Source organism: Pseudomonas sp. 3MA1, assembly GCF_029237275.1.
Lineage (GTDB): Bacteria > Pseudomonadota > Gammaproteobacteria > Pseudomonadales > Pseudomonadaceae > Aquipseudomonas > Aquipseudomonas fluorescens_AP.
On the sequence record NZ_JAACFX010000009.1, the window covers coordinates 111,005 to 166,951 of the forward strand.

The 55,947-nt window shown below is 61.4% G+C and carries 55 protein-coding genes and 1 tRNA gene (2 of these 56 only partly in view); 36 read left to right on the plus strand and 20 right to left on the minus strand.

Annotation, left to right across the window (positions count from 1 at the left end; all coding sequences use genetic code 11):
* Together GWQ44_RS22800 and GWQ44_RS22805 are read right to left on the minus strand one after the other, a co-directional pair.
* A protein-coding gene (locus GWQ44_RS22800) for an ATP-binding protein (protein ID WP_103741259.1) crosses the window boundary here: on the minus strand, nt 1–1,499 show its 5' portion. 268 nt of this gene lie to the left of the window's left edge; the window shows 1,499 of its 1,767 coding nt (coding positions 1–1,499); the start codon lies at nt 1,497–1,499; the stop codon falls past the left edge of the window.
* Nucleotides 1,500–1,652: 153 nt separating this feature from the next.
* Nucleotides 1,653–3,176: a fumarate hydratase gene (locus GWQ44_RS22805; protein ID WP_016963246.1), complete on the minus strand. Its 1,524-nt coding sequence runs from the start codon at nt 3,174–3,176 to the stop codon at nt 1,653–1,655.
* Nucleotides 3,177–3,514: 338 nt separating this feature from the next.
* Here GWQ44_RS22805 and GWQ44_RS22810 point away from each other — a divergent pair, with 338 nt between their 5' ends.
* The 3 genes from GWQ44_RS22810 to GWQ44_RS22820 are packed head-to-tail and all read left to right on the plus strand — an operon-like array spanning nt 3,515 to nt 6,330.
* Nucleotides 3,515–4,621 (plus strand): GGDEF domain-containing protein, encoded by a 1,107-nt coding sequence (locus tag GWQ44_RS22810; protein WP_016963245.1) that lies wholly within the window; start codon nt 3,515–3,517, stop codon nt 4,619–4,621.
* A complete protein-coding gene (locus tag GWQ44_RS22815; RefSeq protein WP_275928311.1) occupies nt 4,614–5,552 on the plus strand; it encodes an iron-sulfur-binding ferredoxin reductase in 939 nt (312 codons plus the stop codon). The genes GWQ44_RS22810 and GWQ44_RS22815 overlap by 8 nt, the downstream gene beginning before the upstream one ends.
* Before the next feature lie 28 nt (nt 5,553–5,580).
* Complete coding sequence (locus GWQ44_RS22820) at nt 5,581–6,330, plus strand: enoyl-CoA hydratase-related protein (RefSeq protein WP_275928312.1); 750 nt, start codon at nt 5,581–5,583, stop codon at nt 6,328–6,330.
* 82 nt (nt 6,331–6,412) lie between these two features.
* Here the strand turns inward: GWQ44_RS22820 and pyk are convergent, their stop codons facing one another.
* Nucleotides 6,413–7,864 (minus strand): pyruvate kinase, encoded by a 1,452-nt coding sequence (pyk, locus tag GWQ44_RS22825; RefSeq protein WP_275928313.1) that lies wholly within the window; start codon nt 7,862–7,864, stop codon nt 6,413–6,415.
* 157 nt (nt 7,865–8,021) lie between these two features.
* Here pyk and GWQ44_RS22830 point away from each other — a divergent pair, with 157 nt between their 5' ends.
* Both GWQ44_RS22830 and GWQ44_RS22835 read left to right on the plus strand, forming a co-directional pair.
* Nucleotides 8,022–8,396: a hypothetical protein gene (locus GWQ44_RS22830; protein ID WP_016963241.1), complete on the plus strand. Its 375-nt coding sequence runs from the start codon at nt 8,022–8,024 to the stop codon at nt 8,394–8,396.
* 219 nt (nt 8,397–8,615) lie between these two features.
* A complete protein-coding gene (locus tag GWQ44_RS22835; RefSeq protein ID WP_275928314.1) occupies nt 8,616–8,975 on the plus strand; it encodes a PilZ domain-containing protein in 360 nt (119 codons plus the stop codon).
* Between the two features lie 15 nt (nt 8,976–8,990).
* Here GWQ44_RS22835 and GWQ44_RS22840 read toward each other — a convergent pair whose 3' ends face one another.
* From GWQ44_RS22840 to GWQ44_RS22865, 6 genes are read right to left on the minus strand one after another with little or no spacing between them, the layout of a single operon-like run.
* Entirely contained in the window at nt 8,991–10,322 is a 1,332-nt protein-coding gene (locus tag GWQ44_RS22840; RefSeq protein ID WP_047305830.1) for a DUF58 domain-containing protein, read from the minus strand.
* Between the two features lie 13 nt (nt 10,323–10,335).
* Nucleotides 10,336–11,361, minus strand: a complete 1,026-nt coding sequence (locus GWQ44_RS22845) for a MoxR family ATPase (RefSeq protein ID WP_275928315.1) — start codon at nt 11,359–11,361, stop codon at nt 10,336–10,338.
* Nucleotides 11,358–12,521 (minus strand): DUF4350 domain-containing protein, encoded by a 1,164-nt coding sequence (locus GWQ44_RS22850; protein ID WP_275928316.1) that lies wholly within the window; start codon nt 12,519–12,521, stop codon nt 11,358–11,360. Before GWQ44_RS22850 ends, GWQ44_RS22845 begins: the two co-directional genes overlap by 4 nt.
* The gene (locus GWQ44_RS22855) at nt 12,518–14,068 is read right to left on the minus strand and encodes a DUF4129 domain-containing protein (RefSeq protein ID WP_275928317.1); all 1,551 of its coding nucleotides are present in this window, start codon (nt 14,066–14,068) and stop codon (nt 12,518–12,520) included. Before GWQ44_RS22855 ends, GWQ44_RS22850 begins: the two co-directional genes overlap by 4 nt.
* Nucleotides 14,055–15,035: a stage II sporulation protein M gene (locus tag GWQ44_RS22860; RefSeq protein ID WP_275928318.1), complete on the minus strand. Its 981-nt coding sequence runs from the start codon at nt 15,033–15,035 to the stop codon at nt 14,055–14,057. The genes GWQ44_RS22855 and GWQ44_RS22860 overlap by 14 nt, the downstream gene beginning before the upstream one ends.
* Entirely contained in the window at nt 15,032–15,757 is a 726-nt protein-coding gene (locus GWQ44_RS22865) for an RDD family protein (RefSeq protein WP_047305826.1), read from the minus strand. Before GWQ44_RS22865 ends, GWQ44_RS22860 begins: the two co-directional genes overlap by 4 nt.
* A gap of 185 nt (nt 15,758–15,942) precedes the next feature.
* Between GWQ44_RS22865 and sbcB the strand changes: the two genes are divergently transcribed.
* Nucleotides 15,943–17,370: an exodeoxyribonuclease I gene (gene sbcB / locus GWQ44_RS22870; protein ID WP_179600119.1), complete on the plus strand. Its 1,428-nt coding sequence runs from the start codon at nt 15,943–15,945 to the stop codon at nt 17,368–17,370.
* Nucleotides 17,371–17,474: 104 nt separating this feature from the next.
* Here the strand turns inward: sbcB and mvaT are convergent, their stop codons facing one another.
* Nucleotides 17,475–17,849, minus strand: coding sequence for a histone-like nucleoid-structuring protein MvaT (mvaT, locus tag GWQ44_RS22875; RefSeq protein WP_016963232.1), 375 nt, complete (start codon nt 17,847–17,849; stop codon nt 17,475–17,477).
* A gap of 347 nt (nt 17,850–18,196) precedes the next feature.
* Between mvaT and purU the strand changes: the two genes are divergently transcribed.
* Both purU and GWQ44_RS22885 read left to right on the plus strand, forming a co-directional pair.
* Complete coding sequence (gene purU, locus GWQ44_RS22880) at nt 18,197–19,045, plus strand: formyltetrahydrofolate deformylase (protein WP_047305937.1); 849 nt, start codon at nt 18,197–18,199, stop codon at nt 19,043–19,045.
* Between the two features lie 67 nt (nt 19,046–19,112).
* Entirely contained in the window at nt 19,113–19,313 is a 201-nt protein-coding gene (locus GWQ44_RS22885; RefSeq protein WP_179600121.1) for a hypothetical protein, read from the plus strand.
* A 9-nt stretch (nt 19,314–19,322) separates the two neighbouring features.
* On the opposite strand, the gene GWQ44_RS22890 is transcribed toward GWQ44_RS22885, so the two are convergent.
* Entirely contained in the window at nt 19,323–21,212 is a 1,890-nt protein-coding gene (locus tag GWQ44_RS22890) for a methyl-accepting chemotaxis protein (protein WP_016963230.1), read from the minus strand.
* Nucleotides 21,213–21,406: 194 nt separating this feature from the next.
* On the opposite strand from GWQ44_RS22890, the gene GWQ44_RS22895 reads away from it, so the two are divergent.
* On the plus strand, nt 21,407–22,894 hold the full coding sequence (locus GWQ44_RS22895; protein WP_275928319.1) for a helicase HerA-like domain-containing protein: 1,488 nt from the start codon (nt 21,407–21,409) through the stop codon (nt 22,892–22,894).
* Nucleotides 22,895–22,909: 15 nt separating this feature from the next.
* Here the strand turns inward: GWQ44_RS22895 and GWQ44_RS22900 are convergent, their stop codons facing one another.
* Nucleotides 22,910–23,365 carry a DciA family protein gene (locus tag GWQ44_RS22900; protein ID WP_275928320.1) on the minus strand — a complete coding sequence of 152 codons (456 nt, stop codon included), beginning with the start codon at nt 23,363–23,365 and terminating at the stop codon, nt 22,910–22,912.
* Nucleotides 23,366–23,687: 322 nt separating this feature from the next.
* Between GWQ44_RS22900 and secA the strand changes: the two genes are divergently transcribed.
* The 3 genes from secA to GWQ44_RS22915 all read left to right on the plus strand — a co-directional run bounded on the left by secA (nt 23,688) and on the right by GWQ44_RS22915 (nt 28,827).
* Entirely contained in the window at nt 23,688–26,429 is a 2,742-nt protein-coding gene (gene secA / locus GWQ44_RS22905) for a preprotein translocase subunit SecA (RefSeq protein ID WP_103741265.1), read from the plus strand.
* A gap of 120 nt (nt 26,430–26,549) precedes the next feature.
* Entirely contained in the window at nt 26,550–27,767 is a 1,218-nt protein-coding gene (argJ, locus tag GWQ44_RS22910) for a bifunctional glutamate N-acetyltransferase/amino-acid acetyltransferase ArgJ (protein WP_275928321.1), read from the plus strand.
* Nucleotides 27,768–27,882: 115 nt separating this feature from the next.
* Nucleotides 27,883–28,827, plus strand: coding sequence for a Nudix family hydrolase (locus GWQ44_RS22915; protein WP_275928322.1), 945 nt, complete (start codon nt 27,883–27,885; stop codon nt 28,825–28,827).
* Nucleotides 28,828–28,930: 103 nt separating this feature from the next.
* Here the strand turns inward: GWQ44_RS22915 and GWQ44_RS22920 are convergent, their stop codons facing one another.
* Genes GWQ44_RS22920 through GWQ44_RS22930 form a run of 3 tightly spaced genes read right to left on the minus strand, consistent with a single transcriptional unit; the run spans nt 28,931 to nt 32,520 of the window.
* A complete protein-coding gene (locus GWQ44_RS22920) occupies nt 28,931–29,518 on the minus strand; it encodes a cob(I)yrinic acid a,c-diamide adenosyltransferase (RefSeq protein ID WP_047305819.1) in 588 nt (195 codons plus the stop codon).
* Nucleotides 29,519–29,520: 2 nt separating this feature from the next.
* Nucleotides 29,521–31,557, minus strand: a complete 2,037-nt coding sequence (locus GWQ44_RS22925; RefSeq protein ID WP_047305818.1) for a HAMP domain-containing sensor histidine kinase — start codon at nt 31,555–31,557, stop codon at nt 29,521–29,523.
* A 45-nt stretch (nt 31,558–31,602) separates the two neighbouring features.
* Nucleotides 31,603–32,520, minus strand: a complete 918-nt coding sequence (locus tag GWQ44_RS22930) for a putative 2-dehydropantoate 2-reductase (RefSeq protein WP_016963223.1) — start codon at nt 32,518–32,520, stop codon at nt 31,603–31,605.
* A gap of 143 nt (nt 32,521–32,663) precedes the next feature.
* On the opposite strand from GWQ44_RS22930, the gene GWQ44_RS22935 reads away from it, so the two are divergent.
* The gene (locus tag GWQ44_RS22935; protein ID WP_011063029.1) at nt 32,664–33,149 is read left to right on the plus strand and encodes a YajQ family cyclic di-GMP-binding protein; all 486 of its coding nucleotides are present in this window, start codon (nt 32,664–32,666) and stop codon (nt 33,147–33,149) included.
* A gap of 138 nt (nt 33,150–33,287) precedes the next feature.
* Complete coding sequence (locus GWQ44_RS22940; RefSeq protein WP_016963222.1) at nt 33,288–34,130, plus strand: mechanosensitive ion channel family protein; 843 nt, start codon at nt 33,288–33,290, stop codon at nt 34,128–34,130.
* Between the two features lie 275 nt (nt 34,131–34,405).
* Here the strand turns inward: GWQ44_RS22940 and GWQ44_RS22945 are convergent, their stop codons facing one another.
* Nucleotides 34,406–35,722 carry an OprD family porin gene (locus GWQ44_RS22945; protein ID WP_060840730.1) on the minus strand — a complete coding sequence of 439 codons (1,317 nt, stop codon included), beginning with the start codon at nt 35,720–35,722 and terminating at the stop codon, nt 34,406–34,408.
* A 933-nt stretch (nt 35,723–36,655) separates the two neighbouring features.
* Between GWQ44_RS22945 and GWQ44_RS22950 the strand changes: the two genes are divergently transcribed.
* Nucleotides 36,656–37,081 carry an HIT domain-containing protein gene (locus GWQ44_RS22950; protein WP_016963220.1) on the plus strand — a complete coding sequence of 142 codons (426 nt, stop codon included), beginning with the start codon at nt 36,656–36,658 and terminating at the stop codon, nt 37,079–37,081.
* A 3-nt stretch (nt 37,082–37,084) separates the two neighbouring features.
* Complete coding sequence (locus GWQ44_RS22955) at nt 37,085–37,291, plus strand: SlyX family protein (RefSeq protein WP_047305816.1); 207 nt, start codon at nt 37,085–37,087, stop codon at nt 37,289–37,291.
* Between the two features lie 65 nt (nt 37,292–37,356).
* Here the strand turns inward: GWQ44_RS22955 and GWQ44_RS22960 are convergent, their stop codons facing one another.
* Complete coding sequence (locus tag GWQ44_RS22960) at nt 37,357–37,962, minus strand: cold-shock protein (protein WP_047305815.1); 606 nt, start codon at nt 37,960–37,962, stop codon at nt 37,357–37,359.
* A gap of 454 nt (nt 37,963–38,416) precedes the next feature.
* On the opposite strand from GWQ44_RS22960, the gene GWQ44_RS22965 reads away from it, so the two are divergent.
* The 17 genes from GWQ44_RS22965 (at nt 38,417) to GWQ44_RS23045 (ending at nt 51,616) form a co-directional block, all read left to right on the plus strand.
* Complete coding sequence (locus GWQ44_RS22965; protein ID WP_016963217.1) at nt 38,417–38,890, plus strand: Dps family protein; 474 nt, start codon at nt 38,417–38,419, stop codon at nt 38,888–38,890.
* Nucleotides 38,891–39,077: 187 nt separating this feature from the next.
* Complete coding sequence (locus tag GWQ44_RS22970) at nt 39,078–39,299, plus strand: zinc ribbon domain-containing protein (RefSeq protein WP_010457489.1); 222 nt, start codon at nt 39,078–39,080, stop codon at nt 39,297–39,299.
* 95 nt (nt 39,300–39,394) lie between these two features.
* Nucleotides 39,395–41,170: an aspartate--tRNA ligase gene (gene aspS / locus GWQ44_RS22975; protein ID WP_011063022.1), complete on the plus strand. Its 1,776-nt coding sequence runs from the start codon at nt 39,395–39,397 to the stop codon at nt 41,168–41,170.
* Between the two features lie 110 nt (nt 41,171–41,280).
* Complete coding sequence (locus GWQ44_RS22980; protein WP_016963216.1) at nt 41,281–42,027, plus strand: YebC/PmpR family DNA-binding transcriptional regulator; 747 nt, start codon at nt 41,281–41,283, stop codon at nt 42,025–42,027.
* Between the two features lie 129 nt (nt 42,028–42,156).
* A complete protein-coding gene (gene ruvC / locus GWQ44_RS22985; protein WP_016963215.1) occupies nt 42,157–42,681 on the plus strand; it encodes a crossover junction endodeoxyribonuclease RuvC in 525 nt (174 codons plus the stop codon).
* 114 nt (nt 42,682–42,795) lie between these two features.
* Complete coding sequence (ruvA, locus tag GWQ44_RS22990) at nt 42,796–43,404, plus strand: Holliday junction branch migration protein RuvA (RefSeq protein WP_016963214.1); 609 nt, start codon at nt 42,796–42,798, stop codon at nt 43,402–43,404.
* Complete coding sequence (gene ruvB / locus GWQ44_RS22995; RefSeq protein ID WP_016963213.1) at nt 43,405–44,463, plus strand: Holliday junction branch migration DNA helicase RuvB; 1,059 nt, start codon at nt 43,405–43,407, stop codon at nt 44,461–44,463.
* 138 nt (nt 44,464–44,601) lie between these two features.
* Entirely contained in the window at nt 44,602–45,069 is a 468-nt protein-coding gene (gene ybgC, locus GWQ44_RS23000) for a tol-pal system-associated acyl-CoA thioesterase (protein WP_047305814.1), read from the plus strand.
* The gene (gene tolQ / locus GWQ44_RS23005) at nt 45,059–45,754 is read left to right on the plus strand and encodes a protein TolQ (protein ID WP_016963211.1); all 696 of its coding nucleotides are present in this window, start codon (nt 45,059–45,061) and stop codon (nt 45,752–45,754) included. The genes ybgC and tolQ overlap by 11 nt, the downstream gene beginning before the upstream one ends.
* Before the next feature lie 13 nt (nt 45,755–45,767).
* On the plus strand, nt 45,768–46,220 hold the full coding sequence (tolR, locus tag GWQ44_RS23010) for a protein TolR (protein ID WP_011063015.1): 453 nt from the start codon (nt 45,768–45,770) through the stop codon (nt 46,218–46,220).
* The gene (gene tolA / locus GWQ44_RS23015) at nt 46,220–47,281 is read left to right on the plus strand and encodes a cell envelope integrity protein TolA (RefSeq protein ID WP_016963210.1); all 1,062 of its coding nucleotides are present in this window, start codon (nt 46,220–46,222) and stop codon (nt 47,279–47,281) included. The genes tolR and tolA overlap by 1 nt, the downstream gene beginning before the upstream one ends.
* A gap of 17 nt (nt 47,282–47,298) precedes the next feature.
* Entirely contained in the window at nt 47,299–48,579 is a 1,281-nt protein-coding gene (gene tolB, locus GWQ44_RS23020) for a Tol-Pal system beta propeller repeat protein TolB (protein ID WP_015636767.1), read from the plus strand.
* Between the two features lie 53 nt (nt 48,580–48,632).
* On the plus strand, nt 48,633–49,130 hold the full coding sequence (gene pal, locus GWQ44_RS23025) for a peptidoglycan-associated lipoprotein Pal (RefSeq protein WP_003227510.1): 498 nt from the start codon (nt 48,633–48,635) through the stop codon (nt 49,128–49,130).
* Between the two features lie 6 nt (nt 49,131–49,136).
* Nucleotides 49,137–49,961 (plus strand): tol-pal system protein YbgF, encoded by an 825-nt coding sequence (ybgF, locus tag GWQ44_RS23030; protein ID WP_275928323.1) that lies wholly within the window; start codon nt 49,137–49,139, stop codon nt 49,959–49,961.
* A gap of 165 nt (nt 49,962–50,126) precedes the next feature.
* Nucleotides 50,127–50,774 (plus strand): 7-carboxy-7-deazaguanine synthase QueE, encoded by a 648-nt coding sequence (gene queE / locus GWQ44_RS23035; protein ID WP_016963208.1) that lies wholly within the window; start codon nt 50,127–50,129, stop codon nt 50,772–50,774.
* Between the two features lies 1 nt (nt 50,775).
* On the plus strand, nt 50,776–51,477 hold the full coding sequence (queC, locus tag GWQ44_RS23040; RefSeq protein WP_042940611.1) for a 7-cyano-7-deazaguanine synthase QueC: 702 nt from the start codon (nt 50,776–50,778) through the stop codon (nt 51,475–51,477).
* Nucleotides 51,478–51,540: 63 nt separating this feature from the next.
* Nucleotides 51,541–51,616, plus strand: a tRNA-Lys gene (locus tag GWQ44_RS23045).
* A 264-nt stretch (nt 51,617–51,880) separates the two neighbouring features.
* On the opposite strand, the gene GWQ44_RS23050 is transcribed toward GWQ44_RS23045, so the two are convergent.
* The 3 genes from GWQ44_RS23050 to GWQ44_RS23060 form a co-directional block, all read right to left on the minus strand.
* Nucleotides 51,881–52,138 (minus strand): DUF3613 domain-containing protein, encoded by a 258-nt coding sequence (locus GWQ44_RS23050; protein WP_047305752.1) that lies wholly within the window; start codon nt 52,136–52,138, stop codon nt 51,881–51,883.
* A gap of 2 nt (nt 52,139–52,140) precedes the next feature.
* The gene (locus tag GWQ44_RS23055; RefSeq protein ID WP_275928324.1) at nt 52,141–52,866 is read right to left on the minus strand and encodes a tetratricopeptide repeat protein; all 726 of its coding nucleotides are present in this window, start codon (nt 52,864–52,866) and stop codon (nt 52,141–52,143) included.
* Nucleotides 52,867–52,973: 107 nt separating this feature from the next.
* Complete coding sequence (locus GWQ44_RS23060) at nt 52,974–54,215, minus strand: type II and III secretion system protein family protein (RefSeq protein ID WP_275928325.1); 1,242 nt, start codon at nt 54,213–54,215, stop codon at nt 52,974–52,976.
* A 371-nt stretch (nt 54,216–54,586) separates the two neighbouring features.
* Between GWQ44_RS23060 and GWQ44_RS23065 the strand changes: the two genes are divergently transcribed.
* The 3 genes from GWQ44_RS23065 to GWQ44_RS23075 form a co-directional block, all read left to right on the plus strand.
* Nucleotides 54,587–55,354: a membrane protein gene (locus GWQ44_RS23065; RefSeq protein WP_016967346.1), complete on the plus strand. Its 768-nt coding sequence runs from the start codon at nt 54,587–54,589 to the stop codon at nt 55,352–55,354.
* A gap of 29 nt (nt 55,355–55,383) precedes the next feature.
* Nucleotides 55,384–55,818, plus strand: a complete 435-nt coding sequence (locus GWQ44_RS23070; RefSeq protein ID WP_275928326.1) for a hypothetical protein — start codon at nt 55,384–55,386, stop codon at nt 55,816–55,818.
* Between the two features lie 127 nt (nt 55,819–55,945).
* Nucleotides 55,946–55,947, plus strand: partial view of a response regulator gene (locus GWQ44_RS23075; RefSeq protein ID WP_275928327.1) — a 2-nt sliver only. The gene runs 664 nt beyond the window's last position; just 2 of its 666 coding nucleotides fall inside the window; the start codon is cut by the window's right edge — 2 of its three bases fall inside, at nt 55,946–55,947; the stop codon falls past the right edge of the window.

Here is a 55,947-nt window from a genome sequence, read left to right on the forward strand (position 1 = left end):
TGTTTTTCGGGCTTGTCCTGCATGGCGTCGAGGGCGTTGCGCAGCAGGTTGATCAGCACCTGCTCCAGGCGGATGGCATCGCCGCGAACCCAGGCCGGGCGGGTCAGGTGCAGCTCGATCTGGATGTTTTCGGCACGCAGGCGGGTTTCCAAGAGGTGCAGTGACTGGTCCACCACTGCGGCCAGATCCAGGCGTTCGCGCAGGCCGCTGGGGCTCTTGCGGGCGAAGGTCTTGAGATGGCTGGTGAGGGCGGCCATGCGGGTCAGCATGTCGTCCAGGGGCCGCAGGGCCTTGTAGGCTTCATCCACCCGGCCGTGATCCAGCAGCAGCCGCAGGGTGGCAAGCTGCATGCGCTGGGCGGTCAGGGGCTGGTTGATTTCATGGGCCAGGGCCGCGGACATCTGCCCCAGGGCGGCCAGCTTGGCCGATTGCACCAGGCCTTCCTGGGCGGTGCGCAGGTCCCGGGTACGTTCCTGGACCAACTGCTCCAGTTCTTCACGGTTGCGCTGGCGAATTTTCCCCAGGCGCCAGCGCTGGCTGAGGAACAGCAACAGGAACACCAGGGTCAGCCAGGCGCCGGCGGCGGCGAGGCCGGCATTGCGGCTTTCCTCGAAGACGCCCGCCGGTTTGCGCAGCAGGTGCAGGGTCCAGCCTTCGGCGCTCAGCGGCAGGGATTCCCACAGGTAATTGGCGACCCCGTCGGGGCCGTCGACTCGGACCAGGCTGCTGTTGGCGTCAAACCGTTGCAGGGCTGTGTGCTGCAGCGGGGTCAGGGGTTGCTTGTCGTACTGGCGGGTCAGCCGGATGTCCGCCAGGTCGTTTTCGGACAGCGGCTGCAACTGCCGATAACGCCAGCCGGGCTGGTTGGCGATAAAGATGATGCCTCGCGAGTCGCTGACCAGCAGGGTGTCATTGCCCTGGCTCCATTCATGTTCCAGCTCGGGGAACTCCAGCTTGACCACCATGGCCCCGAGGAAGTCCTCGTTGTCGGCCTTGACCGCGCTGGAGAGGAAATACCCCGGAATGCCGCTGGTCACGCCCACGGCGTAGAAGCGTCCGCTGCCCTGGCTGCGGGTCTGCTTGAAGTAGGGGCGGAATCCGTAGTTGTGCCCGACGTAGCTGCTGGGCAACTGCCAGTTGCTGGCGGCCACCGCCAGGCCTTCATGGTTGAGCAGCTCCAGGGTCGAGGAGCGGGCGGCGCCGTTGATCTTCTCCAGCTTGCGGTTCAGGGCATCCTGGGTCTGTGCCGTCACCGGGCCTTGCAGTGCCGCACGCAGCTCCGGGTCCAGGGCCAGCACCGCCGGCAGCGCGCGATAGCGCTCGATCAGGGTGTGCAGGGAGTTGGCATACAGCCCCAACTGCTCATTGGCGCGAGCCGCTTCGTCCACCAGCGCCAGGCGTTCGGCGTGGCGCATGGCCAGGCCGGCGCTGAGTACGGTGCCAGCGAGAATCACCAGGATGTAGAACGTCAAGCGGAGAGGGCGAGAGATCTGGGCCATGAGTCGGGGCAGGCTGCAATGGGGGCGGGAACGATAGCATGAGCGCCGGGTGGAACGTTGATCGCCGACAGTGTCGCGAAAGGGCGCGGCATAAAAAAAGCGGCGGGCCGTCCAATGAACAGCGCCGCCGCCTTGGCCAAACGGAGGAAGGGCTTACTGCACTTCTACCGCCAGGCTGTCACTGATCTTTTTCTGCCAGATGGCGGGACCGGTGATGTGCACCGATTCGCCCTTGCTGTCGACCGCGACGGTCACCGGCATGTCCTTGACCTCGAACTCGTAGATCGCTTCCATGCCCAGTTCGGCAAAGGCCAGGACCTTGGACTTCTTGATCGCCTGGGCCACCAGGTAGGCGGCGCCGCCGACGGCCATCAGGTACACGGCCTTGCTGTCCTTGATCGCCTCGATGGCGGTTGGACCACGCTCGGACTTGCCGATCATGCCCAGAAGGCCGGTCTGTTCGAGGATCTGCCGGGTGAACTTGTCCATCCGCGTGGCGGTGGTCGGACCGGCCGGGCCCACCACTTCGTCGCCCACTGGATCAACCGGGCCAACGTAGTAGATGAAGCGACCCTTGAGGTCCACCGGCAGGGTTTCGCCCTTGTTCAGCATCTCCACCATGCGCTTGTGCGCGGCGTCGCGACCGGTGAGCATCTTGCCGTTGAGCAGCACGGTTTCGCCCGGTTTCCAGCTCTGCACTTCTTCCGGGGTCAGGGTGTCGAGATTGACCCGACGCGCCGACGGACCGGCTTCCCAGACGATTTCCGGGTAGGCGTCCAGCGGTGGCGCTTCCAGTGCGGCCGGGCCCGAGCCGTCGAGCACGAAGTGCGCGTGGCGGGTGGCGGCGCAGTTGGGGATCATGCACACCGGCAGGGAGGCGGCGTGGGTCGGGTAGTCCATGATCTTCACGTCGAGCACGGTGGTCAGGCCGCCCAGGCCCTGGGCGCCGATGCCCAGTTGGTTGACCTTCTCGAACAGCTCCAGGCGCATTTCTTCAATGCGGTTGGACGGGCCGCGAGCCTTGAGCTCGTGGATGTCGATGGACTCCATCAACACTTCCTTGGCCATCACCGCGGCTTTCTCGGCGGTGCCGCCGATGCCGATGCCCAGCATGCCCGGTGGGCACCAGCCGGCGCCCATGGTCGGCACGGTCTTCAGGACCCAGTCGACGATCGAGTCGGACGGGTTGAGCATGGCCATTTTCGATTTGTTCTCGGAGCCGCCGCCCTTGGCCGCTACGTCCACTTCCACGGTGTTGCCGGGAACGATGGAATAGTGGATGACCGCCGGGGTGTTGTCCTTGGTGTTCTTCCGGGCGCCTGCCGGGTCGGCCAGGATCGAAGCGCGCAGGACGTTTTCCGGCAGGTTGTAGGCGCGACGCACGCCTTCGTTGATCATGTCGTCCAGGCTCATGGTGGCGCCGTCCCAGCGCACGTCCATGCCCACGCGAACGAACACGGTGACGATGCCGGTGTCCTGGCAGATCGGCCGGTGGCCGGTGGCGCACATGCGCGAGTTGATCAGGATCTGCGCCATGGAGTCACGGGCGGCCGGCGATTCTTCGCGCAGGTAGGCCTCGTGCATCGCCTGGATGAAGTCCACGGGGTGGTAGTAGGAAATGAACTGCAGGGCGTCGGCAACGCTCTGAATCAGGTCGTCTTGCTTGATCACGGTCATGAGTCGCGCTCCTCTAAAAGACGGGAACATTTAATAAGGTGGCTGCAGCAGGGTACATCGGTCGGTTGCAGACACCTTCTAAGGCACGCCGGACAGACAACTGGCGCGACGCTAAAAAGGCGCGGCAGTATACCGCGCCTGGGGGCCCGGCACACCCGCCAGCCGGGCAAACGAAAGTCGCCTATCGGATGGGCATTGTTCTTGCCTGGATCGGCGGCGAAACCGCGGAACACGGCTTAAAATTTGGATAGTCATTTGCAGGGCGCGGCACTAAAGTGGCAACTGGCCTGCAGGGTAGAGACACTCTTTAAGCCTCCTTTCTCACGGTGAATCGACGATTGACCCATAAAGCCATCCAGAGCTTGCTACTCAAGCGCTTCAGCATTGCCGTGGGCACCTACGGACTGATCCTGCTGCTGTTCTGGCTGGCGGTTCTTACGGGGCATTATCGCGCCTCCATCAGCAGTGCACTGATGGGCAGCGCATTGGTGCTGGCCAGCCAGGGACTGCTGTACTGGGTCTTCATCAGTGGCCGCAACCTGCGCTTTGCCGACCCCAGCCTGACCGAGGTCCAGGTGGTGTTGGGCATCGCCTGGCAGACCTGGCTGATTGCCCACCTGGATCAGGCCCGCGGCGCTTTCCTGGTGTTCTATATCCTGCCGCTGCTGTTCGGCCTGTTTCACTTGTCCCGTCGCGCCTACCTGCGCTGCGCGGCGCTGATCTTCTTCTGCTTTGCCGGGGTCAATCTGTGGGACGGCTTTCGCTTTGCCCTCGAGGATCCGCAACTGGCGGCGCTGCAAGTCTGTGTGTTGCTGGTGATGCTGGTGTGGATGTGCCTGTACGCCGCCTATGTGCAAGCCTCGCGCTCGCGCATGCGGCAGCGGCGTTTTGCCTTGCAGGCTCACCAGGACACGCTGCGCGGAATGATGCGGCAGCTGGAGGATCTGGTGGCCACCGACGAGCTGACCGGTCTGTTCAATCGCCGGCACTTCCTGCGCAACGCCAGCCGCGAACTGCAGGCCATGGGCCAGGAGCAGGTGCATGGGTTGGCGCTGATCGATCTGGATCATTTCAAGCGCATCAACGATCTGCATGGTCATGCGGCGGGGGATCAGGTGCTGCAGGCCTTCGCCGGGGTGGCCAGCGCCTGCCTGCGGGACGGCGATGTGCTGGCGCGCTACGGCGGTGAGGAGTTTGTGGTCCTGTTGCCCGAATGTGATGCCGAGCGCCTGACAGCCTGCTGCGAACGGCTGCGCCTGGCCTTCATGGAGGTGCAACTGGTGGGCTTGAATGTGCGTGACCTGAGTCTGTCCGCGGGGATGACCCTGCTGCGGGCCGGCGATGACCTGGACATGGCGCTGCAACGGGCCGATCAGGCGCTGTACCGGGCCAAGCGCGATGGCCGCAATCGTTGCTCGGCGGCCTGGGAAAACCTCGATGCCTGAATTGACCGTCGGTAGTCGGCGTTGGTCGGTGGCGCCGGCGAGCAATCTGCTGGATGCCTTGAATCAGGCTGGTGTGGCGGTGCCCTACAGTTGCCGCGCCGGCAGTTGTCACGCCTGTCTGGTGCAGTGTGTAAACGGACTGCCCAGCGACAGCCGGCCGGATGCCCTGAGCGATGAGCAGCGCCGTCGCGGCTGGCGCCTGGCCTGTCAGTGCCAGGTGGTGGAGGACCTGCAGGTCGAAACCTTCGATCCGTTGCGCGATGGCCTGCCGGCCCAGGTGGTCGGGCTCGACTGGCTATCGCCCACAGTCCTGCGCTTGCGTCTGCAGCCTGAGCGGCCATTGCGTTATCGCGCCGGCCAGCACCTGGTGCTGTGGACGGCCGGTCAGGTGGCCCGGCCGTATTCTTTGGCCAGCCTGCCGGAAGAAGACCGCTTTCTGGAGTTTCACCTGGACTGTCGGCACCCGGGGCAATTCAGTGATGCGGCGCGCCAGCTGCAGCTGGGCGATACGCTCTCTCTGGGCGAGTTGCGCGGTGGCGCCTTGCACTACGACCCGGACTGGCAGCAACGGCCCCTTTGGCTGTTGGCGGCGGGCACCGGGCTGGCGCCGCTGTTTGGCATTTTGCGCGAGGCCTTGCGGCAGGATCACCAAGGCCCTATTCGCCTCATTCACCTGGCCCATGACCGTTCTGAACATTACCTGGCCAAACCCTTGGCTGCGCTGGCGGCGAACCGTGCGCAACTGAGTGTCGAGCTGTGGCAGGGGGCTGAGCTGACGGCGGCTTTGGCGCAACTACGGCTTGTTTCCCGGCAAACCCTGGCCTTACTCTGCGGGCACCCCGACAGTGTCGAAGCCTTTGCCCGGCGCCTGTACCTGGCGGGGTTGCCGCGCAATCAACTGCTGGCCGATGTGTTCCTGCCCCGTGGTTGAGCGCTGACTTTTCCAAAGCGAGATCTCCATGACCGATGCCATCGAGCTGCACCGCGAAGGTGGGCTGCTGACCCTGCGCCTGAATCGCCCCGACAAGAAAAACGCCCTGACCCGTGCCATGTACAGTCGTCTGGCGCAAGCCCTGGCCGAGGCGGACGCCGATCCGCAAATCAATGCCCTGCTGATCTGCGGCAGCAGCGAATGCTTTACCGCCGGCAACGACATCGCCGATTTCCTCGAGCAGCCTCCCCAGGATCTCGACAGCCCGGTGTTCCACTTCATGCGCAACCTGTTCGATTGCCGCAAGCCGGTGGTGGCTGCGGTGGCGGGGGCGGCGGTGGGTATTGGCACCACCTTGCTGCTGCATTGCGATCTGGTCTACGTCAGTCGTGATGCGCGCTTGCGCATGCCCTTCGTCAACCTTGGGCTGTGTCCGGAGTTCGGCTCGAGCCTGATCCTGCCGCGCCTGCTGGGGCGGGCCAAGGCCGCTGAGTTGCTGCTGCTCGGCGAAGGCTTCAGTGGCGAACAGGCCGCGGCCTGGGGCATTGCCACTGCGGCTCTGGGCGATGGTGCAGCGACCTTGGCCAAGGCCCGGGAGGCGGCCTTGCGTTTCGGTCAGCTGGCGCCCGACGCGGTGCAGATCAGCAAGCGCCTGATGCAGGCGCCGGACCGCGAGCAACTGCGCCAGGTCATTGAGCAAGAGGGCGTGGAATTCACCCGACGCCTGCAGTCCCCGGAAGCGATTGCCGCGCTGTCCGGGTTTCTCGCCAAGGGCTGAGGCCTTCGACATCTGTTGTGTGCGGGCATGAAAAAGCCCCGGCGTTTCTGGCGCCGGGGCTTTTTTGTTCAACTGGCCAGTATCAGACCATCGGGTCGCCAACGTGCAGGATCTTCATGCCGTTGGTGCCGCCGGTGGTGTGGTAGCTGTCGCCTTTGGTGAGGATCACCCAATCGCCTTTCTCGACCACGCCGCGCTTGAGCAGCTCGTCGATCGCGGCCTGGCTGACCTGCTCGGGCGGCAGGGAGGCCGGGTCGAACGGGATGGTGTACACGCCACGGAACATCGCCGCGCGAGCCTGGGTTTCACGGTGCGGGGAGTAGGCGTAGATCGGCACCGAGGAGCGGATGCGCGACATGATCAGCGGGGTGTAGCCACTCTCGGTCAGGGCGATGATCGCCTTGACGCCCGGGAAGTGGTTGGCGGTGTACATGGCGGCCAGGGCGATGCTCTGGTCGCAGCTTTCGAACACCTTGCCCATGCGGTGGCTGGAGGTCTTGCTGGTGGGGTGTTTTTCCGCACCGACACAGATCCGCGCCATGGCTTGCACCGCTTCCAGCGGGTAGGCACCGGCGGCGCTTTCCGCCGAGAGCATCACGGCGTCGGTGTAGTCGAGCACGGCGTTGGCCACGTCGGACACTTCGGCGCGGGTCGGCATCGGGTTCTGGATCATCGACTCCATCATCTGGGTCGCGACGATCACCGCCTTGTTGTGGCGACGGGCATGAAGAATGATTTTCTTCTGGATGCCCACCAGCTCGGCATCGCCGATTTCCACGCCCAGGTCGCCACGGGCCACCATCACCGCGTCACTGGCGTTGATCAGGCCGTCGAGGGTTTCGTCGTCGGCCACGGCTTCGGCGCGTTCGATCTTGGCCACCAGCCAGGCGGTGCCGCCGGACTCGTCACGCAGCTTGCGCGCGTATTCCATATCGGCGGCGTCGCGAGGGAAGGACACGGCCAGGTAGTCGACCTGCATTTCGGCGGCCAGCTTGATGTCGGCCTTGTCTTTTTCGGTCAGGGCCGGAGCGGTCAGGCCGCCGCCACGCCGGTTGATGCCTTTGTGGTCGGACAGCGGGCCGCCGACGGTCACCACGCAATGCAGCTCGGTGGCGGTGGCGGCTTCCACGCGCATCACCACGCGGCCATCGTCCAGCAGCAGCTCGTCATTGACCCCGCAGTCCTTGACCAGGTCCGGGTAGTCGATGCCGACGATGTCCTGGTTGCCTTCGGTCAGCGGGTGCACGGTGGAGAAGGTGAACTTGTCACCGATCTTCAGTTCGATGCGCTTGTTGGCGAATTTGGCGATGCGGATTTTCGGGCCTTGCAGGTCACCGAGGATGGCCACGAAGCGGCCGTGCTTGGCGGCCAGGTCGCGGACCAGTTGGGCGCGAGCCTTGTGCTCGTCCGGCGTGCCGTGGGAGAAGTTCAGGCGGGCGACATCCAGGCCTGCAAGAATCAACTGTTCGAGAACTTCCGGCGAGTTACTGGCCGGGCCAAGGGTGGCAACGATTTTGGTACGACGAACGGACATGCACGGACTCCTGAGTTCAAGCGCAACGAGAGGCTACTATGCTCCGAAGTTGTAGTCATTGTTCGTTTGCACTACTTATTGCTTTGTTTGTTTACCGCAACAACCTTGAAGATTTTTGCCGATGAGTCGATACACTGCACAAGACAGGAGATACCCCATGCGATTCGTACTCATTGCTATCTTGGCCGTCAGTGTTGTCGGCTGCACCCGCTGGTCCATGAACCATCATTTGAATAACGCCTATCGCGCTTACGATCGCGGTAATTGCGAGAGCGTGATGCTCGAGTTGAGCCAGGTCGACCGTGACAGCCGTGCGCGGCGCTATATCCAGCCGGAAGTGTCGATGCTGCGCGGGCAATGCCTGGAGCGGCAGAAGTTGTTCGTCGATGCGGCGCAGACTTATCAGTTCATCATTACCCAGTACCCCAGCAGCGAGTACGCCTACCGTGCCCGTGCGCGCCTGGATACGTTGCAGCAACTGGGTCACTACCCGGCAAACGGTGCGGCGCAAGTTCGCCACACTGCGTTGTAAGTCACAGCGCTGCGGGGCAGTGTAATTGCCCCTCGCGCTTGAGCTAACATTTGTTCAGGTTGTTCGAACACGCCCCGGTTCCTGCCTGGGGCAGTGGCGTTGAAATCCTCCTGATGATTTTCCTCGCAACTCGAATCCTGGCGAACGAGCCGCTCTTGCAGGCCCGTTCCGATGCACTAGTGCGGTCATGCTTAATGGCCTTTCATAGCGATACCCAGCATGTTCACTGAACCGCGGATCGAGCGGCATCAACTGCCGTCCTACTTGAGAGTCTTCAATCGGTTTACCGACAAGCCTGTCGGTTTCCTGGGCAATATTTCCGCGGACGGGCTGATGCTGATCAGCCCGTTGCCGATGCTGATCGGCGCCGCGTTCGAGTTGCGGGTGAAAGTCCCCGGCGGTGATGGACAGCTGCAGTTCATCGACTTCAGCGCCTGGTGCCTGTGGTGTCACGAGGACCTGACCCCGCGCCAGTACGACAGCGGGTTCAGCCTGCTGCGAGCGAACGCCGACTTCGTCGAACTGGAGCAGGCCCTGCGGCACTACTTCAGCTTTCACCCCTTGCCGACATCGGCTTGACAGGCCCGATCGCCGTTACAGGCTGCCGGCTTTCTTCCAGCTCAGGTAACGGCTGACCAGTTCCGCGCCAAGCTCTCCGGGGCGGACGTCGAGCAGGGCGATGCCGTGAGCGCTGAGTCGTTCGTGAAGTTCGGCGCGACCGTTCAGGTAGTTCACCGTCGCGCTGTAGAGCAGCGCTTCGGGCAAGGTCTGCACCGGGTTCTGGCGCAACTGGTCGAGCACTTCCTCGCGCAGGCTGGCCACCAGCACCCGATGCTGGCGTCCGATGCGCTTGACCGCGGTCAGCAGCTCCTCATCGTCTTCATCCCGCAGGTTGGTGACCAGCACCACCAGGGCCCGGCGCTTCTGCCGGGCCAGCAGTTCACTGGCGGCGGCCTGGTAGTCGGCGGGGCGCTGGCTGGTGTGCAGATCGTAGACGCCGTTGAGCAGCACATTCAGATGGGCCTGTCCCTTGACCGGCGCCACGTAGCGCGAGCGCTCCCCGGCAAAAGCGTGAAGACCCACGGCATCGCCCTGGCGCAGGGCCACGTAACTGAGCAGCAGGCTGGCGTTGAGGGCATGGTCGAAATGCGCCAGTTCGTCGTCCTGGCTGCGCATGCGGCGTCCGCAGTCGAGCATGAAAATGATCTGCTGGTCGCGCTCGTCCTGATACTCCCGGGCGATGGGCGTGCGCTGGCGGGCGGTGGCTTTCCAGTCGATCTGCCGCAGGCTGTCGCCTTCGCGAAACTCGCGCAACTGATTGAACTCCAGGCCCAGACCGCGACGTTGCAACTGGCGCACCCCAAGTTGGCTGAGCCAGTTGTCCACCGCCAGCAATTGCGCGCCGTACAGGCGGGCGAAGTCCGGATAGACCCGGGTGCTGTCTTGCACCTTGAGCAAACGTCTGGCGCTCCACAGGCCCAGAGGGCTGGGCAGCGCCACTTCACACTGGTCGAAGTCGAAATGCCCGCGTTGCAGCGGCCGCACGCTGTAGCCGACCTTGCTGACCTGGCCGGGCTCCAGGTCGACGGACTGCGGCAGATGCTCGAAGCCCAGGCCGTGCGGCGGATGATCGAACAGTTGCACGTGCAGCGCCTGCCCGTAGGCATGGCGGATCTCCAGTTGCACTTCGCTCCAGCGCCCCAGGGGCAGGCTGCCGGGCAACTGGCGCCGGACCTCGGGCGAGGCCAGGCGCGACAGGCGCAGGGCATCGATCAGGGCCAGCAGCAACAGCGCCAGCAACAGGCCCCAGGCGATCGAGTCCAGGCGCGGCATGGCCTGGATGCCCAGTGCGCGCATGGCGCCCAGGAGCAGGTCCAGGCCGGCCAGCGTGCCCAGCCAGATGAGCAACAGACGGGTCGGTTTCATCGTGCTGTACGGCTCACAAGCGCGGAGCCGGGATCTGTTCGAGCATCTGCTTGAGCACCTGCTCCACCGACAGCCCTTCGATATCCAGCTCCGGAGCGATCCGCACCCGGTGCCGCAGCACGGCCATGGCGCAGCCCTTGATGTCATCGGGGATCACGAATTCGCCGCCACGCAACAAGGCCCGGGCCCGGGCCCCGCGAACCAGGGCAATCGAGGCCCGAGGACCGGCGCCGAGGCTCAGGCCCGGCCAGCTGCGGGTGGCCCGGGCCAGGCGCACGGCATAGTCGAGCACCTGATCGTCCAGCGGCAGTTCACTGGCGATGCGCTGCAGGGCCAGCACGTCCTTGGCCTGGAGCACGGTGCGCAGGGGCTGCACATCGAGCATGTCGGCGCGGGTCGAACGCGCCACCTGGCGGACCATGTCCAGCTCCTCGTCGGCATCCGGATAGTCCATGCGCAGCTTGAGCATGAAACGGTCCAGTTCGGCTTCCGGCAGCGGGTAGGTGCCTTCCTGTTCGATGGGGTTCTGGGTGGCCAGGACCATGAACGGCTGGGCAATGGGCAGGGCCCGGCCTTCCAGGGTGACCTGGCGTTCCTGCATGGCTTCCAGCAGGGCGGCCTGGGTCTTGGCCGGCGCGCGGTTGATCTCGTCCGCCAGCAACAGGTTGGTGAACAGCGGGCCCTTGCGCAGCTTGAACTGTTCGCTCTGCAGGTCGTACACCGCGTGGCCGGTGACATCGCTGGGCATCAGGTCCGGGGTGAACTGGATCCGCGCGAAGTCACCGCCAAAGCAGCGGGCCAGGGCCCGCACCAGCAGAGTCTTGCCGAGGCCGGGAACCCCTTCGAGCAGCACGTGGCCACCGGCGATCAGGGCGGTCAGCACGTCATCGATCACCGCTGTCTGGCCGATCAGCACTTTTTGCAGTTCCTGGCGCACGGCCTGGGCCAGCTGGCTGGCGCGCTGGCGCTGCTGGGCTACATGGTCCTGGTGCGCTGGCGCCTCGGAGGTGTCTTGGGATTCGACGGGTTGTTCGCTCATAGGGCATTCCTGAGTGTTTGCAGGTGGGCGACCTGGTGGCTGAAATCAGCGCTGGAAAGGCGCTGCCCGGACAAGGGTTGCAGGGCCTGTTGCACGGCGCTGACAGGCTGTTGGCTGAGCAGGGCGAGGACTTCCCACTGGGCTTGGGGCGGTAATTGCTCGAAGCCCGGATGGCGACGCCGCGCCCGGCGCCGGATATCCAGATGCAGGGCTTGCAGCAGCGGCGCCTGGCCGCCGTGGCGCAGGAGAAAGTCGGCGCTGGCCCGCAGGTGTTCGCGCAGTTGACGCCGGGCCTTGGGGGCCGGTGCCTGCAACGGACCCTGGCGGCTGCCGGCCTGCCACAGCCACATGCCGATCAACAGTGCCAGGGCCACCAGCGCCTGGGGGAAATAGCGCCAGAGCAATTGCCAGAGGCTTGGGTGGTCGGTGTTGAACAACAGGGTCACCGCCGTATCGGTATTCAGGTACCACAGCAGCCAGGCGTTGTCGTAAAGGCCGATGGCCGGGGTTTTCCAGATCTCGGCATCGGTCAGTACGGTGACCGAACCCTGGCCGTAATCAAGCTGGATCATGTGGGTGGCCACGCCGCTGTTGGCCCAGGACTGGGCCAGGCTGTCCGGGTCGTCCAGGTGAAAGGCGGTATTGAAACTGACGTAGGCCGGGGCCTGTTCGTCTTCCAGGTAGAGCTTGGTCAGTTTCGGGAACGGGTCGTCAGCGTCCTGTTCCGGCGGTTCTTCCAGGTCGGCGCTGAGCTGCTGATGGATCTGCACCCGGTCCAGCAGCAAATCACCGCTTTGCTCGGTGTCTTCGTCCCACAGGGCTTCGGCGACAAAGATCAGCCGGCCACCGGCACGGGCCCAGTCCAGTACCTGGTCGACCTGGCGCGGGCTCATGTTGGAGCGTTCGCCGAGCAGCAGCAGGCTGTTGCCGACCGGCTTGAGGGTGGCCAGTACGTCCAGGCCGTTGGCGTGGTCGACCTTGAGGCCGCGCTCGCGCAAAAACATCTCGGCGGCCAGATAGGGATTGGCCTGGGCCTCGGGCGACGGGCCGTGATCGATCAGTTCCTGATAGGGCGTGGCCTGGCGATACAGGGCGTAGCCGGCAGCGCCCAGTACCAGGATCAGCAGCAGCGCCAGGCCGCCCCACAGGTAGCGCTTCATGGGCAGGCTCCGGGGCCGAACAGGCTACGCCAGCCATCGCACAGCCGTGCTTGCAGGTCGGCGCCAGGCACGCGATGCCCGTAGGCCATGTTCTGCCAGTGGGTGGTCAGCTCGCGGCTGAAGGCTTCCAGGGACGGTTGCTGCAGCGCCTTGATCCGCTCCAGTACCTGGCCTTCGGTGTCGGCCATGCTCAGAGGCAGTTGAAAGTCCTCCAGCAAGCGGCTGAGCAAGGCCCGATACAACAGGCCCAGCGCTTCCCGAGGCTGGCTGGCCCACAGTTCCTGGGCATGGGCGGCGACATCGGCGGGCAGGGTTTCGCTGCTGACGTCCAGGCCGAACAGTTGCTGGGGGATCGCCGCCGGGCGCTTTTTGCGCGGCAGCGGCCGGCGGCCGACAAAGACCCGCAGCCAGTCGCGGTAGCGCCACAGCAGCCAGCCCAGCGCACTGAGCAGCAAGCCCCAGAGGAGGATTTCCAGGCCCTTGGCGAAGTTGCCGAAGCGATTCTGGTCGAGGTTGTCCAGCAGGCTCTTGAGCCAGCCCGGAGGCTTGCCCTTGGCGTCCTTTTTCGCGGTCTGCTCCTCGCCGAAGCGGTAGCGGGTGACCGATTCCTGATTCTTGAACGGTGGCTTATCCAGAATGCCCTGGATGCTGTCCTTGGAGGCCTTGCTGGTCAGGGGTTGCTGCAACAAGCGGGGCGCTTCGGGGCCGGCCACGGAACGGCTGGAGCTGGCCGCCCACGGCGCCTGGCCCGGCAGCGCCAGGAGCAGGCCGCTCACCAGCAGCAGCGCCGCGACGCCGCTCAGGCGCTGACGCAGGCGGCGAAACACCAGCTCGATGTCCCAGGCCTCAAGCTCGGTGCGGCGATTGAGGTACAGGCTGAAGCCGCAGGCCACGTAGATCGGTTCCCAGATCACCAGGACCAGGGCGTAGAAGGCGTTGGTCAGGTGTTCCAGCCACAGCCAGTCCTGCTGGGCGGCGATGACCATGCTCTGCCAGTTCCAGTCCAGTTCGACCTGTTGCGGCAACAGCAGGTAGAACAGCATCAGCAGGCCGATCCACAAGGCGCCTTCCAGGTGCATGCCGATCAGCGTCAGCCAGCGCGCAGCCCCGGCGTTGCGCTGCAACAGCACGCCCAGGCGCTGCTGCCGGGCATCGCTGTCGAGGCCCTCCAGTTGCACCACCGGCAGGACGAAACTGCGGCTCAGGCTGAAGCGGCGCCAGGTCAGGCTGGCCAGCAATTGCGGTTTGAGCAGGCGCGGCCACTGGCGCAGGGCCTGGCCCAGGGTTGGGGTTTCGCCGAACAGGGCCTTGGACAGGATAAACAGCGGCAGGCGCTCGAAGGCCGGCTTGATCCACCAGAACAGCAGCACCGCCACGGACGGCGACTCCCACAGCAGCAGGCTCAGCAGGGCGAACACCGGCAGGCTGACCAGGGCCCAGCTGGTCATCAGCAAGCGCCGATGGCGCTGGCTCAGCAGGACTCCCAGGTCCATGGCTTCCCAGGTGGTGCGTGGGCGGATCACCACACTGGCATCACTCAGGCGCATGGGGTTCTCGTCCGGCCAGGGTCAGGTACGCCAGCATCAGGCTCCACAGGCCGGCGCCGACGCTGTATTTGATCCAGGCCGCCGGCCAGGTCATGGAGGACCAGTAGGCTTCTATAAAGGCGGCGATCAGCAGAAACACGATTACCCCGTAGATCAGTTGCACGCTGACCCGCGCGGCCTGCAACAGCGCATCGCCGCGCCGCAGGCGACCGGGGGCGATCAGTGCCCAGCCCAGCTTCAGCCCGGCCGCACCGGACAGGGCAATGGCGCTCAGTTCGAAGGCGCCATGGCCGATGACGAAGGGCCAGAAGGTCTGGCCGAAGCCGATCTGGGTCAGATGGCCGGCGATGGCGCCAATCATCAGGCCGTTGAAAAACAGGAAGAACACACTGCCCAGGCCAAACAGCAGGCCGCTGGCGAAGGTCTGAAAGGCGATGCCGATGTTGTGCATGATGTAGTAGCCGAACATCACCCAGTCTTCGCTGGAGGCGCGCTCGGCGACCCGCCCCAGGCGTGTGCCGCTGGGGTCGTACATGCTCCGCATCTCGGCCACCTGCTGCTGGCTCACCAGGCTGTAGACCAGTTCGGGGTACAGGTACACCAACAGGCCGATACCCAGCAGGCTGCCGAAGAACAGCAGGCTGGCGATCAGTACCAGGCGCCACTCCTGGCGCACCAGGCGTGGAAAGCCGGCCAGCATGAACGCCAGGACGTTGGCGCTGATGGCGGTGCGTTGCCGATAGAGTTGCTGATGGCCGCGCAACACCAGTTGCTGCAACGGGTCGATCAGGTAGCTGCTGTAGCCGCGCTCCTGGGCCAGGGCCAGGTGCTGGCACAGGCGGCGGTAGTCCTGGACGAAGCTCTGGCAGTCTTCGGTGCGGGTGCGTCCCCGTTCTAGCTGGTCGAGCAGTTGCTCGAACTGCTGCCATTGCGCCTGGTGGCGGCTTTCGAAAAGGCTCTGTTTCATGTGCTTCCCAGAAAGCCGCGGGCGATGCCATTGAGTTCGGCTGTCGCCTGGGCTGCGGGCACGTGCAGCGGTTGGGCGAGGATGGCTGCCAGTTCCCGGGTTCTTTCGGCGGACAGCTGGCCCTGGCGTTCGGCGAAGCCGAGGATCGCCCGTTGTTCATTCAGGCTCAGGGCGAAGGGCGCCAAGCGCGGCGTGGCGTCGGGCAGTTGCGGCCGGGTCAGTGCTTGCTCACGGTAGATCACCAGGGTGCCGGCGGCCAGATCGCCGAGGCGCTTGAAGGTCGGATGCTGCAGGCAACTGATGGCGCCGAGGAAGTAGCCGAACGGCAACATGTCGGCAAAACGCAGCAGGTTGCGGGTCAGGGAGGCGCTCCAGCCAATGGGCGTGCCATCGTCCTGAACCACGCGCAGTCCCATCAGTTGCTTGCCGGGAGAGCGGCCCTGGTTCAGCACCTCGAACAGCACCATGTACCACCAGCTGATCAGGAACAGCAGGATCGAGCCGAGGCCGATGCCGATCTCGCCGAAAAAGCCCAGCACGATGAACAACAGGCCCAATACCAGCCCGCGAATCCCCAGGTCGAGGGAAAACGCCAGGGTACGGACCAGCAACCCCGCCGGTCGTAGCGGCAGATCGATACCCTCGGGGGTTTCGACCTGATACCGCGTATCCAGTGGCGGGTGCAGCGATGCGTTCCTTGGCGTTGCTGTCGTCTCAAGCATGGGCAACTAGGGGGCTTGGCCTGGTAGAAAAAAATCCAGCGCAGATGCTAGCAGTGTCCGAGGGGCTAACGACATCATTAACTGCGAATTCAGCACGGCGCTCTGTGCGCCGCCCGTTCGCGCGGCTGGCCCTGGTGGCGCTTGAGCGCCTAGACTGCGGCGGTCTTTCAGTTCAGGAACAGGCCGTGACTTCCCTCTTTTGGTACGACTACGAAACCACCGGCATCAATCCGCGCTGCGATCGCCCGTTGCAAGTGGCCGGTATTCGCACCGACCTGGCGCTCAATGAGATCGACGAGCCGGTCAACCTCTATTGCCAGCCCAGCGACGACATCCTGCCGCACCCGGCGGCCTGCATGATCACCGGTATCACCCCCAGCCGCCTGGCGGCCCAGGGCTTGAGCGAGGCGGACTTCATGACCCGGGTGCACGCCCAGCTGGCGCGTCCGGGCACCTGTGGCGTGGGCTACAACACCCTGCGCTTCGACGATGAGGTGACCCGCTACAGCCTGTATCGCAATTTCTTCGATCCCTATGCCCGCGAGTGGCAGGGCGGCAACAGCCGCTGGGATCTGATCGATGTGGTGCGCACCGCTTATGCCTTGCGCCCTGAGGGCATTGTCTGGCCCGAGGAGCAGGGGCAGGTGACCCTCAAGCTGGAACGGCTGACCGCGGCCAACGGCATCGATCATGGCCAGGCCCACGATGCGCTGTCCGATGTCCGGGCGACCATCGCCCTGGCGCGGCTGATTCGCGACCGGCAACCCAAGCTCTATGACTGGCTGTTCCAGTTGCGCAGCAAGCAGCGAGTGATGGATCAGATTCGCCTGTTGCAGCCCCTGGTGCATATTTCCGGGCGCTTTTCCGCCGCGCGCCACTACCTCGGCGTGGTCCTGCCCCTGGCCTGGCATCCGCGTAATCGCAATGCACTGATTGTCTGCGACTTGCATCTGGATCCTCAGGGATTGCTCGACCTGGATGCCGAAACCTTGCGCCAGCGTTTATATACCCGGCGTGATGATCTGCTGGACGGCGAGTTGCCGGTGCCGTTGAAACTCATCCATATCAATCGCTGCCCGGTAGTGGCGCCCTTGAATGTCTTGCGGGGCGAGGATCAACAGCGATTGCACTTGGATATGGAGCAGTACCAGCGCCGGGTCGGGCTTTTGACTGAAACTCAGGAAGTTTGGCGGGATAAACTTTCGCTGATTTATGCCCCCGATGAGTTCGCGGCCAGCGAGGATCCGGAGCAACAGTTGTACGACGGCTTTATTGGTGATCGCGACCGGCGATTGTGTGAGCAAGTGCGTGAGGCCGATCCGCTGCATTTGGCTCGGCAACAGTGGCCCTTTGATGATGAGCGCTTGCCCGAATTGCTCTTTCGCTACCGCGCTCGCAACTTTCCGGAAACATTGGATGAAGCCGAGCAACAGCGTTGGCGGACATTTTGCCGCCAGCGTTTGCTAGAGCCGAAACTCGGCGCGCCCAATACCCTGGAAAGTTTTGCCCAGGGACTGGAGCAATCGTTGTTAAGTGCGGACTCCAAGCAGCGTCAGGTGCTGGATGAGTGGCAGGCCCATGTTCAGGCGCTGACCGGGCGTCTGGCTGTTTGAGAGAAGGGCCGGATTCTTGGGCATTAAGCCCGGACATAAAAAAACGCCAGCATGCTGGCGTTTTTTGATTGCGGCGGTAAAGCCTTGGCGCTCACTGGCGGGACTTAGTCCAGCAGGGTTGCCCAGCCTTCAACCACGTCGCCGCCCCACTTGGCTTTCCACTCTTTCAGAGTCTTGTGGTTGCCGCCTTTGGTTTCGATGACTTCACCGTTGTGCGGGTTCTTGTACTGTTTAACTTTGCGCGCACGCTTGGTGCCGGTGGTTTTTACAGCAGCGCGAGGCGCTTTAACTTTCGACTCCGGATCCAGCAGGGCAATGATGTCGCGCAGGGACTTGGAGTACTCGCCCATCAGGCTGCGCAGTTTGCCTTCGAATTCCAGTTCGGTTTTCAGTTTGTCGTCCTGGGACAGGTTCTTCAAACGTGCTTGCAGTTCTTTAATGGCTTCTTCTGTAGCACGGTATTCGTTGATCAGGGACATGAGGACTACCTTATTGAGCGCTGAGTGACTGGGTGACAGTGTCGCAATAATAGTCAGGGAGTTTGTGCAAGTAAACATAATAACGCTGTTTTATTTGCCGCTCTTAGTGTGTTTAGGCGCAAAAGTCATTTCGCTATTTAATAGATCGGCGGATTCGATTGCGCTATTCGCAAATTAGTTGTGCGCTATTGGCAAGTGTCTGCGGCAGTGCTTGCAGTGGTGTCCGATAAGGCCCGATCAGGGCGTTGTTGCCAATCTAATCCGGGCCTGCGGCGCAATGAATACTGCAGTTTTGTCGCGTAATGGCTAGAATGGCGACCTTTGCGAAGTTCTGGAGTTTTCCCCTCATGCGCACCTTTCGGTTGGTGATTTCTTGCCCTGACCGCGTTGGCATCGTTGCCAAAGTCAGTAACTTTCTGGCCTCCCATAACGGTTGGATCACCGAAGCGAGTCACCACTCGGACAATCTCAGTGGCTGGTTCTTCATGCGCCACGAGATTCGTGCCGACTCCCTGCCTTTTGGTCTGGAGGCTTTTCGCCAGGCCTTTGCGCCGATTGCCGAAGAGTTCTCGATGGACTGGCGCATTACCGATACCGCGGAGAAAAAGCGTGTGGTGCTGATGGCCAGCCGCGAGTCCCATTGCCTGGCAGATCTGTTGCACCGCTGGCACAGCGACGAGCTCGATTGTGAAATCGCCTGCGTGATCTCCAACCACGACGACCTGCGCAGCATGGTCGAGTGGCATGGCATTCCTTATTACCATGTGCCGGTCAATCCCCAGGACAAGGAGCCGGCGTTTGCCGAGGTGTCGCGCCTGGTCAAGCAGCACGATGCCGAGGTGGTGGTGCTGGCGCGCTACATGCAAATCCTGCCGCCTGAGCTGTGCCGCGAGTACGCGCACAAGGTGATCAACATCCACCACAGCTTCCTGCCGTCCTTCGTCGGCGCCAAGCCTTACCACCAGGCCTCCCTGCGCGGGGTGAAGCTGATCGGCGCCACTTGCCACTACGTCACCGAAGAGCTGGACGCCGGTCCGATCATCGAGCAGGACGTGGTGCGGGTCAGCCACAGCGACAGCATCGAGGACATGGTGCGTTTCGGTCGCGATGTGGAGAAGATGGTCCTGGCCCGTGGCCTGCGCTACCACCTGGAAGACCGGGTGCTGGTACACGGCAACAAGACCGTGGTGTTCTGATCGAAAAAAAACCAGGAGCCGGGTGCGAGATCCCGGTCCTGGTTGTTCACATCGCGAGGTCAGCCCGATGACCGATCCACTGGATAGAGCCACTGCCAAGGCCCCCGCCACCCTCGGCGAGGGATGCCTGAGCCGTTACGACCCCGATGAGCTTGATGCTGAAGACGGCACCGAGTTTCCGGGTGCCGCCCAATTGTGGGAGCAGTTGCAGCAGGAGCCCACGCCACCGGCGTCGGTAGACACCGGCTCGCCGGCCAAAGGGCCCTGAGGCCCAGCGTCAGATCCTGAAGCTGCCCACCAGGTGCTTCAAGCGCGCCGATTGCTGTTCCAGATCGGAGCAGGCCCGCAGGGTCGCCTGCAGGTTTTCAACGCCTTCCTGATTCAGCGTGTTGATTTCGGTGATGTCCATGTTGATGGACTCGACCACCGAGGTCTGTTCTTCAGTGGCGGTGGCCACCGACTGGTTCATGCCATCGATCTCGCCAATGCGCTGGGTCACGCTGCTCAGCCGCTCCCCGGCCTGGTTGGCGATCTCCACGCTGTCCTGGCTGTGGCGCTGGCTGTTGCTCATGGTGCTGACCGACTCCCGGGCGCCCACTTGCAGCTCTTCGATCATGGTCTGCACTTGCTGAGCCGATTCTTGGGTGCGGTGCGCCAGGTTGCGTACTTCGTCGGCCACCACGGCGAATCCGCGGCCGGCCTCGCCAGCCCGGGCCGCTTCGATGGCGGCGTTGAGCGCCAGCAGGTTGGTCTGCTGGGAAATGCTGGTGATGACTTCGAGAATCTGCCCGATATTCACGGTCTTGCTGTTCAGGGTCTCGATGTTGCTGCTGGAGGTGCTGATCATCTCCGACAGCTGGTTCATCGCCTGGATACTGCGATCCACCACTTGCTGGCCGTCTTCGGCCAGATTGCGAGCGTCGCTGGCCTGTTGCGAAGCCTGGGCGGCATTGCGCGCGATTTCCTGGGCGGCGGCGCCAAGCTGATTGATGGCCGCGGCCACGCTGTTGGTGCGGCTGGCCTGTTCGTCGGAGTTGAGCATGGACGAGTTGGAGGCGCTCACCACCCGCAGGGCCACTTCGTTGACGTGCTCGGTGGCCGAGGAAACTTCGCGGATCGAGTTGTGGATGCGCTCGACGAAACGGTTGAAGGCGTTACCGAGAATGCCGAACTCGTCCTGGTTGTGGATGCTCAGGCGGCGGGTCAGGTCGCCTTCGCCGTCGGCGATGTCCTGCATGGCCCGGGTCATCACATGCAGGGGCTGCATCAGCAGGCGGATCAGCAGGCCCAGCAGGGCGATGGTCAGGGCCACGGCGGTCAGGGTGGCGATCAGGGCCGAGGTGCGGAACTCGCTGAGCATGGCGAATGCCTTGTCCTTGTCCACCGACAGGCCGATGTACCAGTTCACCGAAGACAGGCCCTTGATCGGGGTGAAGGTGACGATACGGGTCTTGCCGTCGACGCTGATCTCGCTGAGTTCATTGCTGATGCGCGGGGTGTCCTGGGGGTAGACGTCCTTGAGGGTCTTCATTACCAGGTTCTTGTCCGGGTGCACCAGGATCTTGCCGTCGGCGCTGATCAGGAACGCATAGCCCATGCCGTCGAAGTCCAGGGCGTTGATGCTGTCGGCAATCACTTGCAGGCTCAGGTCGCCACCGACCACGCCGATGCGCTGGCCGGCCTTGATCACGCTGTCGACGATGGAAATCACCAACTGGCCGGAAGCCAGGTCGATATAGGGTTCGGTCAGGGCCGAGCCGTTGCTGCTCTCGGCGCTCTTGTACCAGGGGCGCGCGCGCGGGTCGTAGCCGTCCGGCATCTTGCTGTCCGGGCGGATGATGAAGGTGCCGTCCTTGTTCCCCAGGTAAGCCCCCATGAAGGTCGAGCTCACCGACTTCTGTTCCAGCAGGTTGCTGACATTGGCCGGGTCGGGGTTGAGGGCCACTGACTGGGAGATGTTTTCGATCAGCAAGGCGCGGCCGGCGAGCCAGGTCTGAATATTTTTTGCCGTGACGTCGCCCATTTCCTGGAGATAGTTGTCCAGATCATTGCGAATGGCGTTGCGTTGCAGGTAATCGTTGTAGAGCGTGAATAGTGCAAAGGCAGCTATGACGATCAGCGAGGCGGCAAGCAGGATCTTGTGGCTGAAGCGCAGATTTTTGTTCATGGCTTGGGGGTGTCCGCTAAGGTCTTTGAGTCCGGGGCATTGCTTGGAAAAGCGCGCGAAAAGGGGCGGTGTTGTAAGTAAGCTGATATCTCCATCTATCCCACAGGAATTACCTGACCTTTATTTCAGATACTTCTGATCCATCATTTTTCATATCGACCGTCCAAGGCCAAAGATTAACCTGAGGTGACAAAATGCCTGACTCTTTGCAACTGATTATCGGTGCCGACCTGGGTGGCCAGCCGGTCGCCCAGGCCATGCGCCTGGCCAATCGCCACGGGCTGGTGGCCGGGGCCACCGGTACCGGCAAGACCGTGACCCTGCAGCGCCTGGCGGAAGCCTTCAGTGACGCCGGGGTCGCGGTGTTCGCCGCGGATATCAAAGGCGACCTGTGCGGGCTGGGGGCGGCGGGCAATCCGCAGGGCAAGATCGCCGAACGGATCGCCGGGATGCCGTGGCTTGAACATAAGCCTCAGGCGTATCCGGTAACGCTGTGGGATATCCATGGTCAGTCCGGTCATCCCTTGCGCACCACCTTGAGCGAAATGGGCCCGCTATTGCTGGGCAGCCTGCTTGAGCTCACCGACAGTCAGCAGTCGGCGCTGTACGCGGCGTTCAAGGTGGCGGACCGTGAAGGGCTGTTGTTGCTGGACTTGAAGGATCTCAAGGCGCTGCTCAATCACCTCAAGGACCACCCTCAACTGCTGGGAGATGACGCGGCGCTGATGACCACGGGTTCCAGTCAGGCGCTGTTGCGGCGTCTGGCGACCCTGGAGCAGCAAGGGGCGGAAGCTCTGTTCGGCGAGCCGGCATTGCAACTGGAAGACATTCTGCAACCGGCTGCCGATGGCCGTGGGCGGATTCATCTGTTGGACGCGAGTCGTCTGGTGCACGAGGCGCCGAAAGTCTATGCGACCTTCCTTTTATGGCTGCTGGCCGAGCTGTTCGAGCAACTGCCGGAGCGCGGGGATGCGGACAAGCCTCTGCTGGCGCTGTTTTTTGACGAGGCGCACTTGTTGTTTTCCGGTACGCCCAAGGCGCTGCAGGATCGCCTGGAGCAGGTGGTGCGATTGATTCGCTCCAAGGGCGTGGGGGTGTATTTCGTGACCCAGTCGCCGGGGGATTTGCCGGACGATGTGCTGGCGCAGTTGGGGCTGCGGATTCAACACGGCTTGCGGGCCTTTACCGCCAAGGAGCAGAAGTCGTTGCGTGCGGTGGCCGATGGTTTTCGTCCCAACCCGGCGTTTGACGCGCTGTCGGTGCTGACCGAGCTGGGCATCGGCGAGGCGCTGGTGGGGACCCTGCAAGACAAGGGAACCCCGGAAAAGGTCCAGCGTGTGCTGGTGGCGCCGCCGCAATCACGGATCGGGCCGCTGACCGCCGCCGAACGTCAGACCTTGATTGCCAGCTCGCCGCTGCAAGGGCGTTATGACCAGCCGATCGATCGTGAGTCGGCTTATGAAGTGCTCATGGGGCGCAAGAGCCTGGCCCCCGAGGAGCCCGCAACGGCAGACAAGCCGGAGGCGCAAGAGCCGAGTCTGGCGGATCGCGCCGGTGAGTTCCTCGGCACCGCGGCCGGGCAGGCCTTGAAGTCGGCCATGCGTCAGGCGGCCAATCAGTTGGGGCGGCAATTGGTCAGGGGACTGATGGGGTCGTTGCTGGGCGGCAGCAAGCGGCGCTGAGGCCTGGCGTCCGGGTCAGTCGCGCGGCTTGGCGTGGCTGGCCAGGCGCTCCAGGGCGGCGCGCAGCTTGGGGTCGCTGATGCCTTCGGCGGTGGCCTGGATGGTTTCGGCGGCATTGTTCGACAGGTCCATGGTGTGCCCCACGGCGCCTCGTTGGACCGTGGGTGGCTGGACCTTGAACAGGATGCGCGTCAGGTTGCTGAACTCGTTGAACGCCTGCAATTGGCGCTGCAGGCGTTTTTGCTGATAGCGCAGGCGCGTGGCCCAGTGACCGTCGGTGACGATCAGCAACAGGTTGCCTTCGCGCCATGAGGCGACGTGGCAATGTTCACGAGCCGCCGGTTGCAACTGGCTCTCCAGCAGGCGCTGCAGGTGCGCCAGGCGCTGAGCGTGGCCGAGTATGGCTTTCAGAGGCTTGGCTTCGCGAAGAAGAACGGCGGGGGCGCGTGCCGTAAGGGGGCGAAATGCCATGATCAGACACCTGAAGTTACAGAGGCGCCATGGTAGCAGAAAGCACTCGGGCCGCCGGGGTCATCGCTTTTTCGTACTCTGACGACTTTCTCGCGCTTTGCTGATCGTAATCATTAACTTCCGGGGGGAATGGGCTTGAAGTTCGGCAAAAAGCCCTTATTTTAGGTGAGCCCCGTCACAGCGCTGTGCCAGCATCGTGGAATAACGCCACTTTCCTCACCATCGTTTCCGGGTAGAATGCTCGTTCGCATGCGGCCATGAGGGCTGCTCGGGCGACTCACGGGGCCGCCCTCCAACCCTATGTGTGGAAGATCCTGCCGATATGTTTGCGCCTTTGTTAAAGAAACTTTTTGGAAGCAAGAACGAGCGTGAAGTCAAACGCATGCTCAAGACGGTACAGATCGTCAATGCCTTCGAAGAGCAAATGGTGGCCCTTTCGGACGATCAATTGCGCGCCAAGACCGCCGAGTTCAAGGCCCGTATCGCCAAGGGTGAAACCCTCGACAAACTGCTTCCCGAAGCCTTCGCGGTCGCCCGCGAAGCCGGTAAGCGCGTCATGGGTATGCGTCACTTCGACGTGCAGTTGATCGGTGGCATGACCTTGCACGAAGGCAAGATCGCCGAAATGCGCACCGGTGAGGGCAAGACCCTGGTGGCAACCCTGGGCGTCTATCTCAACGCACTGTCCGGCAAGGGCGTGCACGTAGTGACGGTGAACGACTACCTGGCTCGCCGTGACGCCAACTGGATGCGTCCGCTGTACGAATTCCTCGGCCTGACCGTCGGCGTGGTCACGCCATTCCAGCCGCCTGAAGAGAAGCGTGCCGCCTACGCCGCCGACATCACCTACGGCACCAACAACGAATTCGGTTTCGACTACCTGCGCGACAACATGGCTTTCAGCATGGAAGACAAGTTCCAGCGCGAGCTCAATTTTGCCGTGATCGACGAAGTCGACTCGATCCTGATCGATGAAGCGCGTACCCCGTTGATCATTTCCGGTCAGGCCGAAGACAGTTCCCGTCTGTACACCGAAATCAACAAGCTGATTCCGCGTCTGGAGCAGCACATCGAGGAAGTGGAAGGCCAGGTCACCAAGGCCGGTCATTTCACTGTCGACGAAAAGACCCGTCAGGTTGAGCTCAACGAAGCCGGTCACCAGTTCATCGAAGAGATGCTGACTCAGGTCGGCCTGCTGGCGGAAGGCGAAAGCCTGTACTCGGCGCACAACCTGGGCTTGCTGACTCACGTCTATGCCGGTCTGCGCGCGCACAAGCTGTTCAACCGCAACGTCGAGTACATCGTTCAGGATGGCCAGGTGGTCCTGGTCGACGAACACACCGGTCGTACCATGCCCGGTCGTCGTCTGTCCGAAGGCCTGCACCAGGCCATCGAAGCCAAGGAAAACCTCAACATCCAGGCCGAGAGCCAGACCCTGGCATCGACCACTTTCCAGAACTACTTCCGTCTGTACACCAAGCTGTCCGGCATGACCGGTACCGCTGACACCGAAGCGTTCGAATTCCATCAGATCTACGGCCTGCAGGTGATGGTGATTCCACCGAACAAGCCGCTGGCCCGTAAAGACTACAACGACCTGGTGTTCCTGACCGCGGATGAGAAGTACACCGCGATCATCAACGACATCAAGGAATGCATGGCTCAGGGGCGTCCGGTGCTGGTAGGTACCGCGACCATCGAAACGTCCGAGCACATGTCCAACCTGCTGCAAAAAGAAGGCATCGAACACAAGGTTCTGAACGCCAAGTTCCACGAGAAGGAAGCGGAAATCATCGCCCAGGCCGGTCGCCCGGGAGCCCTGACCATCGCTACCAACATGGCCGGTCGTGGTACGGATATCCTGCTGGGCGGCAACTGGGAAGTGGAAGTCGCTTCCCTGGAAAGCCCGACGCCTGAGCAGATCGCCCAGATCAAGGCCGACTGGCAGAAGCGTCACCAGCAGGTGCTGGAGTCCGGTGGTCTGCACGTGATCGCGTCCGAGCGTCACGAATCGCGTCGTATCGACAACCAGCTGCGTGGCCGTGCCGGTCGTCAGGGTGATGCCGGCTCCAGCCGCTTCTACCTGTCCCTGGAAGACAGCCTGATGCGCATCTTCGCCTCTGATCGGGTGAAGAACTTCATGAAGGCCCTGGGCATGCAGTCCGGCGAGGCGATCGAGCACCGCATGGTGACCAACGCCATCGAGAAGGCCCAGCGCAAGGTTGAAGGCCGCAACTTCGACATCCGCAAGCAATTGCTGGAGTTCGACGACGTCAACAACGAGCAGCGTAAAGTGATCTATCACATGCGCAACACCTTGTTGGCCGCCGACAACATTGGCGAAACCATCGCCGACTTCCGCCAGGACGTGCTCAACGCTACCGTCAGCGCCCATATCCCGCCGCAATCGCTGCCTGAGCAGTGGGACGTGGCAGGCCTGGAAGAATCCATCCAGAGCGGCTTCGGTGTCAGCCTGCCGATCCAGCAATGGCTCGATGAAGACGACCATCTGTACGAAGAAACCCTGCGCGAGAAACTGCTCAACGAGCTGATCGCTGCGTACAACGAGAAGGAAGATCAGGCCGGCGCCGAAGCGCTGCGCACCTTCGAGAAGCAGATCGTGCTGCGGGTGCTGGACGATTTGTGGAAAGACCACCTGTCGACCATGGATCACCTGCGTCACGGTATCCACCTGCGTGGTTATGCGCAGAAGAACCCGAAGCAGGAGTACAAGCGCGAGTCCTTCACCCTGTTCTCCGAGTTGCTGGATTCCATCAAGCGCGACTCGATCCGCGTACTGTCCCACGTCCAGGTGCGTCGCGAAGACCCGGCCGAAGAGGAGGCGCGCCTGCGTCAGGAAGCCGAGGCCCTGGCTCAGCGCATGCAGTTCGAACACGCCGAAGCGCCGGGTCTGGATCAGCCTGAAGCCCTGGAAGAAGGGGTTGATGTGGATGTCGCCCTGGCCTCCGCGCCGGTGCGCAACGAGCAGAAGCTGGGCCGCAACGAGCTGTGCTACTGCGGTTCGGGCAAGAAGTTCAAACACTGTCACGGCCAGATCAACTAAGATCCCCGCCAGACACTGAAACACCCACGCCGTGACGGCATCAGCCGTCGCGGCGTTTTTCCATTTGCGACACCGTCTTTTGAGACGACGGTGCAGACACCTGATAAGAGGAGCGCATTCATGGCTGTTGGTCTTGGTCCTTTGCCTACGTTGCACCCGGTTGCCGGTTTCGAACTCGGTATCGCTTCGGCCGGCATCAAGCGCCCGGGGCGCAAGGATGTGGTGGTCATGCGCTGCGTCGAAGGCTCCACGGTGGCGGGCGTGTTCACCCTCAACGCGTTCTGCGCCGCGCCGGTGATCCTGGCCAAGCAACGGGTACAAGGCCCGGTGCGTTACCTGTTGACCAATACCGGCAATGCCAACGCGGGGACCGGCGAGCCTGGCCTGGCCGCAGCCAAGCGCACTTGCGCCAAGCTGGCGGAGCTGGCCGGCGTCGATGCCAGCGCCGTGCTGCCGTACTCCACCGGGGTGATCGGCGAGCCGCTGCCGGTCGAGAAAATCGAAGGCGCCCTGCAAGCCGCGCTGGATGACCTGTCCGTGGACAACTGGGCCGCCGCCGCCACCGGGATCATGACCACCGACACCCTGCCCAAGGGCGCCAGCCGCCAGTTCCAGCACGAGGGCGTGACCGTCACCGTGACCGGTATCAGCAAGGGCGCGGGGATGATCCGTCCGAACATGGCCACCATGCTTGGCTACATCGCCACCGACGCCAAAGTCTCCCGCGAAGTGCTGCAGAACCTGTTGCTGGACGGAGCCAATAAGTCCTTCAACCGCATCACCATCGACGGCGATACCTCCACCAACGACTGCTGCATGCTGATCGCTACCGGTCAGGCCAATCTGCCGGAAATCACCCAGGCCGAGGGGCCGCTGTTCGCTGCCCTCAAGCAGGCAGTGTTCGAGGTGTGCATGGAGGTGGCCCAGGCCATCGTCCGTGACGGCGAAGGCGCGACCAAGTTCGTCACCGTTGAAGTCAACGGCGGCGCTACTCACCAGGAATGCCTGGACGTGGGCTACACCGTGGCGCATTCGCCGCTGATCAAGACCGCGCTGTTCGCCTCCGACCCGAACTGGGGCCGCATCCTCGCGGCGGTGGGCCGTGCCGGCGTGCCGGACCTGGACGTCAGCAAGATCGATGTGTTCCTCGGCGAGGTTTGCATTGCCAGCCGTGGCGCGCGGGCTGCCAGCTACACCGAAGCCCAGGGCGCGGCGGTGATGCAGCAGGAAGAAATCACCATCCGCATCGAGCTGAGTCGTGGTGCTTGCAGCGAAACCATCTGGACTACCGATCTGTCCCACGAGTACGTGAAGATCAACGCGGAATACCGCACCTAAGAACCTCGCCGGCAACCCCGCTCCGCTCTGTAGGAGCCGGCTTGCCGGCGAAACGCAGATCCAACGCCCGGCCCGTGAGGGCCTGGCCCAATGCCTGATCAGAGGAAACAGCGCGGTGAAACGAGTCCATGTGGCTGCGGCCGTTATCCGGGATGCCAGCGGCAAGATCCTGATTGCCCGGCGTGCCGACACTCAACATCAAGGTGGCCTGTGGGAGTTCCCCGGCGGCAAGGTCGAGACTGGGGAGGCGGTCGAGACCGCGCTGGCCCGAGAGCTGCTGGAAGAACTGGGGATTGCTGTGACAGCAGCCCGCCCACTGATCAAGGTGCAGCACGATTACCCGGACAAACAGGTACTGCTGGATGTCTGGGAAGTCTCGGCGTTCAACGGCCAAGCCCATGGCGCTGAAGGGCAGCCCCTGGCTTGGGTGACTGCTCGTGAATTGGCCGACTATGAGTTCCCCGCGGCGAATCAGCCGATCGTCGCCGCGGCCCGTCTGCCGGCCCACTACCTGATTACCCCTGAAGGTCTGGAAACCCCGGCCTTGCTGCGTGGCATGCAGAAGGCCATTGCCCAGGGCTGCAAACTTATCCAGTTGCGTGCGCCCAGCGGTTACGACCCGCAGTACCGCGATCTGGCGGTGGACGCAGTAGGCCTGTGTGCCGGCAAGGCGCAGTTGATGCTCAAGGGCCCCTTCGAATGGCTGGGGGACTTTCCGTCGGCGGGTTGGCACATCACCTCGGCGCAGTTGCGCAAGTACGCCAGCGCCGGGCGCCCGTTCGGCAAGGACCGCTGGTTGGCGGCTTCCTGTCATAGCGCCGAGGAGCTGTCCCTGGCCCAGCAGATGGATGTGGATTTCGTGACCCTGTCGCCAGTGCAGCCAACTCAGACTCACCCCGACGCCCAGCCCCTGGGCTGGCAGCAGGCGCAGCAGTTGATCAACGCTTTCAACAAGCCGGTGTATCTGCTGGGCGGTGTTGGGCCTGCCGAGTGTCAGCAAGCCTGGGACGCCGGTGCTCAGGGCGTTGCCGGAATCCGCGCCTTCTGGCCGCAGGACTGAAGACAGCCGCTGCGTCAGCGCTGGCGAGCAGCGGTCCATGCAGCCGCCGGCTTGCCAGCGAATGCGTTGTCAGTCGTGAGCCCTTTCGCCGGCAAGCCGGCGCCTACGCAGAGGGGGCGGGCTTGGCTGCGGCCTGCCAGAGGATTTCCGCGATGCCTTGGCGCTTGGCAATCAGCCGCGCCGCGACAAACAGCAGGTCCGACAGGCGATTGATGTAGGCCAGCCCCACGCCCTGCAAGGGTTCCACGGCATTCAGGTGTTGGCAGCGACGCTCGGCGCTGCGCGCCAGACTGCGGCATACGTGAGCCTGGGCGATCAGCGACGAACCACCGGGCAGGATGAAATTCTCCAGAGGCCCCAACTCCTCATTCCAGGTATCGATGGCCGCCTCAAGGCGCTCCACCTCGGCCTCGTTGAGTGCCTGATACACCGGCATGGCCAGTTCGCCCCCCAGGTCGAACAGCCGGTGCTGACAGGGAGCCAGCACCTCGATGATGTCCTTGAACCCCGGACAGGCATCAACCTGCTCCTCCAGGCCGGCCAGAAGCAGTCCCAACTGGCTGTTCAAGGTGTCGACTTCACCGATGGCTTCCACTCGTGGGTGATCCTTGGCGACCCGGCGGCCGTCTCCGAGTCCGGTTTCGCCTTTGTCGCCGGTGCGGGTGTAAATCTTCGACAAGCGAAAACCCATGCTTAGTTCTCCAGTGGTAGCGGTTCTTGAACCGGGGGCTGGTTGCTCGACAGGGGCAGGCGCAAGGTAAAGCAGGTGCCTTGGCCCCGGGTCGATTGCACTTCCATTTGCCCCTTGTGGTTGTTGGTGATGATGAAGTACGACACCGAAAGGCCGAGTCCGGTGCCCTGGCCGATCTCCTTGGTGGTGAAGAAGGGCTCGAAGGTGCGTTTGCGCACGCTTTCGCTCATGCCGATGCCGTTGTCTTCCACCTGGATTTCTGCCCAGGGCGGATTCAGCTTGGTGCGCAGGATGATGCGACCGGGTTCGCTGTCGTCCTCACGCTGGTGAATGGCCTGGGCGGCGTTCTTCAGCAGGTTGAGCAGCACTTGCTCCAGTTCGTTGGCGGTGCCGGGCACGGGCCCCAGGTTCGGGTCGAACTGACGGATGATCGCTTGCCCCTTGAAGTCGAAGCCGATGGCCAGGTCGAAGTCGTTGCTGGCGATTTCCACCGCCTGGTCAATCAGCGCCGGCAGGTCGCAGGGGGCCATCTGGCGATTGCTGCGGCGGCTGAAACTGAGCATGTGGGTGACGATCTTGGCGGCCCGGGCCCCGGCTTGTTGAATGCCGTCGAGCAGCTGCGGCACTTCGCGGCTTTCCAGGTAACGGTTGACGGTTTGCAGTTCGACGCCGATCTGTTGTGCGTGTTCGAGGTTCTTCGGCAGGTCCGGGGACAGCCGGCGGCGAATGTTCTGCACGTTGTGCAGGATGGCGCCCAAGGGGTTGTTGATCTCGTGGGCCATGCCGGCGGCCAGGCCGCCCACCGAGAGCATCTTCTCGGACTGCACCATCATTTCTTCCAGGGACAGGCGCTGGGTGATGTCGTCGATGCGGATCACCACGCCGCGGCCGGCGCCGCCCATCAGCGGGTAGAAGGTCAGGGCGTAGTGCCGGGCCTCATCGTCCTTGACCCAGGTCACCCGTTCGACCTTGGTCACTGTGTGTTGCTCGACGGTTTCCTTGAGTTGCGGCAAAAACGGCTTGAGCGGTTCGAAAGCAAGGAAGATCGGCTGGTTCAGGGCTTCGTCCAGGCGAGTGCCGGACAGGGCGCTGGCTTCCTGGTTCCACTGGGTGACGTACAGTTGCTCGTCCAGGGCGATCAGGGCCGAGGGCATGGAGTCGATGATGCTATTGAGGTAGTTCTGAAAGCCGGTGAGCTTCTTCTCGATCTTGCTGCGCACCTGGACTTCCAACTCCAGCTTGCGGTTGGTGTGGCGGGTTTCTTCGGCCAGTCCCTGGGCCTGATCGTAGGCGGCCTGGGAGTCGTCGCGGGCACGCTTGAGCTGCTGCTCCCGCGCCTCGATGCGCGACAGCATGGTGTTGAAGGCTTCCGCCAGGCTGCCGATTTCATCGTGGTTGCCGCGGGCAGCGCGCAGAGCGTAGTTCTCCTCGCGGGTCACCTGGCGCGACAGCTCTTCGAGCTGGTGTATCGGCTGGGTGATCAGGCGCTTGATCTGCCGGGCGATGATCAGCCAGAGCAAGACGCTGAAGATCAGGATCCCCAGGCTGGCGGTGAGGGTTCCGGTATAGAACGCCATCGGCAGTTCGCTGGTGGCGACCAGCAGCAGATGCCCCGGGGCCTGGCCCGGGCGCGGCAGGGTGATGACCTGGTTGCTGCGGAACTCGGTCAATTGCCAGGCTTCGATATGGCGGTAACGCTCGGGCAGCTTGAGGTGTTCGCCGTGTTGCAGCTGCGCCAGGCGTACACCCTTGCCGTCATACAGGGCCGCTGCCCGCAGCGGGGTGTAGCTGTCGAGTTCATCCAGGAGCTTTTTTGCGTCTTCCGGGGAGTTCAGGGCCTGGGCCGCCAGGGTCGGGTTGGACACCAGCCGGCCGATGGTCTGCAGGGCCTGGGGCGCCATGCTTTCCTGGGAGATCCAGTAGGCGGCGCTGATAAAGGTCAGGTTGGCGACCAGCAGTACGGTGGTCAGCAAGACGAGCAGGGCGGCCAGGAGCTTTTGGCCCACGGGCAGGTTTTCGAGACGCTGGCGCAATGGCATCGGCTATATCGCTGGAAATGAGCAAGTGGGCAGCGTAGCCGCTGCTCAGGCGCTGGGCAATCCGCGCCGTTGCAGGTGGCTGACCAGGCGTTGCTGCAACTGTTGCAGATGGGGCAGTTGCAAGCGATGGCGGGCGGCTGCCTGGCAGGCATAGCCCAGCAGGTAGCTGATCTCGGTGCGGCGTTGACTGGCCACGTCCTGATGCATGGAGGAATAGTTGGCGGCGGTGGCCTGGATCACCCGCTCCACTTCCTGTTGCAGGTTTTGCGCGGCGGCCGGTTGTCCGCAGCAGTGCAGTAGCTCGCTCAGCTCGGCACACAGCGTGGCCACCTCGCACTGGTGCTGCTGCAGACCGCCGTTGCGGCAGTCGTGCAGCACGGTCAATGGATTGATCGCACAGTTGAGGGCCAGTTTGCGCCACAGTCGGGTGAGGATCTGGGTGCTCCATTCGTGGGGTATGCCGCTGGCGACCAGATCGTCGAGCCAGATCGGCGGGGTCGGGTGGCCGGAGTCGCCGAGCCAGGTATAGCCATGGCCGGCGAAGACCACGCGCCAATCACCGTCGCGAAAGGCCCCTTCGGTACTGGAGGCGGCAATGCAGCGTGCCTGGGGCACCTTGGCGGCCACGGCGTCCTGGCTGCCGAGACCGTTCTGCAGCAGGATCAGTTCGGCGCCTTGGGTCAGGCGCCGGGCGATGCTGGACACCGCCGCTTCGGCGTCATAGGCCTTGCACGCCAACAGCAGCCGGCTGATGGGCGTCGTGCTGTCGACGGTTTCCCCGGGAATCGCCAGCAGGCTGCTCTGGCCCTGCTCCACCAGCGTCAGGCCGCCCGCCGCTTGATACGCCTGCAAGCGGGCCTGATTGCGCAGGATCAGGCGCACCGGCAAGCCGGCGCGAGCCAGGCGGGTGGCCCACAGGGTGCCGAGGCTGCCGGCGCCGAGCACATGCCAGGTGGTGGACATTCGGTTTTCGCTCTGTTTGGCCGCCCCAGGGAGGCGGCGCAGTGAAGGAGGGGAAAGACCCGTTATAATGAGCGCGGATTTTAACCGCAAGCCGGGCGTGTTCGATGTTTTGAACAGCGCCCCTTTTTATTTGGAGAGATTACATGCCGTCGTTTGACGTGGTATCCGAACTGGACAAGCACGAAGTCACCAACGCGGTGGAAAACGCCGTCAAGGAACTGGATCGCCGCTATGACCTCAAGGGCAAGGGCAGCTTCGAGTTCAAGGACAAGGAACTGACCGTCAACCTGACCGCGGAAGCTGAATTCCAGCTGGAAGCGATGATCGAGATTCTCAAGCTGGCTCTGGTCAAGCGCAAGATCGATGTGCAGTGCCTGGAGGTCAAGGACGCTTATGCCTCGGGCAAGGTGATGAAGCAGGAAGCGGTGCTCAAGGAAGGTATCGACAAAGAGCTGGCGAAAAAGATTGTCGCGCATATCAAGGATGCCAAGTTGAAAGTGCAGGCCGCCATTCAGGGCGAGCAGGTACGGGTCACTGGCAAGAAGCGTGATGACCTGCAAGAGGCCATCGCCGCCCTGCGTGCCAAAGAGTTCGGCATGCCGCTGCAGTTCAACAACTTCCGCGACTGACCCCCAGTCTCCGGGAACCTCTAGAGCTTTTTGGCGTCCGAGGCCGGAGCAATGGCAGAAACGATTGCGCTCCAGCGGAGCCGGTCGTTCTGCCGGTCAGTCATGCACGCCGCCACCCCGGGGAATCTGGAGAGATAGATGGATTTGAACGCTGAAGTAGACAACCTGGTCCGGGCTTCCCAAGCCTGGATTCCAATGATCATGGAATACGGCAGCCGGGTGCTGCTGGCAGTGATCACCCTGGCCATCGGCTGGTGGCTGATCAACAAGCTGACCCACAAAGTGGGAAAGTTGCTGGCGTTGCGCAATGCCGACCTGGCGCTGCAAGGCTTTATCAGCAGCCTGGCCAACATCATTCTCAAGGTGCTGCTGATTGTCAGCGTGGCCTCGATGATTGGTGTCGAGACGACCTCGTTCGTGGCCGCCATTGGTGCCGCCGGGCTGGCTATCGGCCTGGCCCTGCAGGGCAGCCTGGCGAACTTCGCCGGAGGGGTGTTGATCCTGTTGTTCCGTCCGTTTCGCATTGGCGACTTCATTGAAGCCCAAGGCATCAGCGGCAGCGTGGACAGCATTCAGATTTTTCACACGGTGTTGCGTACCGGTGACAACAAGACGGTGATCGTGCCCAACGGCAACCTGTCCAACGGCATCATTACCAACTACAACCGCCAACCCACTCGCAAGGTGGTGTTCGACGTGGGTGTGGATTACGACGCAGATCTGCAGAAGGCCCGTGAAGTGCTGCTGGAGCTGGCGAAAGACGAGCGGGTGCTGGCCGATCCTGCACCGGTAGCTGTGGTGTCCACCCTGGGTGACAGCGCGATTACCTTGTCTCTGCGGGTTTGGGTCAAGACTGCGGACTACTGGGACGTGATGTTCCAGTTCAACGAGCTGTCGCGCGATCGCTTGAAGGCGGCGGGAATCGATATTCCCTTTCCGCAACGAGTGATTCGTGTGGTTCAGGAAGCGGCTGTGTCATAACTTGCTTGCAAGACTTGGCTAAGTGGTCAACTAATGTTGTTCAAGACAAGGGGCTTTTAGGCCCCTTGTTTGTTTTCAGGGTTCCTTGGCAACTATCAAGTTCCATTCGAAGGCGAGGGGACATAACGAGTGCTGGCAACTTATTTAGTTAGCTTGCTATTTAAGATTTACTTGTTCGGGTTGCTGTTGTCACGCACAAAAAAAGCCGCCGACCTGATCCAGGTCGGCGGCTTTTATTTGAGTTGCGCGTTAACGCAATCAGCTGAGCAGTGAAATTACAAGATGCTCAGTGGGTACTCTACGATGATACGAACGTCGTTGTTGTCTGCGGTGTAGTCCTTGTTGTACGCGCCGTTGGCACGGTACACGGCGCTACGCAGGCGGAACGACAGGTCCTTGGCTGGACCTTCTTGCATCACGTACTTGGTTTCGAAGTTGAACTCGTTTTCCTTGCCTTCGGTGTTCGACGAAGTGGTGATGTTGTCACCCTTCACGTAACGGGCCATGAAGCTCAGGCCTGGGACGCCGAGGGTCGCCATGTTCAGGTCGTAGCGAGCCTGCCAGGAGCGCTCGTCTTCACCGATGAAGTCGGAGATCTGGATGGAGTTGGCGACGAAGATGGTGCCGTTGCCGTCCACACCGTACAGGTAGTTGGTGTCGCCGGTGGAGCGCTGGTGAGCGATGGTGAATTTGTTCGGGCCGATGCTGTAAGCAGCTGCCAGGCTCCACAGTTTGTTGTCCAGCTTGCCGTACAGCTTCTTGCCGTCGTCTTCGGTGCGATAGCCGTTGAAGTCCAGGTTCAGGGACTGGCTATCGGCGATCGGGAAGGTGTAGTTCAGGTTGATGTACTGCTTCTTGAAGTAGTCATCAACCTTGGACGCTGCCACACCGCCGACGAAGTTGTCGGTGAACTTGTAGGTCGCACCTGCGAAGTCGGCAGAGGTCAGGCCTGGGTTTTTCAGGCCGGTGTCGCTGTTACGACCGTTGATGCTGTCGTTGTACTGACCGGTCTGCGAACGCAGGGCGGTGAAGTGACCTGCATTCAGCTCCAGGCCTTTGATCTCGTTGCTGGTGATCAAGGTACCGGTGGCGACTTCAGGCAGCAGACGGCTGTCGTCGGTGGAGAATACCGGGCTGGCAACCATCTGGTTGCCGTACTTCAGTACGGTATCGGAGATGCGGAACTTGACCGCGCCACCTACAGCGGAAGAGTCTTTTTCAGGCTCGCCCAGGCTGTTGTTGGCTGCCAGGCCGTTACCGGAACGACCGGCACCACCGTCCAGCTTGACCACGCCCATGGCGAAAGCGTCAACGCCTACACCTACGGTGCCTTGAGTGAAGCCAGAGCTGTACTGCAGCAGTTCACTCAGGCCGGTGTCTTGGCGATAGCCGCTTTTGTAGGTGCCATCGTCACGTTGGCGGTTACCTGCACCGTTCTTGAAGTCACGGTTCATGTACTCGAGACGGGTTTTCGCGGTCAGGGTGCTGTCTTCGATAAAACCCTTTGCGTCGTCCTGGGAGGACGCGATTGCGAACTGCGAGGTGCCTGCTGATACAGCCAGGGCGATCATGCTCCACTTCATCACGCGCATCGTGATTTGCTCCTTTGGTTTTTAGAAGAGTACTGCCGTCCCACCTGTTTTTTTATCTGGGCGGCTCTTTCTTTTTGTGTCGGCGCAAACTTATATCACGCTGACAATGTTGGCGATACTTGCCTATCTATCCTTTCAGCTTCTTTACGACCCTGTCGCAATTTGCTCGGTCGGTGTCGCAATTCTGCAGCCAGTCTGTATCCGAACCAACAACTTAGGTTGTGTTCTTCGAAGGAACATCACGAGCCATTGAGCTCCCGACATACACACTCTAAAAAGCACCGCAGGGCAGCCTTGCCACTATTATTATGAGTCTGTGACGAGCCACTTCCGGTGCTCCGTCGCAAACGATGTCGGGGGTGAATGCAACAAGCGTGCACAAACCAAAGTTGTCCGCACTTTTTTCTTCTGGACGGTGTGCCGACCTGTAAAAACCGCATAAAACCGCCATGCAAAGCGTCTTTTTGTTTGGCTTGACGCCAAGTCCGCCCTGGTGCAGGACTGTGCAATAAGTCGCACAGCGCGCCAAAATGTTACCGGTCCACACCGCAAAGTGAGTAGACGGCGGATGCTTGAGGATTTCAGCGTAGACCGTCTGTGCGATTCTGGTGCAAAACTTTTGTAATGCTGTGCAGGGTTCATACAGTCATGTGCGGTTTACGCTCGGCGACGACGAAGGCGCGGCGAGTCATATTTGAGGCGCTTTTGATGCTTCGTACATAAATGGTGCAAAGCCTCAAAAAATGTCCTGTCGTGGGACGTTTGCGCTGCATTGAGGCTGGCTCCTTGCCGGCTGGTTAACGGGCGATGTCCGGGGTGAGCGCTTTGGTCATGAAGCCCTGGGCATTCGCAGGTATGCTGCGCGTCTGTCGCCTGGTCAGTGTCGATGATGCTGTGGGCCAGGCTGAAATGAGCTGAGCGGGAGTAAATGCAGTGTTCACTTTAGATTCACGGCTGCAACAAGACACATTGCCCATTGGGGATTTCCCCCTCTGTCGGCTGCTGCTGTCCAATGACGCGAACTATCCCTGGTTCATCCTCGTGCCCCGTCGTGAAGATATCAGTGAGTTGTTTCAACTGGATGTCACCGACCAACTGCAGCTATGGCGGGAAACCACAGCGTTGGCTGAAGTGCTCAAGGATTCCTTCGATGCCGATAAGTTGAATGTGGCGACGTTGGGTAATGTGGTGAGTCAGTTGCATATGCATGTAATAGTGCGCAAGCGGGATGACGCCGCGTGGCCGGCGCCAGTGTGGGGCAAGCACCCGGCCAAGCCTTACACCGCGCAGGAGGTTGTGGCGATTCGCAATCGACTGCGGGTAGTTCTGACCGACGATTTCCAATTTCTGGAGGTTTGAGCCATGAGTCTGGAAGCGCGTGTTACCGACCTGGAAAGCCGTCTGGCGTTTCAGGACGACACCATTCAAGCCTTGAACGATGTGCTGGTAGCGCAGCAGAAGGTGCTGGAGCGCCTGCAACTGCAGATGAGTGCCTTGCTCAAGCGTCAGGAAGAAATGGTGGGGCAGTTCGAGTCTTTCGAGGAAGAGGCGCCGCCCCCGCACTATTAAAGGAAGCTCGGCATTCTTGAGGCACAAAAAAACCGCGCCATGGCGCGGTTTTTTGTTGGCGTTGATCAGCGGCGCGGCAGCGCGGCGATCACGTCTTCGGCTTGCAGGCCTTTATCGCGGTTCATGACCGAGAACTCCACGCGCTGGCCTTCCACCAGAACGCGGTGGCCTTCTCCGCGAATGGCGCGAAAGTGCACGAAGATATCATCGCCGGAGTCGCGGGAAATGAAGCCGAAACCCTTGGATGTGTTGAACCATTTCACGGTGCCGGTATCGCGGTTGCTCATGTCGTAGCTGGGAGCGGCGGACGCGGCGGGTGAGGATTTGTAAAAGCTGATGCCCAGGTGCAGAGCCACGGCGATCAGGGCGGTCAGCAAGCTCACCAGGACGGCTGGTTGGCCACCAATCACTGGCATTGGCGCCAGCAAGGTGAGGGTTTGCAGGACGACAACCAGTACCAGCAGGGCGCTGACCAGGTTCTGCAGGTGATGACGCGAGCCTTTGTTCCAGTGCGGGATAACTGGAGCGAGGATCAGGTTGAGCAGGCCGAACAGGGCCAGGTAAATAGCATCGGGTTGTTGCAGGTAGGGAACCGCGTCAGATCTAAGACTCGGAATCAAAGACAGCAGCAAAGCTGCAATGCCTGTCAGCAGGTGGACGATTTTCAACATTTTGATTAACTCACGTTAAGAAGGAAGCACAAGGAAGAGCTGATCACGCACGGTTCGCTTCTGAATAAAGGGGTGAGGCGGTGGTTACGTACGCAGTGTCAGCCTATGCGCGCTGGCCGAAGAAATAGGCATCAGCGACACGGAGTCTATTTAACAGCAAAGCCCTGGCCTTCTCAAATCAGCAGCGGGCGATTGGAAATGGGGTATGCCGCGCTTGGTCATCGAAACTTCAGGCAAAGGCGCGTTCTAGACAGATGGCTGTGGCTTTCCGAGGAACGCCGGTTTTTTCCAGAGGTCAGACACTGCCTGCAACTCAGTGTTTGCAAGCCATGGCCGGGCCATGGGGCAATCCACCGCGGGCCGATTGACGATCCGAGTCGGCGGGGCAGCGACACTCTTGCTAGAGTGGTCCGGCAACTGATTGGGTGAATCCATCCCGTTAACGGAGAGAAACATGACAATTGATATCGGTATCAGCGAAGAAGATCGTAAATCCATTGTCGACGGCCTGTCCCGTCTGCTTTCGGACACCTACGTGTTGTACCTGAAAACCCATAACTTCCATTGGAATGTCACCGGCCCGCAATTTCGCACCCTGCACTTGATGTTCGAAGAGCAGTACAACGAACTGGCCCTGGCGGTCGACCTGATCGCCGAACGTATCCGCGCCCTGGGCTTTCCGGCGCCGGGTGCCTACTCCATCTACGCCAGGCTGTCTTCGATCAAGGAAGAGGAGGGGGTGCCGGCCGCGGAAGAAATGATCAAGCAGTTGGTCGCCGGTCAGGAAGCGGTCACCCGTACTGCCCGCGGCATCTTCCCGTTGCTGGACAAGGTCAGCGACGAGCCAACGGCGGATCTGCTGACCCAGCGCATGCAGGTGCATGAGAAAACCGCGTGGATGCTGCGTTCCCTGCTGGAAAACCGCTAAGTCGCTCATGGCCGATGGCGTCCCGGACGCCATCCGCGCCTTTTGACACGCTCCGCCATCTATATGGCCATACGGCTGCACAGGGCCGATTTAATGGATATAATCCCGCTCTTTGCTAAGTAGCCCGGGCTTTGGCGTGGGCTCTGGCTGTAGTTCAAGCAGTAATCTGGATTGCCGAGACGCCCCCATGCCCATGTACGATTACCAATGCGCTTCCTGTGGTCATCAGTTGGAAGCCATTCAAAAGATCAGTGCTGCGCCACTGGTCGACTGCCCTGCCTGCCAGGCACCTGAACTGAAAAAGATGCTGTCCATGCCCGGCTTCCGCCTCAGCGGCACCGGCTGGTATGAAACCGACTTCAAGACCGGCTCCAAGAAGAACCTGGCCGGTGGCGACAAAGCTGACTAAGTTGAACGACACGCGCGAGTTCTTGCACTATCCGGCACCTCATGGTGCGCAAGGCCTCCATCGAATTTCGAATTACGAGAAGTGAAACCACTACCATGATGCGCAGCCATTATTGCGGCCAACTGAACGAAAGCCTGGAAGGTCAGGAAGTAACCCTTTGCGGATGGGTCCACCGTCGCCGTGACCACGGCGGGGTGATTTTCCTCGATATCCGTGATCGTGAAGGTCTGGCCCAGGTGGTGTTCGACCCGGACCGCGCTGAAACCTTCGCCGCCGCCGACCGCGTGCGCAGCGAATACGTAGTCAAGATTACCGGCAAGGTGCGTCTGCGCCCGGCCGGTGCCGGCAACGCCAACATGGCTTCGGGCATGATCGAAGTCCTGGGCTACGAGCTGGAAGTGCTGAACGAAGCGGAAACCCCGCCGTTCCCGCTCAACGAATACTCCGACGTGGGTGAAGAAACCCGTCTGCGCTATCGCTTCATCGACCTGCGCCGTCCGGAAATGGCCGAGAAGCTGCGTCTGCGTTCGCGCATGACCACCAGCATCCGTCGCTACCTGGACGAGAACGGTTTCCTCGACGTGGAAACTCCGATCCTCACTCGCGCCACCCCTGAAGGTGCTCGCGACTATCTGGTGCCGAGCCGTACCCACGCCGGTAGCTTCTTCGCCTTGCCGCAATCGCCACAGCTGTTCAAGCAACTGCTGATGGTGGCCGGCTTCGACCGCTACTACCAGATCGCCAAGTGCTTCCGCGACGAAGACCTGCGTGCCGACCGTCAGCCTGAGTTCACTCAGATCGACATCGAGACCAGCTTCCTCGACGAAAAAGACATCATGGGCCTGACCGAAGGCATGATCCGCAACCTGTTCAAGGAAGTGCTGGGTCTGGAGTTCGGCGAATTCCCGCACATGACCTTTGAAGAGGCCATGCGTCGCTACGGTTCCGACAAGCCGGACCTGCGCAACCCGCTGGAACTGGTAGACGTTGCCGACCAACTGAAAGAAGTGGAATTCAAGGTCTTCAGCGGCCCGGCCAACGATCCGAAATGCCGTATCGCCGCGTTGCGCGTTCCTGGCGGGGCGAGCATGCCGCGCAAGCAGATCGACGACTACACCAAGTTTGTCGGCATCTACGGTGCCAAGGGCCTGGCCTACATCAAGGTCAACGAGCGCGCCAAGGGTGTCGAAGGTCTGCAATCGCCGATCGTCAAGAACATCCCGGAAGCCAACCTCAACGTGATCCTCGATCGCGTGGGTGCGGTCGACGGCGACATCGTGTTCTTCGGTGCCGACAAGGCCAAGATCGTCAGCGAGGCCCTGGGTGCCCTGCGCATCAAGCTCGGTCACGACCTGAACCTGCTGACCTGCGAATGGGCGCCGATGTGGGTGGTCGACTTCCCGATGTTCGAAGAGAACGACGACGGCAGCTTCACCGCCTTGCACCACCCGTTCACCGCGCCCAAATGCTCGCCTGAAGAGCTGGAAGCCAACCCGGCTACCGCTCTGTCGCGCGCCTACGACATGGTTCTGAACGGCACCGAGCTGGGTGGCGGTTCGATCCGTATCCACCGCAAGGAAATGCAGCAAGCGGTCTTCCGTCTGCTGGGCATCAGCGAAGCCGAGCAGGAAGAGAAGTTCGGCTTCCTGCTGGACGCCCTGAAGTACGGCGCGCCGCCCCACGGTGGCCTGGCCTTCGGTCTGGACCGTCTGGTGATGCTGATGACCGGCGCCCAGTCGATCCGTGAAGTGATCGCCTTCCCGAAAACCCAGAGCGCGGCCTGCGTCATGACTCAGGCACCGGGTCTGGTGGATGCCAAGGCGCTGCGCGAGCTGCACATCCGCCTGCGCGAACAGCCCAAGGCTGAATAAGCCGGCCCGATTAGGCGCACCCTCGGGTGCGCTTTTTCTATGGGTCGAGTTTTGTTGCCCCGCCCGCCAAGCGGCGTGGGCAATGTTTCAAAGAGAATTTGGAGCAAGTTATGGCAGGTCATTCCAAGTGGGCGAACATCAAGCACCGCAAAGAGCGTCAGGATGCCAAGAGAGGCAAGATCTTCACCAAGTGGATTCGTGAGCTGACCGTCGCGGCCCGTCAGGGCGGCGGCGAGCCCGGCTCCAACCCACGTTTGCGCCTGGCCCTGGACAAGGCCCTGGGCGCCAACATGAGCCGCGACATCATCGATCGTGCCATTGCCCGTGGCACCGGCGCGGCCGGTAGCGACGATGTGGTCGAGCTGACCTATGAAGGCTACGGCCCCAACGGCGTGGCGGTGATGGTCGAATGCATGACCGACAACCGCAACCGCACCGCGGCGGCGGTTCGTCATGCCTTCAGCAAGTGCGGCGGCAACCTGGGGACCGACGGTTCGGTGGCCTATCTGTTCGAGCGCAAGGGCCAGATCACCTTCGCCGAAGGTGTCGACGAAGATGCGCTGATCGAGGCGGCGATGGAGGCTGACGCCGACGATGTGGTGAGCAACGAAGACGGCACGGTCGACGTGTTCACTTCGTTCGCCGGTTTCTACGGCGTGCGCAATGCCCTGGAAGCGGCGGGCTTCACCGCTGCGGACGCGGAAATCGTCATGCTGCCCACCACCAGTGCCGAACTGGACCTGGAGGGGGCGGAGAAGGTCCTCAAGCTGATCGACATGCTGGAAGACCTGGATGACGTGCAGAACGTCTACTCCAATGCGGATATTCCGGAATCGGTGGCCGAGCAGCTCGGCTGATCCCACTGCACTACCCTTGAAGCCGGATGCGCTACGCCGCGATGATTGCGCGGCAGGGCGCTTCCGGCTTCTGCCTTTTTGCGTTTCCGGTCCTGGCCGGCCGGCATTCTTACTCAAGCAGCAGGCTTTATGACTCTAATTCTTGGCATCGACCCCGGCTCACGCATTACCGGTTATGGCGTGGTTCGAGACACCGGGCGTGGCTGCGTGTACGTGGCGTCCGGCTGTATTCGCACCGGTGCCGGCGAGCTGCCCGAGCGCTTGCAGATTGTCTATCGCGGTGTGCGTGAGGTGATTCAGACCTACGGTCCAGTGACCATGGGCATCGAGAAAGTGTTCATGGCGCGCAACGCCGATTCGGCGCTCAAGCTCGGCCAGGCCCGGGGCGCAGCGATTGTTGCTGGAGCCGAGGAAGGCCTGGAGATCGCCGAATACACCGCGACCCAGGTCAAGCAGGCCGTGGCCGGGACCGGCGGGGCCAACAAGGAGCAGGTGCAGATGATGGTCATGCACTTGCTCAAGCTCACCACCAAACCGCAGATCGACGCCTCGGATGCCCTGGCCATTGCCATTTGTCACGCTCACACCCGCTCCAGCCTGTTGCCCCATGGTCTGGGAACGGCACGCAGTCGTGGCGGGCGCCTGCGTCTCTGATAGCATCAGCGCAGTCATTTTAGGAGTGGAGCGTTGTGCGCCTGGGCAGTCGGCGCGAACGCTCGCTCAACGAGTCGCCAGCTGCGAGCTGGCCATCGCTTAAGGATCTGAAACGTGATCGGACGCTTGCGCGGCACCCTGGCTGAGAAACAGCCGCCGCACCTGATTCTTGATGTAAACGGGCTGGGCTATGAAGTCGAAGTGCCCATGACCACCTTGTACAGGCTGCCGTCGGTCGGCGAACCCCTGACCTTGCACACCCATTTGGTCGTGCGCGAGGACGCGCAGTTACTCTACGGCTTCGCCGGCAAGCGCGAGCGAGACTTTTTTCGCGAGTTGATCCGTCTCAATGGCGTGGGCCCCAAGCTGGCCCTGGCGCTGATGTCCAGTCTTGAGGTGGATGAACTGGTGCGTTGCGTGCAGGCCCAGGACACCTCGGCCCTGACCAAGGTGCCCGGAGTCGGCAAGAAGACCGCCGAGCGCCTGCTGGTGGAACTCAAGGATCGCTTCAAGGCCTGGGAGGCGGTGCCGAGCATGTTCGCCCTGGTGCCGAACCAGCCGGATGCCCCGGTGCCGGTGGCCAGCGCCGAGTCCGATGCGGTCAGTGCGCTGATTTCCCTGGGCTACAAGCCTCAGGAAGCCAGCAAGGCGGTGTCCGCGATCAAAGAAAAAGGCTTGAGCAGTGAAGACATGATCCGCAGAGCCTTGAAGGGAATGATTTAAGTGATTGAAGCTGATCGTCTGATCGCCGCCACGGGCCCCCGTGAGCGCGAGGAAATCCAGGACCGGGCGATTCGTCCGGTCAGCCTGGCCGACTACATCGGCCAGCCCAGCGTGCGCGAGCAGATGGAGCTGTTCATCCAGGCCGCCCGTGGGCGCAACGAGTCCCTGGATCACACCTTGATCTTTGGCCCTCCGGGGCTGGGCAAGACCACCCTGGCCAACATCATTGCCGAGGAAATGGGCGTCTCGATCAAGAGCACCTCGGGGCCGGTGCTGGAGCGCCCTGGCGATCTGGCGGCGCTGCTGACCAATCTTGAGCCCCATGACGTGTTGTTCATCGACGAGATTCACCGGCTGTCGCCGATCGTCGAGGAAGTGCTGTACCCGGCCATGGAGGATTTTCAGCTCGACATCATGATCGGCGAGGGGCCCGCTGCGCGCTCGATCAAGCTGGACCTGCCGCCGTTCACCCTGGTGGGCGCCACCACTCGCGCGGGCATGCTGACCAACCCGCTGCGGGACCGTTTCGGTATCGTCCAGCGCCTGGAGTTCTACAGCACGGCGGATCTGGCGACCATTGTCAGTCGTTCCGCCAACATTCTCGGTTTGCCGCTGGATCCGGAAGGCGCCTTCGAGGTCGCGCGGCGGGCCCGTGGTACTCCGCGGATTGCCAACCGCCTGTTGCGCCGGGTGCGGGATTTTGCCGAAGTGCGGGCCAAGGGGCACATCACCAAGCCGATCGCCGACCTGGCATTGAACCTGCTGGATGTCGACGAACGTGGCTTCGATCATCAGGACCGGCGTCTGTTACTGACCATGATCGAGAAGTTCGACGGTGGTCCGGTGGGGGTCGACAGTCTGGCCGCGGCGATCAGCGAAGAGCGTCACACCATCGAAGACGTGCTGGAGCCGTACCTGATCCAGCAGGGCTACATCATGCGCACTCCCCGTGGTCGTGTGGTGACCCGGCATGCGTATCTGCACTTCGGTCTAAACATTCCGTCACGATTGGGTGACATGCCTGTGGTAGACGAATTCCTTGATGCTGTGGACGATTAATCACCCGCGTCTTGTCGATTTATTCGGGGTTTGTGCTGTCCTAGGGACTGGCATTGCCCAAACTGCATGAAAAGTCGTTCAAGAATGAAAAAACAGTTGCCTGGCCGGATTGGCAACCTGAGGAGTAAGCACTAGAGTATGCGCGCGCAAAACGGGCTTGAGCCGTTCGCACATCGTTGTCGCGTTTATTACGAGGACACCGATGCCGGCGGCATCGTGTATTACGTTAATTACCTTAAGTTTATGGAGCGGGCTCGAACCGAGCGGCTACGACACCTGGGCTTTGCCCAATCGCAGCTGGCAGGGGAGAACCTGTTATTCGTCGTGCATTCCAGCGAAGCGCGTTATCACGCGCCGGCGCGACTGGACGACGAGCTTCTGGTCAGTGCCCATGTCACCGAATTGAACCGGGTCAGCCTGCGCTTCACTCAGCAGGTCAGGCGAGCCGCGGATAATGCGCTGCTCTGTGAGGGGCAGTTCCTGGTGGCCTGTGTGCGCGCCGACACTTTCAAACCCCGCGCCATTCCAGACGCTCTGCGTACGGCCTTTGCCGACGAGAGCAGCGCGGGTACACACTCAGAGCAGGAGATAAAGCGTGGAAGCTAACGTCGTCGACCATTCCTCCATGTGGAGCCTGGTCAGCAATGCCAGCGTTGTAGTGCAGTTGGTAATGCTGACCCTGGTTGCCGCATCGGTGACTTCATGGATCATGATCTTTCAGCGCAGCAACCTGCTGCGCGCCGGTCGACGTGCCCTGGAGAGCTTCGAAGAGCGCTTCTGGTCCGGTATCGACCTGTCCAAACTCTACCGTCAGGCGGGCAGCAACCCGGACCCGGATTCCGGGGTCGAGCAGATTTTCCGGGCTGGTTTCAAGGAGTTCTCCCGTCTGCGTCAACAGCCGGGTGTTGATCCTGAAGCCGTGATGGAAGGCGTGTCCCGGGCCATGCGTGTCGCCATCTCCCGTGAGGAAGAGAAGCTCGAGCAGAGCCTGCCGTTCCTTGCCACCGTCGGTTCGGTCAGCCCGTACATCGGTCTGTTCGGCACCGTGTGGGGGATCATGAACTCCTTCCGCGGCCTGGCCCAGGCCCAGCAAGCGACCCTGGCCACTGTGGCCCCGGGTATCGCTGAAGCCCTGATCGCTACGGCCATCGGTCTGTTCGCGGCCATTCCGGCGGTTATCGCCTACAACCGCTTCGCCGCTCGTGGCGAGACGCTGATCAGCCGTTACTACACCTTCGCCGACGAGTTCCAGGCGATCCTGCACCGTAAAGTGCACACCAGCGAAGAGTGAGCAGGTAAACCCAATGGCCCGAGTTCGCCACAAACGCAAGCCGGTTGCCGAGATGAACGTGGTGCCCTACATCGACGTGATGTTGGTACTGCTGGTTATCTTCATGGTGACCGCGCCGATGCTCAACCAGGGCGTGAAAGTTGATCTGCCCAAGGTTTCCAGTGAAGCCTTGCCCCAGGACAACAACACCCAGGTACTGACCATTTCGATCAAGGCTGACAAGACCTACTACTGGAACCTTGGCAGCGAAGTCGACACCGAAAAGCAACAGGACAAGGCGATGACCTTGCCGCAGATGACCGACGCGGTGACCAAGATCATCCGTGCCGGCAACGAAGGCGGCAAACACACCCAGGTGTTCATTCGCGGTGATAAATCCGTCGACTACGGCGCCGTGATGGGTGCCATGGGCGGCCTGCAGAAAGCCGGAGTCGGTAACGTTGGCTTGATTACCGAGGCGCCCTGATGCACCAACAGCGAGAGCCGTCCGCCTCGGAAAGCTACTTCTGGCCTAGCGTCTGGGCGATCGCCCTGCACGTGCTGGTGTTTGGCATGCTGTTCGTCAGCTTCGCCATGACCCCGGAATTGCCTCCGGCCAAGCCGATCGTCCAGGCGACCCTGTATCAGCTGAAATCCAAGAGCCCGGCGACTACCCAGACCAATCACAAGATTGCGGGTGAGGCGAAGAAATCCGCCGCGCGTCAGACCGAAGCCGAGCAGTTGGAGCAGAAGAAGGTCGAGCAGGAAGAGATCAAGGCTGCGGAACAAAAGAAAGAAGAGGCTGCTCAAAAGGCCGCAGAAGCGAAAAAGGCCGATGAAGCCAAGAAAGCTGACGAGGCGAAGAAGGCTGATGAAGCCAAGAAAGCTGCGGAAGCCAAGAAGGCCGAAGAGAAGCAATTGGCTGATGTAGCCAAGAAGAAAGCCGAAGAAGAAGCCAAGAAAGCCGCTGAAGAAGAGGCCAAGAAAAAGGCCGCTGAAGAGGCCAAGAAGAAAATCGTCGAAGACGCGAAGAAGAAAGCCGCGGAAGACGCGAAGAAGAAAGCTGAAGCTGAAGAGGCGAAGAAAAAGATCGCCGAAGACGCCAAGAAGAAAGCTGCTGCCGATGCCGCGAAGAAAAAGGCCCAGGAAGCAGCGCGTAAATCTGCCGAAGAGAAGAAGGCTCAGGCCCTGGCTGACTTGCTGTCCGACAAGCCGGAGCGTGAAGCCACCAAGTCGGATGAGGTCGGTGACAGTGTCGCGGGCAGCTTCGATGACCTGATTCGTATCCGTGCAGCGGAAGGCTGGGCTCGTCCTCCTTCGGCACGCAAGGGCATGACAGTGGAACTGCGGATCGGCATGTTGCCGGATGGCACGGTGACCACGGTCAGCGTGATCAAGTCCAGTGGTGATGGTCCGTTCGATGCCTCGGCGGTAGCGGCAGTCAAGAACATTGGGCGTTTGACAGAAATGCAGGGGTTGAGTCCGAAGGATTTTGCTCCCTATCGTTCATTCAAGATGACATTCACACCTGAGGATCTAGCCTTGTGAGAAACCTTCTTCGAGGAATGCTTGTCGTTATTTGCTGTATGGCAGGGATAGCGGCAGCGGATGAAAAAAACATTCTGGTCACCAGTGGCAGTGACCGGGCAACTCCCATCGCGGTAGTGCCGTTCGGTTGGCAAGGCGGCAGCGTGCTGCCGGACGACATGGCGCAGATCATCGGTGATGACCTGCGCAACTCGGGTTACTACGCACCTATCCCCAAGCAGAACATGATCAGCCTGCCGACCCAGGCCAGTGAAGTCATTTTCCGCGACTGGAAAGCCCTGGGTGCCCAGTACGTGATGGTCGGCAGCATTGTTCCGGCGGGCGGTCGCCTGCAGGTTCAATACGCCCTGTTCAACGTCGCCACCGAGCAGCAAGTGCTGACCGGCAGCGTGTCGGGCAGCGTTGATCAACTGCGGGACATGTCGCACTACATTTCCGACCAGTCCTTTGAAAAGCTCACCGGTATCAAGGGCGCGTTCTCGACTCGTCTGTTGTACGTGACGGCTGAGCGCTTCTCGGTGAACAACACCCGTTACACCCTGCAGCGTTCGGACTACGACGGTGCGCGTGCAGTTACCCTGCTGCAGTCCCGCGAGCCGATCCTGTCGCCGCGTTTTGCACCCGATGGCAAGCGCATCGCCTATGTGTCGTTCGAGCAGAAGCGTCCGCGGATCTTCGTGCAGCACATCGACACGGGTCGTCGTGAGCAGATCACCAACTTCGAAGGCCTGAACGGCGCTCCTGCCTGGTCGCCGGATGGCACCCGCCTGGCCTTCGTGCTGTCCAAGGATGGCAACCCGGATATCTATGTGATGAACATGGCGTCCCGGCAGATCAGTCGTGTCACCAGTGGCCCGGGTATCAACACCGAGCCGTTCTGGGGCAAGGATGGTTCCACCATCTATTTCACTTCCGACCGTGGCGGCAAGCCGCAGGTTTATAAAAGCAACATCAATGGCGGTGGCGCTGAGCGTGTGACCTTTATTGGTAACTACAACGCCAACCCGAAACTTTCTGCTGACGAAAAGACCCTGGTAATGATTCACCGCCAGGATGGTTTCACCAACTTCCGGGTAGCGGCTCAGGATTTGCAGCGCGGTAGCGTAAAAATCCTTACAGACACCAACCTAGATGAGTCAGCTACTGTTGCGCCCAACGGCACCATGGTAATCTACGCCACCCGCCAGCAGGGCCGGGGAGTCTTGATGCTCGTGTCCATTAATGGACGTGTGAGGCTCCCGCTTCCTACCGCTCAAGGCGAAGTCAGAGAACCGTCCTGGTCCCCTTACCTGAACTGACGCGGCGCTACAAAGTTTCACTTAACACACTGGGGTTCATTAGGAGTTTCACGATGGAAATGTTGAAGTTTGGTAAGTTTGCTGCGCTGGCTCTGGCCATGGCCGTAGCTGTAGGTTGCTCCTCCAAAGGTGGCGACAACGCCGGCGAAGGCGCTGTTGATCCAAACGCTGGTTACGGCGCTAACACTGGTGCTGTTGATGGCTCCCTGAGCGAAGAAGCTGCTCTGCGCGCAATCACCACCTTCTACTTCGAATACGACAGCTCGGACCTGAAGCCAGAAGCCATGCGCGCTCTGGACGTTCACGCCAAAGACCTGAAAGCAAACGGCGCTCGCGTTGTTCTGGAAGGCAACACCGACGAACGTGGTACTCGTGAGTACAACATGGCACTGGGCGAGCGTCGTGCGAAAGCCGTTCAACGCTACCTGGTTCTGCAGGGCGTTTCCCCAGCTCAGCTGGAGCTGGTTTCCTACGGTAAAGAGCGTCCAGTTGCTACTGGCCACGACGAGCAGTCCTGGGCTCAAAACCGTCGCGTCGAACTGCGTAAGTAATTCGTCATGCGAACGTGCCGTCGTGCTGTAACTATTTTGGCTCTCAGTCTCACGCCGCTTGCGGCGTGGTCTGCGGTTCCTGTGGTCGATAACAACTCCGGCTATAACAATAGCGGGAGCAGTTATCCGCCAGCGGGTTATGGCACGAACGGCGCCTATGCCGGGGGAGGGGTTTCGACCCCTGTCTCGGCACAGGGCGAGCTGTTCCAGCAACTGCAGCAAATGCAGGAGCAGATTGCACGCCAACAGGGTGTGATCGAAGTTCTGCAAAATGATGTAGCGCGCATGAAGCAAGAAAGCCTGGAGCGATACCAGGATCTTGATCGGCGCATAGGAAGCGGTGTTGCACCTGCCGCGACTCCTGAGAATTCTTCTGCCGGTGGCGATAGCAATGCCGCCGGAGCCGCAGCCGGCGCTGCTGTCCAGGCCCCAGCCGCCAGCAGCGAACCCGGTGATCCGGCCAAGGAAAAGCTCTATTACGATGCTGCCTTCGACCTGATCAAAGCCAAGGATTTCGACAAGGCCAGCCAGGCTTTCTCGGCATTCCTGCGCAAGTACCCCAACAGCCAGTACGCTGGCAACGCCCAGTACTGGCTGGGTGAAGTGAACCTGGCCAAGGGCGATCTGCAAGGTGCCGGCCAGGCATTTGCCAAGGTTTCCCAGCTGTATCCCAAGCACGCCAAGGTGCCGGATTCGTTGTACAAGCTGGCTGATGTGGAGCGCCGCCTGGGTCATACCGACCGGGTCAAAGGCATTCTGCAGCAGGTGGTCGCCCAATATCCGGGTACTTCCGCCGCTCAGTTGGCACAACGGGATCTGCAGCGCATGTAAGCGTGTTGGCAGCCGTTACAAGAAACCCGCGCTTGTCGCGGGTTTTTTCGTTAGAATTCACCCCCTTTTTTGAAACACGCTTCCTGGGATCTGCGCGATGGCGGGGTTCCTGGAAGTGCCTGACGGAGGCGGACAGCCTGTTTAGCTGTTACGCCCGTGGCGACTATGCAAGACACATTGAGAATTACCGAAGTTTTCTACTCGTTGCAGGGGGAAACTCGGACTGCCGGGCTGCCCACGGTTTTCGTGCGCCTGACCGGATGTCCGTTGCGTTGCCAATACTGCGACAGCGCCTACGCCTTCAGCGGCGGCACCCAGCGTACCCTCGACAGCCTGCTGGAGCAGGTTGCCGGTTTCCGTCCGCGTTATGTCTGTGTCACCGGCGGCGAGCCGTTGGCCCAACCTAATGCCATTCCCTTGCTCAAGCAGCTGTGCGATGCCGGCTATGAAGTCTCGCTGGAGACCAGTGGCGCGCTGGATATTTCCGAAGTGGATCAGCGCGTCAGCCGGGTTCTTGACCTCAAGACCCCGGGTTCCAAGGAAGCGCATCGCAATCGCTACGAGAACATCGAACTGCTGACCGCCAACGATCAGGTCAAGTTTGTCATCTGTTCCCGTGAGGACTACGACTGGGCGGTGTCCAAACTGATCCAGTACGGCCTTGAGCGGCGTGCGGGCGAAGTCTTGTTCTCGCCCAGCCACCATGATCTCAGCGCACGGGATCTGGCTGACTGGATCGTGGCTGACAACCTGCCGGTGCGACTGCAACTGCAGTTGCATAAATACCTTTGGAATGATGAGCCGGGGCGCTGAAATGACTGAGCAAGTACAGAACCAATCTTCGACCGAGAAACGTGCAGTGATCCTGCTCTCCGGTGGACTGGACTCGGCCACCGTAGTGGCCATGGCCCGTGCCGAAGGCTACCGCTGCTACACCATGAGCTTCGATTATGGCCAACGCCATCGCGCCGAATTGCACGCTGCCGAGCGCGTGGCGCGTGACCTGGGCGTGGTGGAGCACAAGGTGATCGGCCTGAACCTCAATGGCATTGGCGGATCGGCCCTGACCGACAGCTCCATCGATGTGCCGGAAGCGCCCGGTGAGGGAATTCCGGTGACCTATGTGCCGGCACGCAACACCGTGTTTCTGTCCTTGGCCCTGGGCTGGGCGGAAGTTCTGCAAGCGCGGGATATCTTCATCGGCGTCAATGCAGTGGATTATTCCGGTTACCCGGATTGCCGTCCCGAGTTCGTCGCAGCCTTCGAGCGCATGGCCAACCTGGCCACCAAGGCCGGTATCGAAGGGCAGGGCTTCCGTATCCAGGCGCCCCTGCAGAACCTCAGCAAGGCTGAAATCATCAAGGCCGGTGTGGGTTTGGGCGTCGATTATGGCCTGACCGTTTCCTGCTATCAGGCGGACGACAACGGCCGTGCATGTGGCAAATGCGACAGCTGCCGCCTGCGCGCAGAAGGTTTCGACGCGGCCGGTGTCAGCGATCCAACCGTTTATTTTTGATTTTTTTCATTTAGGGTGTTGAATTCCCGTTAGAAATCAGTATTATACGCGCCACCACACAGCGGGTCGTTAGCTCAGTTGGTAGAGCAGTTGGCTTTTAACCAATTGGTCGTAGGTTCGAATCCCACACGACCCACCATATTTTTGGCGGTTTAGAAAATCCGGAAGGCCCACGAAAGTGAGGATTTCCGGGTTTTTTTTTGCCTGCAATAAACCCGGACGTGGGGCATCAAGGCTCGATGCGCTCAGGAAGGCTCTCAATGATTGGCGACCACTGTTCGTCTTGCGGTTTGTCCTGAGGCAGCGGTGTGCCTGGCGGTATTCTCCCACGCCGAAGTGCTCAACCACTTGGCGGGGCGAACAATGGCCGCCGATCTTCAGGCGCGCCGTTGACAGTAACGGCTTATTTCCCCTTGCCCGAGTATTCCTTGTAGTACTCGGGGATCGCGTGTTTGTAGCTCTCCATCCAGCGCTGCAGGCTCAACTCCCGTTCGCCGGGGGATGCCGGTTGCGGAGTGCGCGACGCTACCTGATTGCGGCTCTGCAGTTGCAACCAGACTTCGGTGACCTGCTGCTGCGGGGAGGATGGACCGGGTTCGATGGCCTGCGCCGCGAGGGGAAGCAGCAAGAGGCCCAGGCAACTGAGCATGTTGTGTTTCATCACTACCTCTGCGTTGTCGAGGGAATGGCTTCGGGCTGTGCCGGATCGCCGGCGCTCGCTACCCGATTATTGGGCGCCGTGGTTCCGAGTTTTTCTGCGCGGGCCTTGGCTTCGGTGACTTGCCCCGGACTCAGGCCTACGCGGCTGACCACTTCCGAGGCTTGTTTCCAGTTCCCTTGATAGATCAGCAAGGTCACCAGATTGAGGGCCGGCAATTGATCCGACGGCTTGAGCTCCATAGCGGTGATGAACTCGAAACGGGCTTCTTTCAGACGCCGTTGATTGAGGTAGACCACGCCGAGATCGTTGCGGATTTTCTCGTCGGTGGGCGATAGCCGGGCTGCACGTTGCAGGTGAGCCAGAGCCTGCAGGTTGTCGCTGCGTTCTGCGGCCAGTTGCCCCAGGCCTTGCTCGCCTTCGGCGGCCAGGCAACCACCGAGCAGGCTGCGGTACAGCGGGTCGGCCTCGCGTTGTCCCAGCAAGCGGTAGATCTTGGCCTTGCGCAGGCGCACCGCCGGAAGGTCATCCGGCAGGCGTTGCAGGTTGGCCAGGCCAGCATGCAGTTTGCCGCTGCTGATCATTTGGTCTGCCAGACTGAGTGACAACTCCTGGTCGGAGTTGATCTTGGCACAGTCTTGTGGAGCGCTCAGCGACGACCAGGACGCGCCTCCAGGTGATGCGCAGCCACTGAGCATCGCCAGCCCTATCGCCACCATCATGGTTTTCATTTTCCGTTCCCGTAATGCGCGCGATGCTCGGGTCATGACCCCCAGGCACGGCCTGTCGAGGTTCTGATTGCTCAGTTTCATCACCAGAGAGGAGCCAAGGTGCTGGTTCATTGCGATAGTCCACTGCGCTGATCAAAGTCGCCGTCTTCCAGGAAGTACATGCGGAACCAGTTCGGATCGTAATTGCGTAACTGCTCACCTGGCAGCGAAGGCAACTGAGCATTGGCGGCCAGTGGTTGCACCAGATGGGGGGTGACCACCATCAGCAGTTCCTTCTCTTCACGATTGATCGTGGAGTTGCGAAAGAACGCGCCGATGATGGGAATGTTGCCCAGGCCCGGCAGCTTGCTCACGCTGGAGCTGTTGTTGGTGCTGATCAGGCCGCTGATCACGAAGCTCTCGCCGTCAGCCAGGGAAATGCTGGTGTCGGTACGCCGAACAATCAGCGCCGGTACTCGGGTACTGGAGATCGTCACTCCGTTGTTGTAATCGAGTTCGCTGACTTCCGGCGCCACTTTCAGGGTGATGCGGTTGTTGCTGATGACCGTGGGGGTCAGGGTCAGGCGGATACCGAATTCCTTGTATTCGATGGAGATGTTGTCGCTGCCAGAGCTCGGCACCGGGATCGGCACCTCGCCACCGGCGAGGAAGCTCGCACTCTGCCCGCTCAGGGCCACCAGGCTGGGACGTGCCAGGGTATAGGCGAAGCCGCTGCCTTCAAGTGCATTGATCACCCCCAGCACATTGCCGCCGCCAAAGCCGATATTGAAGCTGCCGTTATCCAACGGGATGCGGGGCGCCAGGCTACCGATCTGCCCGGGTGTCACAGTGACGCCGGGAACGGATCCGGGCGAGCCAAACAGAAAATTGCCGCTCTTGCCGAAGATCGAGGTGCTGGCTTCCTTCAACTTGGTACGGCTGACTTCGACAAAGCGGATGTCGGTCTGCACCTGGCTGGGCAGCAGGGGGCTTTCAGAGGAGGGGGCCAGCGAACCCACCAGCGACTGGGCGGCTTTGCCCTGGACGAAGACCATGCTTTGCCGCGGCGAGCTGGAACAGGCGCTCCAGACCATCAGACTGGTGGCGCCGGGGGCCATGCCGGTCAGCAGGTAGGAGTCATTGCCATTGACGTGTACATCGACGATTTTCGGATCACCCACTGCCAGTCGGGTGATGGCCACGGAAGAGTGTATGGCGGTCTGCATGCCCTCGCCGACCTCAAGCACTGCCGGTAATGGTTCCAGCCCTGCACAATTGTTCGCTGCTGCCAGGGTCACTCCTGTAGGTAAACCGGCAAAAATGAGTGTCCATGTCACTCGCCTGAGTATCTGCAAGTAGTCACTGTTCATTTACTGCTTCCTTGATTGGCTGGGAGAGTCAGCCGGGACAGTCGGGCGCCACGAATCATTCGTCAGAGCATTCTGAAATAGGCTTTTCCTTGCTGATCCCAGATAACTGCATCGTTATCTGACGTTAGCGTAGAAAGTCCAAAATGCTATTAAACGCAAAAAAACTGTCCATCATCCGGCCCCTCGCAGCCCCTTGTAGGCACGGGCTTGCTGTAGCCTGCAGCAACTCTGGGAGTGGCTTTGAAGAGGGGTTTCAGGAGCCCGGCATCCAGATCTGACTGGCCATTTGGGGGCCGCTCAGTTTCAGCTAAGTTTTCCCTCGTAACCTCTGCCCTCGCGCCAATTCAGGCGACGTTAGGGAGAGGTCCTAGATGAAGCCATTGAGCCCGGCCAATTGGCTGAACAAAGTTCCCGAAGTGACGCTGTCCTTCTGGGTGATCAAGATCATGTCCACCACGGTCGGGGAAACCTGTGCCGATTACCTGGCTGTCGATGCCGGCCTGGGGCAGGGGGTGACCAGCATCGGCATGGCGCTGCTGTTGGCGCTGGCGTTGTTCGCGCAGTTGCGTACCCGGGCCTACACGCCCTGGATCTACTGGTTGAGCGTGGTGCTGGTGAGCATCGTCGGCACCCAGGTCACTGATGTGCTGACCGATCAGTTGGGCGTCAGTCTGTATCTCAGCACGGCACTGTTTGCCTTGCTGTTGGCGATCAACCTGGCTGTCTGGTACGGCGTTGAACGCAGTCTTTCGATCCGACAGATCGTGACTCCCCGGCGCGAATTGTTCTACTGGGCGACAGTGCTGTGCACCTTTGCCCTGGGGACCGCCGCCGGTGATCTGGCCACCGAGGCGCTGGGCTTGGGGTTCACCCTGGGAGTGGTGATCTTTGCCGTACTGATCTGCGTGGCCTTTGCCGCCTGGCGATTGGGGGGCAACGCGGTACTGACCTTCTGGATCGCCTACATCCTCACGCGCCCTTTCGGCGCCTCCTTGGGCGACCTTCTGACTCAGGCCAAGACCTATGGCGGCCTTGGTCTGGGGGCGACCTGGACCAGCGGGATCTTCCTGTGCGTGATTTTCCTGCTGGTGACGGCTGCGCAGATCAGCGTGGCTGGTCGCCAGCGTGTTACCGAGTGATTCGCTCATTTTCAATCAAGGAATCAATGATGTCTCATTTCCATTCTGTTACTCGTAAGCTCATGATCCTCTCCGCAATCGTCCTGCTGGGCGCCGCCGCCGGATGCTCCAAGACTGGCGATGAACCAAAGTCCCCAGCGCCAGCTCAGGTTGTGGCCGGCCAGGGCACGGTATCCAAGCTGGGGGATCTGTCGGCGTTCCAAGGCATCAGTGCCGAGGTGGCGGCCCTGGTGGACAACAATGATCTGAGCGCAGCCAAGAGCCGGATCAAGGATCTGGAGCTCTCCTGGGATAGCGCCGAAGCGGGATTGAAACCCCGAGCCGCAGCTGACTGGCACGTGCTGGACAAGGCAATCGATCGCGCACTCGACGCGTTGCGCGCCGGCAGTCCACGGCAAGCCGACTGCAAACTGGCCATGGATGAGCTGCTCAAGACGTTCAATTCATTGCAGGGCAAGCAATGAAGCCCGCTGCCGCGAGGTCGGGGCGCCGCTGTGTGTAACCGGCTGGGTGATGGCCGATCAAGGTGAATCACGCTGGGCGCGGCATCCCTCCGGGGGGATGCCGCGCTTGATTGATTGTGGAGGTGCTAT

Coding starts and splice junctions, on each gene's coding strand:
- ybgF (WP_275928323.1), top strand. CDS start 49,137: ATGCGAACGTGCCGTCGTGCTGTAACTATTTTGGCTCTCAGTCTCACG.
- GWQ44_RS22865 (WP_047305826.1), bottom strand. CDS start 15,757: ATGCTTGAGACGACAGCAACGCCAAGGAACGCATCGCTGCACCCGCCA.
- GWQ44_RS23055 (WP_275928324.1), bottom strand. CDS start 52,866: ATGAAAACCATGATGGTGGCGATAGGGCTGGCGATGCTCAGTGGCTGC.
- queC (WP_042940611.1), top strand. CDS start 50,776: ATGACTGAGCAAGTACAGAACCAATCTTCGACCGAGAAACGTGCAGTG.
- GWQ44_RS22885 (WP_179600121.1), top strand. CDS start 19,113: ATGACCGATCCACTGGATAGAGCCACTGCCAAGGCCCCCGCCACCCTC.
- GWQ44_RS22850 (WP_275928316.1), bottom strand. CDS start 12,521: ATGAAGCGCTACCTGTGGGGCGGCCTGGCGCTGCTGCTGATCCTGGTA.
- GWQ44_RS22840 (WP_047305830.1), bottom strand. CDS start 10,322: ATGAAACCGACCCGTCTGTTGCTCATCTGGCTGGGCACGCTGGCCGGC.
- GWQ44_RS22860 (WP_275928318.1), bottom strand. CDS start 15,035: ATGAAACAGAGCCTTTTCGAAAGCCGCCACCAGGCGCAATGGCAGCAG.
- secA (WP_103741265.1), top strand. CDS start 23,688: ATGTTTGCGCCTTTGTTAAAGAAACTTTTTGGAAGCAAGAACGAGCGT.
- tolA (WP_016963210.1), top strand. CDS start 46,220: ATGCACCAACAGCGAGAGCCGTCCGCCTCGGAAAGCTACTTCTGGCCT.
- GWQ44_RS22855 (WP_275928317.1), bottom strand. CDS start 14,068: ATGCGCCTGAGTGATGCCAGTGTGGTGATCCGCCCACGCACCACCTGG.
- ruvC (WP_016963215.1), top strand. CDS start 42,157: ATGACTCTAATTCTTGGCATCGACCCCGGCTCACGCATTACCGGTTAT.
- tolB (WP_015636767.1), top strand. CDS start 47,299: ATGCTTGTCGTTATTTGCTGTATGGCAGGGATAGCGGCAGCGGATGAA.
- GWQ44_RS22940 (WP_016963222.1), top strand. CDS start 33,288: ATGGATTTGAACGCTGAAGTAGACAACCTGGTCCGGGCTTCCCAAGCC.
- pal (WP_003227510.1), top strand. CDS start 48,633: ATGGAAATGTTGAAGTTTGGTAAGTTTGCTGCGCTGGCTCTGGCCATG.
- GWQ44_RS22815 (WP_275928311.1), top strand. CDS start 4,614: ATGCCTGAATTGACCGTCGGTAGTCGGCGTTGGTCGGTGGCGCCGGCG.
- GWQ44_RS22955 (WP_047305816.1), top strand. CDS start 37,085: ATGAGTCTGGAAGCGCGTGTTACCGACCTGGAAAGCCGTCTGGCGTTT.
- GWQ44_RS22835 (WP_275928314.1), top strand. CDS start 8,616: ATGTTCACTGAACCGCGGATCGAGCGGCATCAACTGCCGTCCTACTTG.
- GWQ44_RS22920 (WP_047305819.1), bottom strand. CDS start 29,518: ATGGGTTTTCGCTTGTCGAAGATTTACACCCGCACCGGCGACAAAGGC.
- GWQ44_RS23060 (WP_275928325.1), bottom strand. CDS start 54,215: ATGAACAGTGACTACTTGCAGATACTCAGGCGAGTGACATGGACACTC.
- GWQ44_RS22895 (WP_275928319.1), top strand. CDS start 21,407: ATGCCTGACTCTTTGCAACTGATTATCGGTGCCGACCTGGGTGGCCAG.
- GWQ44_RS23050 (WP_047305752.1), bottom strand. CDS start 52,138: ATGAAACACAACATGCTCAGTTGCCTGGGCCTCTTGCTGCTTCCCCTC.
- GWQ44_RS22845 (WP_275928315.1), bottom strand. CDS start 11,361: ATGAGCGAACAACCCGTCGAATCCCAAGACACCTCCGAGGCGCCAGCG.
- GWQ44_RS22830 (WP_016963241.1), top strand. CDS start 8,022: ATGCGATTCGTACTCATTGCTATCTTGGCCGTCAGTGTTGTCGGCTGC.
- GWQ44_RS22925 (WP_047305818.1), bottom strand. CDS start 31,557: ATGCCATTGCGCCAGCGTCTCGAAAACCTGCCCGTGGGCCAAAAGCTC.
- GWQ44_RS22945 (WP_060840730.1), bottom strand. CDS start 35,722: ATGCGCGTGATGAAGTGGAGCATGATCGCCCTGGCTGTATCAGCAGGC.
- GWQ44_RS22960 (WP_047305815.1), bottom strand. CDS start 37,962: ATGTTGAAAATCGTCCACCTGCTGACAGGCATTGCAGCTTTGCTGCTG.
- GWQ44_RS22980 (WP_016963216.1), top strand. CDS start 41,281: ATGGCAGGTCATTCCAAGTGGGCGAACATCAAGCACCGCAAAGAGCGT.
- GWQ44_RS22965 (WP_016963217.1), top strand. CDS start 38,417: ATGACAATTGATATCGGTATCAGCGAAGAAGATCGTAAATCCATTGTC.
- GWQ44_RS22900 (WP_275928320.1), bottom strand. CDS start 23,365: ATGGCATTTCGCCCCCTTACGGCACGCGCCCCCGCCGTTCTTCTTCGC.
- GWQ44_RS22820 (WP_275928312.1), top strand. CDS start 5,581: ATGACCGATGCCATCGAGCTGCACCGCGAAGGTGGGCTGCTGACCCTG.
- purU (WP_047305937.1), top strand. CDS start 18,197: ATGCGCACCTTTCGGTTGGTGATTTCTTGCCCTGACCGCGTTGGCATC.
- pyk (WP_275928313.1), bottom strand. CDS start 7,864: ATGTCCGTTCGTCGTACCAAAATCGTTGCCACCCTTGGCCCGGCCAGT.
- GWQ44_RS22805 (WP_016963246.1), bottom strand. CDS start 3,176: ATGACCGTGATCAAGCAAGACGACCTGATTCAGAGCGTTGCCGACGCC.
- GWQ44_RS22970 (WP_010457489.1), top strand. CDS start 39,078: ATGCCCATGTACGATTACCAATGCGCTTCCTGTGGTCATCAGTTGGAA.
- queE (WP_016963208.1), top strand. CDS start 50,127: ATGCAAGACACATTGAGAATTACCGAAGTTTTCTACTCGTTGCAGGGG.
- aspS (WP_011063022.1), top strand. CDS start 39,395: ATGATGCGCAGCCATTATTGCGGCCAACTGAACGAAAGCCTGGAAGGT.
- GWQ44_RS22935 (WP_011063029.1), top strand. CDS start 32,664: ATGCCGTCGTTTGACGTGGTATCCGAACTGGACAAGCACGAAGTCACC.
- argJ (WP_275928321.1), top strand. CDS start 26,550: ATGGCTGTTGGTCTTGGTCCTTTGCCTACGTTGCACCCGGTTGCCGGT.
- GWQ44_RS22890 (WP_016963230.1), bottom strand. CDS start 21,212: ATGAACAAAAATCTGCGCTTCAGCCACAAGATCCTGCTTGCCGCCTCG.
- tolR (WP_011063015.1), top strand. CDS start 45,768: ATGGCCCGAGTTCGCCACAAACGCAAGCCGGTTGCCGAGATGAACGTG.
- ybgC (WP_047305814.1), top strand. CDS start 44,602: ATGCGCGCGCAAAACGGGCTTGAGCCGTTCGCACATCGTTGTCGCGTT.
- GWQ44_RS23070 (WP_275928326.1), top strand. CDS start 55,384: ATGTCTCATTTCCATTCTGTTACTCGTAAGCTCATGATCCTCTCCGCA.
- mvaT (WP_016963232.1), bottom strand. CDS start 17,849: ATGTCCCTGATCAACGAATACCGTGCTACAGAAGAAGCCATTAAAGAA.
- GWQ44_RS23065 (WP_016967346.1), top strand. CDS start 54,587: ATGAAGCCATTGAGCCCGGCCAATTGGCTGAACAAAGTTCCCGAAGTG.
- GWQ44_RS22930 (WP_016963223.1), bottom strand. CDS start 32,520: ATGTCCACCACCTGGCATGTGCTCGGCGCCGGCAGCCTCGGCACCCTG.